Source organism: Alteromonas sp. KUL42 (genome assembly GCF_006538325.1).
Classification (GTDB): Bacteria; Pseudomonadota; Gammaproteobacteria; order Enterobacterales; family Alteromonadaceae; genus Alteromonas.
In genome coordinates, this window is sequence record NZ_BJKK01000013.1 from 57,672 (window position 1) to 113,529 (window position 55,858).

66 protein-coding genes and 4 tRNA genes (2 of these 70 only partly in view) are annotated in these 55,858 nt (G+C 42.2%); 22 read left to right on the forward strand and 48 right to left on the reverse strand.

All coding sequences use genetic code 11. The annotated features are described in order from the left end of the window. The 3 genes from EYR97_RS15990 to EYR97_RS16000 all read left to right on the forward strand — a co-directional run. Positions 1–1,174, forward strand: partial view of a cytochrome C gene (locus EYR97_RS15990; RefSeq protein WP_181409153.1) — the 3' portion only. 254 nt of this gene lie to the left of the window's left edge; 1,174 of the gene's 1,428 nt are visible here — the last part of the coding sequence; the start codon falls outside the window, past its left edge; it ends in the stop codon at positions 1,172–1,174. A gap of 374 nt (positions 1,175–1,548) precedes the next feature. Then, the gene (locus EYR97_RS15995; RefSeq protein ID WP_131094669.1) at positions 1,549–2,505 is read left to right on the forward strand and encodes a diguanylate cyclase domain-containing protein; all 957 of its coding nucleotides are present in this window, start codon (positions 1,549–1,551) and stop codon (positions 2,503–2,505) included. A gap of 207 nt (positions 2,506–2,712) precedes the next feature. Then, entirely contained in the window at positions 2,713–3,507 is a 795-nt protein-coding gene (locus EYR97_RS16000; RefSeq protein ID WP_131094670.1) for an ABC transporter substrate-binding protein, read from the forward strand. Positions 3,508–3,868: 361 nt separating this feature from the next. On the opposite strand, the gene EYR97_RS16005 is transcribed toward EYR97_RS16000, so the two are convergent. The 29 genes from EYR97_RS16005 to EYR97_RS16140 form a co-directional block, all read right to left on the reverse strand. Continuing rightward, positions 3,869–7,165, reverse strand: a complete 3,297-nt coding sequence (locus EYR97_RS16005) for a hypothetical protein (protein WP_131094671.1) — start codon at positions 7,163–7,165, stop codon at positions 3,869–3,871. Positions 7,166–7,175: 10 nt separating this feature from the next. Continuing rightward, complete coding sequence (locus tag EYR97_RS16010) at positions 7,176–9,614, reverse strand: LamG domain-containing protein (RefSeq protein ID WP_131094672.1); 2,439 nt, start codon at positions 9,612–9,614, stop codon at positions 7,176–7,178. Beyond that, positions 9,599–10,609 carry a hypothetical protein gene (locus tag EYR97_RS16015; protein WP_131094673.1) on the reverse strand — a complete coding sequence of 337 codons (1,011 nt, stop codon included), beginning with the start codon at positions 10,607–10,609 and terminating at the stop codon, positions 9,599–9,601. The genes EYR97_RS16010 and EYR97_RS16015 overlap by 16 nt, the downstream gene beginning before the upstream one ends. Beyond that, a complete protein-coding gene (locus EYR97_RS16020; protein ID WP_131094674.1) occupies positions 10,600–10,953 on the reverse strand; it encodes a hypothetical protein in 354 nt (117 codons plus the stop codon). Before EYR97_RS16020 ends, EYR97_RS16015 begins: the two co-directional genes overlap by 10 nt. Continuing rightward, a complete protein-coding gene (locus EYR97_RS16025; protein WP_131094675.1) occupies positions 10,953–11,453 on the reverse strand; it encodes a DUF1833 family protein in 501 nt (166 codons plus the stop codon). Before EYR97_RS16025 ends, EYR97_RS16020 begins: the two co-directional genes overlap by 1 nt. After that, positions 11,446–11,928: a hypothetical protein gene (locus tag EYR97_RS16030; protein ID WP_131094676.1), complete on the reverse strand. Its 483-nt coding sequence runs from the start codon at positions 11,926–11,928 to the stop codon at positions 11,446–11,448. Before EYR97_RS16030 ends, EYR97_RS16025 begins: the two co-directional genes overlap by 8 nt. Further along, positions 11,921–14,077 carry a hypothetical protein gene (locus EYR97_RS16035; protein ID WP_131094677.1) on the reverse strand — a complete coding sequence of 719 codons (2,157 nt, stop codon included), beginning with the start codon at positions 14,075–14,077 and terminating at the stop codon, positions 11,921–11,923. Before EYR97_RS16035 ends, EYR97_RS16030 begins: the two co-directional genes overlap by 8 nt. 214 nt (positions 14,078–14,291) lie before the next feature. Beyond that, positions 14,292–14,645: a hypothetical protein gene (locus tag EYR97_RS16040; RefSeq protein ID WP_131094678.1), complete on the reverse strand. Its 354-nt coding sequence runs from the start codon at positions 14,643–14,645 to the stop codon at positions 14,292–14,294. After that, complete coding sequence (locus tag EYR97_RS16045; protein WP_131094679.1) at positions 14,642–15,088, reverse strand: hypothetical protein; 447 nt, start codon at positions 15,086–15,088, stop codon at positions 14,642–14,644. The genes EYR97_RS16040 and EYR97_RS16045 overlap by 4 nt, the downstream gene beginning before the upstream one ends. Positions 15,089–15,090: 2 nt before the next feature. Further along, a complete protein-coding gene (locus EYR97_RS16050) occupies positions 15,091–15,483 on the reverse strand; it encodes a DUF3168 domain-containing protein (protein WP_131094680.1) in 393 nt (130 codons plus the stop codon). After that, a complete protein-coding gene (locus EYR97_RS16055; RefSeq protein ID WP_131094681.1) occupies positions 15,480–15,986 on the reverse strand; it encodes a hypothetical protein in 507 nt (168 codons plus the stop codon). The genes EYR97_RS16050 and EYR97_RS16055 overlap by 4 nt, the downstream gene beginning before the upstream one ends. A 1-nt stretch (position 15,987) precedes the next feature. Next, on the reverse strand, positions 15,988–16,368 hold the full coding sequence (locus EYR97_RS16060; RefSeq protein WP_131094682.1) for a head-tail connector protein: 381 nt from the start codon (positions 16,366–16,368) through the stop codon (positions 15,988–15,990). 5 nt (positions 16,369–16,373) lie between these two features. Beyond that, entirely contained in the window at positions 16,374–16,580 is a 207-nt protein-coding gene (locus EYR97_RS16065) for a hypothetical protein (protein WP_131094683.1), read from the reverse strand. Between the two features lie 67 nt (positions 16,581–16,647). Further along, the gene (locus EYR97_RS16070; RefSeq protein ID WP_131094684.1) at positions 16,648–17,955 is read right to left on the reverse strand and encodes a phage major capsid protein; all 1,308 of its coding nucleotides are present in this window, start codon (positions 17,953–17,955) and stop codon (positions 16,648–16,650) included. Position 17,956: 1 nt separating this feature from the next. After that, positions 17,957–18,877: a S49 family peptidase gene (locus EYR97_RS16075; RefSeq protein WP_131094685.1), complete on the reverse strand. Its 921-nt coding sequence runs from the start codon at positions 18,875–18,877 to the stop codon at positions 17,957–17,959. Further along, positions 18,867–20,078 (reverse strand): phage portal protein, encoded by a 1,212-nt coding sequence (locus EYR97_RS16080; protein WP_131094686.1) that lies wholly within the window; start codon positions 20,076–20,078, stop codon positions 18,867–18,869. The genes EYR97_RS16075 and EYR97_RS16080 overlap by 11 nt, the downstream gene beginning before the upstream one ends. A gap of 156 nt (positions 20,079–20,234) precedes the next feature. Next, positions 20,235–22,025 (reverse strand): terminase large subunit, encoded by a 1,791-nt coding sequence (locus EYR97_RS16085; protein ID WP_131094687.1) that lies wholly within the window; start codon positions 22,023–22,025, stop codon positions 20,235–20,237. A 2-nt stretch (positions 22,026–22,027) separates the two neighbouring features. Further along, positions 22,028–22,573 (reverse strand): P27 family phage terminase small subunit, encoded by a 546-nt coding sequence (locus EYR97_RS16090; RefSeq protein ID WP_131094688.1) that lies wholly within the window; start codon positions 22,571–22,573, stop codon positions 22,028–22,030. 119 nt (positions 22,574–22,692) lie between these two features. Next, entirely contained in the window at positions 22,693–23,040 is a 348-nt protein-coding gene (locus EYR97_RS16095) for an HNH endonuclease (RefSeq protein WP_131094689.1), read from the reverse strand. A gap of 49 nt (positions 23,041–23,089) precedes the next feature. After that, entirely contained in the window at positions 23,090–23,671 is a 582-nt protein-coding gene (locus EYR97_RS16100; protein WP_131094690.1) for a hypothetical protein, read from the reverse strand. Then, positions 23,619–24,146 carry a transglycosylase SLT domain-containing protein gene (locus EYR97_RS16105; RefSeq protein ID WP_207308065.1) on the reverse strand — a complete coding sequence of 176 codons (528 nt, stop codon included), beginning with the start codon at positions 24,144–24,146 and terminating at the stop codon, positions 23,619–23,621. Before EYR97_RS16105 ends, EYR97_RS16100 begins: the two co-directional genes overlap by 53 nt. Further along, the gene (locus tag EYR97_RS21935) at positions 24,106–24,327 is read right to left on the reverse strand and encodes a hypothetical protein (protein WP_165478070.1); all 222 of its coding nucleotides are present in this window, start codon (positions 24,325–24,327) and stop codon (positions 24,106–24,108) included. The genes EYR97_RS16105 and EYR97_RS21935 overlap by 41 nt, the downstream gene beginning before the upstream one ends. Before the next feature lie 15 nt (positions 24,328–24,342). Continuing rightward, entirely contained in the window at positions 24,343–24,693 is a 351-nt protein-coding gene (locus EYR97_RS16110; RefSeq protein ID WP_131094691.1) for a hypothetical protein, read from the reverse strand. A 219-nt stretch (positions 24,694–24,912) separates the two neighbouring features. Further along, positions 24,913–25,497 carry a bacteriophage antitermination protein Q gene (locus EYR97_RS16115; RefSeq protein WP_165478071.1) on the reverse strand — a complete coding sequence of 195 codons (585 nt, stop codon included), beginning with the start codon at positions 25,495–25,497 and terminating at the stop codon, positions 24,913–24,915. Positions 25,498–25,529: 32 nt separating this feature from the next. Continuing rightward, positions 25,530–26,267, reverse strand: a complete 738-nt coding sequence (locus EYR97_RS16120; RefSeq protein WP_131094693.1) for a replication protein P — start codon at positions 26,265–26,267, stop codon at positions 25,530–25,532. Further along, entirely contained in the window at positions 26,176–27,006 is an 831-nt protein-coding gene (locus EYR97_RS16125; protein ID WP_131094694.1) for a hypothetical protein, read from the reverse strand. The genes EYR97_RS16120 and EYR97_RS16125 overlap by 92 nt, the downstream gene beginning before the upstream one ends. Positions 27,007–27,022: 16 nt before the next feature. Continuing rightward, positions 27,023–27,373, reverse strand: coding sequence for a hypothetical protein (locus EYR97_RS16130; RefSeq protein WP_131094695.1), 351 nt, complete (start codon positions 27,371–27,373; stop codon positions 27,023–27,025). Continuing rightward, positions 27,370–27,870, reverse strand: coding sequence for a hypothetical protein (locus tag EYR97_RS16135; protein ID WP_131094696.1), 501 nt, complete (start codon positions 27,868–27,870; stop codon positions 27,370–27,372). The genes EYR97_RS16130 and EYR97_RS16135 overlap by 4 nt, the downstream gene beginning before the upstream one ends. Then, positions 27,870–28,124 carry a hypothetical protein gene (locus tag EYR97_RS16140; RefSeq protein ID WP_131094697.1) on the reverse strand — a complete coding sequence of 85 codons (255 nt, stop codon included), beginning with the start codon at positions 28,122–28,124 and terminating at the stop codon, positions 27,870–27,872. The genes EYR97_RS16135 and EYR97_RS16140 overlap by 1 nt, the downstream gene beginning before the upstream one ends. A gap of 93 nt (positions 28,125–28,217) precedes the next feature. On the opposite strand from EYR97_RS16140, the gene EYR97_RS21940 reads away from it, so the two are divergent. Continuing rightward, complete coding sequence (locus EYR97_RS21940) at positions 28,218–28,358, forward strand: hypothetical protein (protein WP_165478072.1); 141 nt, start codon at positions 28,218–28,220, stop codon at positions 28,356–28,358. A gap of 356 nt (positions 28,359–28,714) precedes the next feature. After that, a complete protein-coding gene (locus EYR97_RS21945) occupies positions 28,715–28,885 on the forward strand; it encodes a hypothetical protein (RefSeq protein WP_165478073.1) in 171 nt (56 codons plus the stop codon). A gap of 340 nt (positions 28,886–29,225) precedes the next feature. Here the strand turns inward: EYR97_RS21945 and EYR97_RS16150 are convergent, their stop codons facing one another. Further along, positions 29,226–29,585 carry a hypothetical protein gene (locus EYR97_RS16150; protein WP_131094699.1) on the reverse strand — a complete coding sequence of 120 codons (360 nt, stop codon included), beginning with the start codon at positions 29,583–29,585 and terminating at the stop codon, positions 29,226–29,228. 181 nt (positions 29,586–29,766) lie between these two features. On the opposite strand from EYR97_RS16150, the gene EYR97_RS16155 reads away from it, so the two are divergent. Continuing rightward, positions 29,767–30,213: a helix-turn-helix domain-containing protein gene (locus EYR97_RS16155; RefSeq protein ID WP_131094700.1), complete on the forward strand. Its 447-nt coding sequence runs from the start codon at positions 29,767–29,769 to the stop codon at positions 30,211–30,213. Here EYR97_RS16155 and EYR97_RS16160 read toward each other — a convergent pair. After that, a complete protein-coding gene (locus tag EYR97_RS16160) occupies positions 30,176–30,496 on the reverse strand; it encodes a hypothetical protein (protein ID WP_131094701.1) in 321 nt (106 codons plus the stop codon). The two genes, EYR97_RS16155 and EYR97_RS16160, sit on opposite strands and share 38 nt — an antisense overlap. 622 nt (positions 30,497–31,118) lie before the next feature. Here EYR97_RS16160 and EYR97_RS22505 point away from each other — a divergent pair. The 13 genes from EYR97_RS22505 (at position 31,119) to EYR97_RS16220 (ending at position 37,328) form a co-directional block, all read left to right on the forward strand. Further along, the gene (locus EYR97_RS22505; RefSeq protein WP_258313263.1) at positions 31,119–31,244 is read left to right on the forward strand and encodes a hypothetical protein; all 126 of its coding nucleotides are present in this window, start codon (positions 31,119–31,121) and stop codon (positions 31,242–31,244) included. A 224-nt stretch (positions 31,245–31,468) separates the two neighbouring features. Beyond that, on the forward strand, positions 31,469–32,344 hold the full coding sequence (locus EYR97_RS22050; RefSeq protein ID WP_207308066.1) for a hypothetical protein: 876 nt from the start codon (positions 31,469–31,471) through the stop codon (positions 32,342–32,344). Further along, positions 32,344–32,547, forward strand: coding sequence for a hypothetical protein (locus tag EYR97_RS16170; protein ID WP_131094702.1), 204 nt, complete (start codon positions 32,344–32,346; stop codon positions 32,545–32,547). Before EYR97_RS22050 ends, EYR97_RS16170 begins: the two co-directional genes overlap by 1 nt. A gap of 29 nt (positions 32,548–32,576) precedes the next feature. Then, entirely contained in the window at positions 32,577–32,945 is a 369-nt protein-coding gene (locus EYR97_RS16175; protein ID WP_131094703.1) for a hypothetical protein, read from the forward strand. 2 nt (positions 32,946–32,947) lie between these two features. Next, positions 32,948–33,805 (forward strand): DUF2303 family protein, encoded by an 858-nt coding sequence (locus EYR97_RS16180; protein WP_131094704.1) that lies wholly within the window; start codon positions 32,948–32,950, stop codon positions 33,803–33,805. 39 nt (positions 33,806–33,844) lie between these two features. After that, positions 33,845–34,012, forward strand: coding sequence for a hypothetical protein (locus EYR97_RS21950; protein WP_159613765.1), 168 nt, complete (start codon positions 33,845–33,847; stop codon positions 34,010–34,012). Positions 34,013–34,016: 4 nt separating this feature from the next. Beyond that, positions 34,017–34,199, forward strand: a complete 183-nt coding sequence (locus EYR97_RS16185) for a hypothetical protein (protein WP_131094705.1) — start codon at positions 34,017–34,019, stop codon at positions 34,197–34,199. After that, on the forward strand, positions 34,199–34,594 hold the full coding sequence (locus EYR97_RS16190) for a hypothetical protein (protein WP_131094706.1): 396 nt from the start codon (positions 34,199–34,201) through the stop codon (positions 34,592–34,594). The genes EYR97_RS16185 and EYR97_RS16190 overlap by 1 nt, the downstream gene beginning before the upstream one ends. Then, positions 34,591–35,079: a hypothetical protein gene (locus tag EYR97_RS16195; protein WP_131094707.1), complete on the forward strand. Its 489-nt coding sequence runs from the start codon at positions 34,591–34,593 to the stop codon at positions 35,077–35,079. Before EYR97_RS16190 ends, EYR97_RS16195 begins: the two co-directional genes overlap by 4 nt. 241 nt (positions 35,080–35,320) lie before the next feature. After that, positions 35,321–35,521 (forward strand): hypothetical protein, encoded by a 201-nt coding sequence (locus tag EYR97_RS16200; RefSeq protein WP_131094708.1) that lies wholly within the window; start codon positions 35,321–35,323, stop codon positions 35,519–35,521. Next, positions 35,514–35,831, forward strand: coding sequence for a hypothetical protein (locus EYR97_RS16205; RefSeq protein WP_131094709.1), 318 nt, complete (start codon positions 35,514–35,516; stop codon positions 35,829–35,831). Before EYR97_RS16200 ends, EYR97_RS16205 begins: the two co-directional genes overlap by 8 nt. A gap of 264 nt (positions 35,832–36,095) precedes the next feature. Further along, a complete protein-coding gene (locus tag EYR97_RS16215) occupies positions 36,096–36,302 on the forward strand; it encodes a DUF4224 domain-containing protein (protein ID WP_131094711.1) in 207 nt (68 codons plus the stop codon). Positions 36,303–36,305: 3 nt separating this feature from the next. Further along, entirely contained in the window at positions 36,306–37,328 is a 1,023-nt protein-coding gene (locus EYR97_RS16220) for a phage integrase central domain-containing protein (RefSeq protein ID WP_131094712.1), read from the forward strand. Here EYR97_RS16220 and EYR97_RS16225 read toward each other — a convergent pair. The 13 genes from EYR97_RS16225 to ovoA all read right to left on the reverse strand — a co-directional run bounded on the left by EYR97_RS16225 (position 37,320) and on the right by ovoA (position 47,847). Then, complete coding sequence (locus EYR97_RS16225; RefSeq protein WP_131094713.1) at positions 37,320–37,760, reverse strand: hypothetical protein; 441 nt, start codon at positions 37,758–37,760, stop codon at positions 37,320–37,322. The genes EYR97_RS16220 and EYR97_RS16225 overlap by 9 nt on opposite strands. A 74-nt stretch (positions 37,761–37,834) precedes the next feature. Continuing rightward, complete coding sequence (locus tag EYR97_RS16230) at positions 37,835–38,263, reverse strand: DUF6694 family lipoprotein (RefSeq protein WP_131094714.1); 429 nt, start codon at positions 38,261–38,263, stop codon at positions 37,835–37,837. 176 nt (positions 38,264–38,439) lie between these two features. After that, entirely contained in the window at positions 38,440–38,871 is a 432-nt protein-coding gene (locus EYR97_RS16235) for a hypothetical protein (protein ID WP_131094715.1), read from the reverse strand. Positions 38,872–38,875: 4 nt separating this feature from the next. Continuing rightward, the gene (locus EYR97_RS16240; RefSeq protein WP_131094716.1) at positions 38,876–39,451 is read right to left on the reverse strand and encodes a Panacea domain-containing protein; all 576 of its coding nucleotides are present in this window, start codon (positions 39,449–39,451) and stop codon (positions 38,876–38,878) included. Positions 39,452–39,688: 237 nt separating this feature from the next. Continuing rightward, a tRNA-Leu gene (locus EYR97_RS16245) sits at positions 39,689–39,775 on the reverse strand. 61 nt (positions 39,776–39,836) lie between these two features. Beyond that, positions 39,837–39,910 (reverse strand) — tRNA-Cys (locus tag EYR97_RS16250). Positions 39,911–39,952: 42 nt separating this feature from the next. After that, positions 39,953–40,028, reverse strand: a tRNA-Gly gene (locus EYR97_RS16255). A 169-nt stretch (positions 40,029–40,197) separates the two neighbouring features. After that, a complete protein-coding gene (gene pgsA / locus EYR97_RS16260) occupies positions 40,198–40,770 on the reverse strand; it encodes a CDP-diacylglycerol--glycerol-3-phosphate 3-phosphatidyltransferase (RefSeq protein WP_131094717.1) in 573 nt (190 codons plus the stop codon). Between the two features lie 112 nt (positions 40,771–40,882). Then, positions 40,883–42,715: an excinuclease ABC subunit UvrC gene (gene uvrC / locus EYR97_RS16265; RefSeq protein ID WP_131094718.1), complete on the reverse strand. Its 1,833-nt coding sequence runs from the start codon at positions 42,713–42,715 to the stop codon at positions 40,883–40,885. A gap of 18 nt (positions 42,716–42,733) precedes the next feature. Further along, on the reverse strand, positions 42,734–43,378 hold the full coding sequence (gene uvrY / locus EYR97_RS16270) for a UvrY/SirA/GacA family response regulator transcription factor (protein ID WP_131094719.1): 645 nt from the start codon (positions 43,376–43,378) through the stop codon (positions 42,734–42,736). A 174-nt stretch (positions 43,379–43,552) separates the two neighbouring features. After that, on the reverse strand, positions 43,553–44,281 hold the full coding sequence (locus EYR97_RS16275; RefSeq protein ID WP_131094720.1) for a pirin family protein: 729 nt from the start codon (positions 44,279–44,281) through the stop codon (positions 43,553–43,555). Between the two features lie 174 nt (positions 44,282–44,455). Beyond that, complete coding sequence (locus EYR97_RS16280; protein WP_131094721.1) at positions 44,456–45,727, reverse strand: aminotransferase class I/II-fold pyridoxal phosphate-dependent enzyme; 1,272 nt, start codon at positions 45,725–45,727, stop codon at positions 44,456–44,458. A gap of 8 nt (positions 45,728–45,735) precedes the next feature. Further along, on the reverse strand, positions 45,736–47,847 hold the full coding sequence (ovoA, locus tag EYR97_RS16285) for a 5-histidylcysteine sulfoxide synthase (protein ID WP_131094722.1): 2,112 nt from the start codon (positions 47,845–47,847) through the stop codon (positions 45,736–45,738). A 408-nt stretch (positions 47,848–48,255) separates the two neighbouring features. On the opposite strand from ovoA, the gene EYR97_RS16290 reads away from it, so the two are divergent. Further along, positions 48,256–51,618 (forward strand): hybrid sensor histidine kinase/response regulator, encoded by a 3,363-nt coding sequence (locus tag EYR97_RS16290; RefSeq protein WP_131094723.1) that lies wholly within the window; start codon positions 48,256–48,258, stop codon positions 51,616–51,618. After that, on the forward strand, positions 51,516–51,776 hold the full coding sequence (locus EYR97_RS22745; RefSeq protein WP_404840975.1) for an Hpt domain-containing protein: 261 nt from the start codon (positions 51,516–51,518) through the stop codon (positions 51,774–51,776). The genes EYR97_RS16290 and EYR97_RS22745 overlap by 103 nt, the downstream gene beginning before the upstream one ends. A 49-nt stretch (positions 51,777–51,825) precedes the next feature. Here the strand turns inward: EYR97_RS22745 and EYR97_RS16300 are convergent. The 3 genes from EYR97_RS16300 to EYR97_RS16310 all read right to left on the reverse strand — a co-directional run bounded on the left by EYR97_RS16300 (position 51,826) and on the right by EYR97_RS16310 (position 53,467). Further along, positions 51,826–51,917: transfer RNA gene (locus tag EYR97_RS16300), tRNA-Ser, on the reverse strand. A 147-nt stretch (positions 51,918–52,064) separates the two neighbouring features. Then, on the reverse strand, positions 52,065–52,874 hold the full coding sequence (locus EYR97_RS16305; protein WP_131094724.1) for a class III extradiol ring-cleavage dioxygenase: 810 nt from the start codon (positions 52,872–52,874) through the stop codon (positions 52,065–52,067). Between the two features lie 146 nt (positions 52,875–53,020). Then, positions 53,021–53,467: a DoxX family protein gene (locus EYR97_RS16310; protein ID WP_131094725.1), complete on the reverse strand. Its 447-nt coding sequence runs from the start codon at positions 53,465–53,467 to the stop codon at positions 53,021–53,023. A gap of 155 nt (positions 53,468–53,622) precedes the next feature. Between EYR97_RS16310 and EYR97_RS16315 the strand changes: the two genes are divergently transcribed. Continuing rightward, complete coding sequence (locus EYR97_RS16315) at positions 53,623–54,528, forward strand: LysR family transcriptional regulator (RefSeq protein WP_131094726.1); 906 nt, start codon at positions 53,623–53,625, stop codon at positions 54,526–54,528. Positions 54,529–54,577: 49 nt separating this feature from the next. Here the strand turns inward: EYR97_RS16315 and EYR97_RS16320 are convergent, their stop codons facing one another. After that, a protein-coding gene (locus EYR97_RS16320) for a DUF3360 family protein (protein WP_131094727.1) crosses the window boundary here: on the reverse strand, positions 54,578–55,858 show its 3' portion. Its footprint extends 189 nt past the window's final position; only the last 1,281 of its 1,470 coding nucleotides appear in the window; its start codon lies beyond the right edge, outside the window; the stop codon is at positions 54,578–54,580.

Here is a 55,858-nt window from a genome sequence, read left to right on the forward strand (position 1 = left end):
AATGAAGGACGTAGAATCTTACATGGCTAGCCGCTTTAATTTCAGCGGTGAAGTCATCGAGGGTGTCACCATGTCTGGTGGTCTAAAGCCAGTGATGAAAGGGCCTGTTGCAATTTTGCCAGAAGCGATAACAGAATTTGATGAGTATAATGCTCTTACCCCAAAGCAAATTAAAGAAAGAGACTTATTTCCCTACAAACCGCTTGCCCACCCAATTCAATCCACAGCGCATATGGTTTTCCCAGACTCTTGGATATCGCGTCACCCGGAACACAGTAGGATGGACGTAGATCATGATTTCCCTGATGCATACTTGCCAGAGTTCCCTGCACCGCTTTTCCTTACCACCCATTTAGAATTAGGTGATGTGACTAAGGGACAAGAGATCACTATAGATAACTACTATGACATCTTTAATGGTTTATTGACCCCAGAACAAATGGAAGGGTTAAAAGAGTTATTGAGACCAACACCGACGACCTGGTTTAATCATACGTCGCACCGCATTACGCTTAAACCTTCTAAAGGCGTAGCCTGTTTTGATTGTCACGTAAACGGGCACACTAATGGCGCGTTTGAGCTAGCACCTGACAGCCGCCCTAACCTTGCTAGACTGAGAACGGATACACCTACAATGCGGGGTAATTACAATTTAGCTCAATTGTCATCTAAGCGTTCAATTCGAAGTATGGACCACTTTGCAGAAATTGAAGAATACTTTGATGGCGACCCCGGCATGCAACAAGCAATTGGCGCTAGAGCAGCGAAAAAGGAAGTAACAAATAGAATGGGTGACTTCAACGCCATTATTGATTTTCCGCCTGCACCTAAACTCGATCCACTCATGCGTCTTTTACCAGATTTAGCAACACCTGGTGAGTTACGTGGAGAAGCCATATTTCATGGAAAAGGCCAGTGCGTAGCTTGTCATAGTGGCCCTGCTTTTGTTGACGACTATATGCACGATTTGAAAGTTGAGCGCTTTTATGTGGGAAGACCAGAAGGCCCAATAAAAACATTCCCCTTGCGCGGAATTAAAGATACGCCACCCTATCTGCACGACGGACGATTACCTACACTGCATGACACGGTTGAATTTTTTAATATCGTATTGCAGTTAAAACTAACCAAACAAGAAAAAGAAGATTTAGTTTCATACTTACTCGTCCTCTAAATTAATCTATATAGTGGTTTGCTAGAGCGTGACTTTAGCAAACCACGCAACTCGCTCATTGCCTGAAACTCACTTGAATGAACAATTTTGACAGCCAACACAAAAAAGTGAACAAAAATAAACAGGCTTTAGTATTCAAATACTAATAAATATTTGTGGATGAAAGCGCAAACATAGATATTTATTATACTTTTGTATATATTCAGATTCTATCAATAGCGTTAGTTGTTTAGATAGTTACTAAATTATTCAATACGCTGATGCTATTGCGTATATTCATTAGCGGCTCAAATTATGGCTATGTCATCTTTTTGAAGACATAATTGTGAAGGTAGTACGTTTTATTAGCTTTAACCTGTGTAGTACGACAAAACATGATTGAGACGCTAATTCAACATAAGCACCAGCTAAACGAAGGTAGCTTAAAAAATTGCAAAGTGTTAGTAGTAGATGATGACGAGATAAGTGCACAGATAATTACGCACATTATTTCTGACTTCGCTAACGCACAATATGTTTGCAATAGTGCTTCGGTTTTCACTAAGTGTTTAGAACTTCGCCCTGATCTCATCATTCTTGATGTGAATATGCCCATTAAAAGCGGCGTTGAACTGTGCAAAGAATTAAAGAGTTCGATAGAAACTGAAGACATTCCCGTCATGTTTGCTACGGCAAGCTTAGATCACGACACTCAAAAAGCATGCTGGGAAGCAGGTGGCGATGATTTTATTATCAAACCAATTCTTGCCATGACCCTTATGCATCGCGTCAAAAATATCTTGATGAATGAGATACGTATGACGGTGCTAAAAGATATTTCGTTTCGAGATTCACTAACGAGCTTATACAACAGACACTATTTATACTCTGAAGTAGTAAATTCGCTAAAAAGCGCAAAGAGAGACAATGAGTATTTCAGTATCATTGTTTTAGATCTCGACTATTTTAAGTCATACAATGATACATACGGGCACCTAGCAGGTGATGAATGCTTACGCGTTGTGGCCAATGCGTTGGCAAGAGTTATTCACCGCCCCCATGATACAGCCATTCGATTCGGTGGAGAAGAGTTTGTAATCGCGTTACCTAAAACAGACTCTAAGGGCTGTGAAAGCGTGGGTAAACGCATTTTAAAAACCATTGAAGCGTTATGTATCCCCCATGAACATAACCCTACAGGAGTGGTCACCGTAAGCGCTGGCTACATGACGATAAAACCAACAACCAGTACAACACTTGACGATATTATCAATCAAGCTGACCTTGCACTTTATGAAGCGAAAGAAGCCGGTAGAAATAGATTATGCGGGTTTTCAGATACATATCGCTAATTACCTTCTACTGTTAATTTAAACCTAACTTACTGAGATTAAGTAGGCCAAAAAGGTTCTGACACCTTGTTGTAAAGAAAAGCTCCCCCCCTACCGTGCTATTAAACTAATTGATTAAGTCCATTAATCAATCATCGACTAAACTTTCCCTTAATGACACTCTTCTTTCTTTTTAAGTGTACATTTTAACCGAAAAATGGAATAGCTATGAAAGTCATTAGCCTTGTGTTGATATTGTTTAGTTTTAGTGCTGTAGGCGAAATGCCTTGTTATTCAGCATTGAGATTTATTTCTGTTAATGAGGCACCTGCTAACTATGTAGATGAGCATGGTGAGTTCAGTGGTTTCACTACTGGTATAGTTAAACAGTTGCAAAACAAGCTAGATATCAATATTCCTCTTGAAGTCATGCCAGAAGCAAGGGCCATGATGACACTCAACAATAACGCGAATGTGGTGATGTTTAGTATCTCTCGTACTCTTCAGCGAGAAAGTAACTATCATTGGCTAGGACACGTTATCTCAAAGCGCTGGGTGCTCTACTCGCGCTACGACTCACAAGACGATGTTACCTCGTTACAACAAGTCATAGACACAAAGGTGATTGGCGTTATTCGCGGTGATATTAGAGAGAAATGGTTGAACGACAAACGCGCAAGCTATGTAATTAGTATTCCTAGTTATGAAAATGCCATTGAAATGCTAATGCGCGGCCGAATTGACTACCTTTTTTATGAATCGTTTGGTGTGTATTCAACATTAAAAAATCTTGGCTATACCAGTGATATGGTAAAAAGCCAGTTAGTGGTAACTGAGTCTGATGTGTACATTGCCATGTCTAAATCGTTGGGTTCTGATGACATGGCATTAGCACTGCAACAAGAACTAAAAGTACTGATGGCCTCTGATTGGTACAAAGCACACACAGAGAAATGGGTAAACAAATTAAATGCAGAAAAAGTTGCCGATGCGTGGTTCGCTAAGGGTGTTTTGCAGTATTGATATAAAAAAGGAAATGGTGCCCGGGGCCGGACTTGAACCGGCACGCTGTTACCAGCGAGGGATTTTAAATCATCATATAATTTATATTAAAATCAAAATCTTACATGTATTTTTCAAAATAAACAACACCTCTGAAAGCCTCATTACTACGTTAAAAATTGAGCGATATTATGAAGGTTTTTGAAGCTACTTCCATGTTAAACCTTGGTTTTCTAGCGCGCTTTTTTTGAAAAAAAGTGGAGACTAAATTAAATGTGGCACGTAAACAAGAGATTCAGAATTTAGTGACATCACAAGTAACCTAGCAAGTCTTAATGATGAGCATATAGTTCAGTATACTCATCATTTAATTGAACCCTTTTTAAGAAACTAATGTCCCGTTATTCACATTGATAGTACCTGTTCCTGCCTTCGCAGCTGCTGATCCATAGTCGTAGTGATTGTGTGCGTTTACCACTGAGTTTTCCGCAGCGTGAATACCAGCGACCGAACAACCAAATGATTTCGTATTAAAGAGGTTGAGACGGTGGCTACTAAAAGGACTCGCAACAGCAAAACCATGCTGGCAATCTCGAACAATAACATTGTGGCAATTTACAATGCAGCCGGTGCCATCGTCAGAAACAGCATTAACTACCGCAATGCCGCCTTGCTCTGGAACATCCCAACCACAAGATCTTACCTCTAGGTTATAGTATGATTCTTCAGCACCGCCAGCTGGTGCGCAGCCAGTTGAACCATTGAATTCCATCAGTCCACCGTCAACGCGTCCACGGCCTCGTTCGTGTAGTGAGCGGCCATCATCCCAAGCCCACGCTGAATAGGGTTCATAAGAAGAAGAGAAGTAATCGATTGACGCGAAACCATCTTGGCGCCCAGGTGTATCACCATAGGTTCCGTGACCGTTCCAGTTGTCATTTGATGAACCTACAACCGAGCAATATCTGTCTATCAAATTCACCTTATCAACGGATAAGCCATCGATGGGTGAGCCGATCACATTAACGCCTTCAATCTGAGATTTGCCCATGTTGTCAAACTTGAGCCCCATGAATTCGTAAGTAAGCCCCTCGATGCCAACATTGTTGCGTCTTGAGCCGTTACTTAAACCATAACCTTTGGGCACATATATGGTCATTGATAATGGGTCGACACCCGGTACAGAATTTACGTACAAGACTTTAGCGGTCGCATCGTAATACCATGATGGTTGCGTTGCACTTTCGAGCTCGTTCACTGTAGTAGGCCCAGCAAACAACGGGAAGTGAGGTAATCTATGTGATCTTCCATGGTGGGCTGGATGTCTATCGCCTAATTGTATTTCAGAGTAAGGCAGCCCAAAACAGAATACAAAGCCTTTTGGATTGTTTGCATCGTACATACCAGGTTGAGTTTGACAAGAGGCGCTGTATACGTTCGTCAGACCACCTACTGCATTAAAGCCAGTTATGGGATCACCGCCACGAACCTTTGGCATTGTGCCGGGCTTTGCAATGATATCAACCCCCATGAAATTATCACCATCAAGGGTAAGCTCTGCGGCCGTATAAACTCCATCATTAACAATGATTGTGGATGCACCCTCGCCTACTGCTTGGCTGGCAGTCATACCGCCAGGCGTAATTTCAATTCGCTTGCCCAGCTTTAATATAGTTGGTGCGTATGGCGTGAACTTTTTCGCGCTAGATGATATCCATGGACGTCCAACTTTCATATCACCAGAACTACCAGAAGCAACCCACATAGACATAGTTTTACATGTTGGCGCGATGGGTAAATCGAAAATATTCATTGTTTGTGGGTTAGCGCTTTCTACCGCTCCGGGTATATCCCATTCATATCGGTAATCACCGTTACCGTCAGAAAGATCACGGATTTCCGTGCCGCCTTCATCAAACTGCCGGAAAAGCACGCGACCAGAAACTATAGAAGTCGCATATAATGTAAATCCTCCATTGAATGAATTGCCTTTTATGAGACTTCTATCCCAACGCATAAAATCAGAAGCAGAAGCACTAGCACTACATACAAGCAATGGAGTTCCATCAGACGCAGTTTCAATTGTGTGCTGACTTCCTTTATCTGGAAATTCCCAAGGGTTTAAAATATTCGTATGCAGTGAGTCTATTTGAGTCACCGTATTGTTACTTATCTTGTCTCCTATTGTCTCAAGCTGTTCATCGCCAAGGCCTCCTTGAGGTTTATAGGCAGCATTTGGACCAGCACCTAAATATAACTCGCGGAAGTACACATCCCTCTGTTCACTTCCTTCTCCATTAATAAAGTCAAAGAATATTCGAATTTCATCACAGTTTTGGTTAAGAGGAATATTTGCGAACTTCAGCCTAAATTGCCTATCTATCCCTTCATTGCCCATAGAGTATTCTTGCCGAGCTGATGTTATCTCTGCGCCTTCGTTGATTTGCTGAAGAAGAATACGACTTCTATCGTTTCCATTTGCATATGTATAGAATAGAAAAAGGACCGACATTGAGATTCTTTCTGAAGAAAAAAGCTCAGGGTGGTTTGATTTATTTATAGCCAAATACTTCCCACCAACCTGACCGGCATTGATTGATAATTTGTAAGCATCAATGTTGTTATAGGAAGACTTAGATAAAGCCAAAGAGCCTGTGAATGATGAAGCACCTTCAATGGAGTTGATACTTCGAGATATAATATTTTTTTGTATTGATGAGGAAGCTAAAGCACTTTCAACATCTGATATTTTTTCCGACACAAAATGAGCGTTAGCTACCTGATTGAATGAGTTAGGTCCGGCAAGTTCGCATTCACTCTCACCAGTGAATTTACTATCATGAAGTACTTTTCTAGGGTTAACTCCTCTAAAAATAATTCGAAACTCTGAATTGTTCGTTACCCGTACAAAATAAAATCTGTTCTGTACAAAGTCACCTGGTAGCAACGGATCACCATCATAATCGGTAATTGGTAAATTTCCTAAATTGTTAATGTTTAGAGTTACTGGACCAGTATTAGTGGATTCTGCAGCAATCATGAACATATCACCCGTAGCGTAATTCGTGTACGGTGCAAAAGTTGTAGCTACTATTGAGTTTGTACCGGTTACATTTCTTAGTTGTGTAGTCGGTGTTTTTAACAATTCATGCACAAATTCAGTTGAGGCTGGAACCTGTGATTTTTCGTTCAAAGGTGTATTAGGTATTGTGTAACCACTAACAATTTGAAATCTGTCTGCCGAACCAGATACTCTTATCACATAAAATCGACCCGCCCGTAGATCTCCAGCTGAACACAAGGCCCCGTCGATGTGCCTAAAAGGTAATGGCGATAACCCCCCTATTGATAGAGTAGGGTTTGCCCCTGAATTTGTTTGAGTTGGGACAAATAAATATATCTGGTTATTTGCGTATTGGCTATGATAATTGGGAGCATCGCATGTATATGCGTTTGACCCCGAAATATTCATGAGCTGGATGATAGGTTGGTTTTTTGCCGCCAGAACTGCGGGTGCCCCAACATCACTGTTAGCTAAATCGTTGATCACCTTGTGAAGGGTTTTAATTGAGCCACCGAGGCGAGTATTTACAGAGCTCGAAGTTGAGTTAACAACATTTTCAATCGTTTCAAGATCTGTTTGTGCATTTTCCAATGCCTCTCTATTTATTAATATCATTTCTTATTCTCTAGTAACTATTAAAAACGATTTCAATTTCTTGGGGGGTTAGTGCACGGCTGTATATTTGTGGATCATAAATCTGGCCGTCGAACGTATTTGAGCCTGATCCACCAAAGGCACCGACTAGATAATCAAGTGTTAAGTCGCGTTGCTGAACGCCTACCAATGAAGCCAATTCAACGCCATTAAGAAAAATTTTTACAGTTCCTGTAGCCGCGTCGTACGTGGCGCAAACGAAGTTCCAAACATCAACGCCACCGTTGTAGGGTGTTCTCAAGAAGTTACCTTCGGTTGTGGGCCACCCATGGCTAACTTCAAGCCAGTTGCCAGCCAAACGAAACGCTTCAGCTGCACCACTGCCAGTATCAGAACAGATTATGCCCTGTGAACCAGTTACTTTTTGCGTATTTATCCATGCGGTTTTGGTGTAACTTGCTGGCAATCTGTTCGCGTCAACTTCCAGCCAGGCAGTTGATCCATTGAAGTTCAGGCAATGTCCAAAGGTTGCATCATTTATAATAACAAGTGGCCCAATGGGAGTAACTGGCTCGCTGGCACTACCGTTTGTGGCAAGTGAAGCTAAATTTGTGACGGGAATATCAAGAGAAAAATGTAGCGCATCATTAAGATAATATTTGTGTTCGTAGTTAATCGCGGTTAAGCGGCTAGTGAAATTATCGTTATTGCTTTTTTCAGTGAGTAAGAACGCTAGTTCGCGTGACGAATCATCGGCAACAATTTGATAAAGCGCGCTGGCGTAGTGGCTTCTATCAAGTGAAAGTGCCTGTTTGGGTGCGCGTGAAAGTAGCACATGATAGTTACTCGTGGTCGATTCACTGACAGGCATTGATTCAACGGTGCCATCTGTGTGCTGCAAAAATATCGTATAGCTTTTTTCCACCTCAAAAACTACCGATTGAGATAGCTCTAGCTCGAGTCCGTTTTGCGAATACACTTCACCGTCTTGCGTGCCTGTTCTAGTGTTGTCAGCAACAAGAATACGGTTACTCAAAACAAGAATGTCTGCTTCCTGCGTAGCTTCAAATTCGACAGCGATGTTTTGGTGCTGAATTTTATTCCACGCGCGCCATGCGTGGAAATAGGCTTGCTGATAGCTGCGAATGCCAGCGGTTTCAATTTTTTTAGGATTGATTACAGTCGCGCCCTTTGGCAGGCGGATTGTGTGTACCGCGTCATCGAGCGGATCAACATATTCTAGTTCTACTCCGTCATTCGTGCTCTGGTTGCCAAAGCGAACGGTACGGGTTTCTGAACCTGGTAATTTATTTCTATGATTGAAAAGCAGTAAAGAGTCTGTGGTAAGTCTCTCAAATGTAAGTTTTATGACGCTTCCTCGCCGATAAGCACGGCAAAAAATTGAGCTTGCCACCATCGCAATAGTTTCTTCGAAGCTAAGATTGTCACTATCAAAAGTATAGTTAAACTCTATTGCTTTCTCAGTGCCGAAGTAGTCTTCGACTTCTTTTACGGTGTTCTTGATGTTTTCAATGTCGATTTGATTTGTACTTATATTGCCAATGCGGTTGTCTAAACAAAGAGAAAGAATGATATCGTCCGCACGATTACTCGTTGACAGGACTGAGCTAGGTGCATTATTTATGATAGTTGTGATTTTGCGTGTAGCTAATAGGTTAAGCTTGCGCTCTTTAATAGCCAAGGCGCCGTTAGTTGCATAAGTAAGAGACTGTAACGTAGTTACATCACCGAAGTTATCATCTTGAATCCGTGCCATGGCATATACATCGCGCCATTTCACTTCATCTACGACATTACCCTCAAAGTCTAAGTCACTTGGTGTTCTACGCCATGCGCGGACGCGACAACGACCTGAGAAATTAGGTCGAACTTTAAGTGTTTTTGCTCTTGTTGATTTTGTTAAATCTGAACCATCGATGATTATATCGTGTATTTCTGCTATGCCAATCGCATTGCCGAACTCATCAACCTCCTGAACAGTTACTGCAACTTCTACATCAAATGGTATTTGCTTTTTACCATCGTCTTTATAAAGCCCATTAAGAGCAACAAAGTTAAAGTAAATATCCGTTATGTTGGGATCATTCAAAATGAACCATCCCACTATCTTATTTCCAGTTGTAACTATTTTGGGACTAATATATCCAGTTTCTTCATTATCGTAAGTGGTGAGATTATCCCAGTCGGGGTTTACCGCCGATGGGTTATCGAGAAAAATAGCACCCTCACTTACATTTACAACAATATAAGTTCCATCTAAATTTACGTTTTGCTGCTCAGGGTCAACAGTAATATCAACATTTTTAAAGGGGGTTTGGTTGCTCGGAAAATTTCCGTCAATAAGATTCCAATTTGAGTTTACTAATTCTGGGTTTTGAAGAAACATTCCCGTTTCATCGCTTCCTGTTACAGTATAAGTACCAGAAAGATCGATTATTTGAGGTTCCACTCCATCATTGTAAACAAAGATTGCACGGTCAATTCTAACTGTACTACCTGAATCGGCAATCGAACCAATTGTCTCATATGCAACAAACGAACTAAAAAACTAACCGACCGAGTAAACTGGCCCTCACTTGAACCTGTAGGAGGCGCATTGAAAATAGCATTACTAATTTGAATAGAGTCTCCAGCTTCAAACTTTGTTGTAAAGTCTATTTCACTTGAAGGGTTAGCAACAATTTGCCCAAGAGAGGTAAATTTAATATCGTTATTTCCGTTTAAGCTATTACTGTTAGGAGCACGCAGTACTTGCCCATTAACGGCATTATTTCTTTTTGCGGCGAAGATTGGTTCATTGATAGCATTTCCAACAATAAGCTGTGGAGAATGCCCAGAGTTTGGTGATGTGAACGGTTTATATATTTGTACAGATGCTCCAGGTATATCTAGTATTCTCGTTGTGTCGTCTTTTACTTCATTATCGGGTATCTCATACTCCCCTCTTCCTACAGACATATAAGCGTGTTCAACTTCCAGATGATTCTCAAACACTTTATATGCCGGTGCAATCATATCAGGGGTAGATCGAACCGTACCGAATATATCAGCTACACGTGCATTTATACGCTCGCGGTTTGAACGTGAAGATAGTTCATTGTTTGGACTAGTTTGCTGATTATTCTTTAGCGCTGGGTTTGGCACATCCATAGTGAACGCAACCACGGCTGATACCACGGCCACCACTGCAAAAATTACAGTAATTGGATCACCTGGATAGATAACGATATAGATATGACCGTCCAGCGTATTTAATCGAGCAATGTCTTTAACTGTTCGTGGCGTGATATCGTTATTTTCTGATATCTGCTCGTGATAAATTCGCCCCGTAGAAGGAAACTGACTAAACTTGCTTGCTAGAAAAGCATTCACATCATCAACTTTCTTCACCTCCCATGTCGCTTTGTCAAAAACGTTTTCAATAAATGTTATTTTTACAGACATTGGTAATACGTAACCTTTTCAAATCCACGCGCGGCAAGGCTTGGTTCAACGTTTTCGACGCCAAGCTCTGTGATATGTATGATTTTATTTTTGTAGTAAACGCCCAAATGAGGGCTAGTTTTTTGTCTTTGCATCAATGCTAGGCAGGGAGACTGCGGCGCTTCGAGTTTCTTGAATGAACGGCGTAAACTCATGCTTGCTTTGCGGTCATTTGATGGCCGCATGAAAAGCGTTAGCGCCTGTTCAATGTTATTACCCGTCAGTGCCTGCCAAACTTCAACTGTAAAATGCACACAGTTGTAGTTGGCCGGCGAATAGTTTCGGCCTAGAAATTTATCAAGCATTACAGGAACGCACGCAACATCGGGAACCTGTCTATTTGATAGGATTCACCTGTCTTATTGATGTTCAGCGAAGGGGCTTTTGCTTCAAAAGATGCACCATCACGATTAAAGTTAAAAGTGGTGATTTCCAACTGAATTGGACCAAATAACGGCTTGGTTAAATCGTCGCTACGATATGTACGATAAATTACTGTTGGCTTTGTAGCATAAGATTTTTCACTTGCTACCGCATCTAGCTCAATTGGTAACACTTCACCAAGGTCCCCCAAATCAACTCTTAAGCCATAGTCGAGGTTATCACGAGTACCAATACTGGTTATTTTAAGTGGGTAGTAATCAAACGTTTGGTTTTGGCTGTTCTCAAGCGTGACCGTTGTACCGTTTGTAGAGTTTCGTACTAAATAATACGTTTTTGTAAAGCTAGGATGAGCTATCTCAAGTGTTTCCAACTGAACAATGCTGGAAGGTGAATTAAGGTAAAAATCAGAATATTCAGACATTTTCAGAGAATTCTATCAACGTATTGTTAGCAAAATGCTCTATAATTGATATTGTACTACTAGTATCAGAACCAAACGCATTGAAGATCATTACAAGCGCTTCATCGATATCTTCTTCGGGTTTCTTTTGCTTAACTTCCAGTGTGGCACTGCACTTAAACATTCCCCCTTCAATTCCATCCAAACGTAACGATTCTGGCATAAAGAAAGCTTCGTACTCCGAGACGTCGGCATAGTTAATTATCAAGTCTACCAAAAAAGAAACTGAGCCTGATTTCGTTGTAGTTCGATAGAATGCACGTAAGTAAGCATATTCATTTGCATCCAGTAACCATGACGCTGTAACTTTGTTACTCGCACCAATGATGTCTTTACGATAACGGCCAAGACCACCGTCTAATTCAATGCGATGAGTCTCGTTTCCATCTTCAATGCTGTAAGCGCTTTGCAGTGGCGATAACACAAGCTTATCCATTGCGCTTCCTTTGTGTTAGCGTGTTTCTATTCAGCGAGCTGCTTACACGGCTATTTGGATTAGCGAGATCTCCAGCTATAACCTTTGGTGCATCTCTTCGAACTGTTTGCTGAGCAACTTCTAATGCAATGATTTTCACATCGGTAGCACTTAATCTCTCTACATGAAATTGTGCAGGCACTCTATTTTCTATGTGAACGTTAAGATTTGGCATAGCTGTTTTATAGTTTTGTTGAGCAGCGCTGTTTATCATGCCTTTAGACTCATGATGATTTGAAATCTTGCCGCTAACATTTGGCGTAAAAACCTCGTAACCTCTCTCACCAACAAGGTAACTTTGCCCAGCAACTACATTGCCGCCATGCTCCCGAGCTCCCGATAACCCCATCAGGTTGGAGGCACGAATTGCACCATAGGCGATGACTGCACCAGCTGCTGCAACACCTAAAGCTGGACCAACTACGGGAATTACAGAAAGTGAACGATAGGCAGACATTGCGGCCGCTTCGGTGTCGGCTTTGATTTGAAATAGTGCTTTACGTTTTTCTTCATCTACAAGCGCACCGCCTATGCTCATTACTGCCTGAGCATACTGGCCTTGCTTCCCTTCCATGCCATCGAAATAACTACTCATCTGGTTGAATAAACCTTGATAGCTTTCTTGCAGCGCATTGTTTTTGTTCGTTTCAATTTCTTGAATACGATCATTGTGCTGCTGCTCTGCTTGCTCTTTAGCGAGGCGATACTCAGCTTCAAGTTCGGCAGTTACCGCGTTCTTTTGTCGAAGCAGCTCAAACTCTGCTTCCATCGCTTGAACTTGGCGAGTGTAACGTCGGTTTTCTAACTCTCTATCGCGTTCCTCTGCGATTAACTTCTCTTCGTAAATTTGGTCATAGCGTTCGCGCGCGGCATCGATAAGTTGTTGTGTGGCTTTTTGGTCTTCGCTAGACTTTGCGCCTTCTTCAGAGTCAGACGTAACCAAGTCGTTTAGGTTGGTTTTAGAGCCCTTCTTAACTTGTTTTTGCGCTTCAATTTCAACTTTTTCAACAACATCATTCATCCATCTTTCAATGCGTTCAGATGGCATTTCTTGAAGAAGTAAGTTTTGCGTCTCTTCTCGCGCTTTGTCTGTCATCGCGCTAAATTCGTCAGAGAAGTTTTGCATTCTGGCAAGACCAGAACTGTCTATCCCCATCAAATCTAGCAGTGGCTTGGATGTTTGAGCAATCCAGTTAACGTTTTTAACCCACATGCTGCCGATTTCATAAAGCCCCTGCTTTATGAGTTTGAACACCGCGTGAAGCCCATGCGCCGTATCAGCAACGAAACCAAACCCTTTTGCAACTGACTTCAGTACTTTTTGTGCTACTACACCGAATCCGCCAGCTTCTTTTGCGTTGTTTACGAACATGTCACTGATGGCACCAATGAACGGTGCCGTTTCAGTCGCCAGTACTTGCCCAAAGCTCTGTGTGGTTTTCTTTGCTCGGTCAAACGCATCATTTGCCATTTCGACTTTTGCCGCGTCGAAAAGGCTGAATGTGATACCAAGCTGTTCAGCTTCAACCATGTAATCACGGATGCCTTTGGCACCTTGATCCATAAGGTTGATTAGTTCAGCACCCGACTTACCAAACAAAGACTGCGCGATATAAACCTTTTCTGATTGGTTTTCTACGTCTTTTAAACGATCAGAAATAAGCTTGAATTGTTCTTCAGGCGCTAAGTCTTTTATATCCTCAATAGCAAGACCAAGACCCTCAAGCGCATAACGCGCCTCGCCTGTTCCAGTTGATGCAACTTGACCAAGCCCTTGCTGCATGCGTTTTAGCGACTTATTGAGCGCTTCACTGCTCACGCCTGACTGATTGGCGCCGTGTTGCAGACCACTCAATGCTTCAGTGGTCATGCCTAGCGCTTTAGCCGTTTTCGCCTGCTGGTCGATAAACTCAGCGTTCTTAGCACTTATCCGTGCAAGCGCAGCCACAGCAACGAGACCAAACGCACCCATGGCCTTGGCAGCACCGCCTGCCATTTGGCGTGTCTTAACGGCCCATGACTTAGTATTTTTGTTGGCTTTTTTAAGCTCAGCGTTAAGCTTCGCGCTGCGGCCAACTAAGTCAATTGTTAATGTCGCTAATGTTGCCATGATTTACCTTTTCGCCACGGACACTCACGCAGAAAGCTTTCCACTTGCTGGCGCTCTTCTGCTCGCTTTATATCTTTATGTTTGGTTCTATCGAACGTGATATCCATCGAGATGCATTTATTAACAAATCGAAGTTCCAGTTCTGTAGGGGTTAAGTGATTGTCTAACTCTTGAAGGGTGCAACCAAAGCTATCTGCTAAGCTGCAGAGCGCTGCTAGCTCTGGTCGCTTCGTGAGTTTTTTTCAGTTTGTTCCAAGGTGTCAGTATCGAGCTGTGTGAAGAAGAGGCCCGTTGCGTGTAAATTGGTGATTTGTGTTTGATCAAGAAGCTCATATAATTTTTGAGATTCTTCATCGTTGTACTCACCAAACAGCATGAAGTAAGTATTGTTCAGGATGAGATTTTCTAACTTATCAATATCTACATCATTGGAAGCAATCATCTTCTGCGCTTCAATTTCACGATTGAGTGGCAAGCGGTGAAGTTCAATTTCACCTATGCCCGTTACATTAAAGGTTTTCTTGGTGCGCGGTAACGCACCAGCCATTATTTGTTCTGCAGTAATCATGCTTCAACCACGGTGTCAAAACTAATCGACTGAAGTTTTCCAATGCATGCAAACATGCTTTTCTCACCTGATGAGGCATAGTGATCGTGAGGTAAGAACAGCGCACTAACTACATCGCCTGACGAATACGTCAATTCAATATTGATAGGCGTTTTCGCTTTAACCATATCTGTGAAAGTCTTCTGATCTGCGACACCAGGTGTTGACCAAAGAACCAATTCAAAATCTTGGTCTTCAGGTAACGTTTTCTTACGATATTTTCGGTTGGATGTTTCATCCGCAGGAGTAACATCATCAAACTGATCGCCTGAATTTACTTGTGGAAACGAATCAGGTGGAATGTTAGGTAATAGTGTATCAACCGCCCCTGCACCTGCTGCGCAGAACCGAAGAGTATTACCGGCTGGGTCGATTGGAGCTGTTGCTTTAGTAATTGCGACCATTTTTAAACCTCATTGTATTTGATGTTGTAGTCAAGTGCTTCGCGATAAAGTACCGATGCACCTTTTTTCTCGGATGTAGGGACGCGGCTTTCACGCATACACACTTGAATATGTAAATTGTTAATGGAAAACGATTGCTGCTGTAAGGATGCGTCTATAGCTTTACGCATGTCGCGAACTATGGTTTTGTTTTTTGCATAGCAGTCTATTTGAATCCGCGCGCTGCTCTGGCCTTTTTTGTTGGATGAATCAAACTCGTCTTCATCGTCGACTACGCTGATCATCACGTATTTATCGTTATGATTGTTTACTTCGTCAGTATCGATGCGCGTGCTTGTAATTTTTTTAAGCTCAGAGTCAGCACGGAGCCGTGCTTTTACTGCATCTTCAATCATTTTTCGGCTCTCTTTTTCGCAATTCGTTTTTGCGCCAGCATGATCTTTTTCTTCAACTGGGCTTTTGCTCGCGCAACTGCTGCAGTAGTCTTTGACTTGAACGCGTTACGAATATCGGGGTTTGCCTGTTGGCGTGAAGTTCCGAACTCATACTGGACAATGTAGGGTACTTTAAATACACCAACCTTTACGCGCGCAACCTCGTTTTTCCCAAAGCGTTTGTTAGTGCCGCCTTTTCTATTAGTGCTAGCCTTGCGCTTGATTCGCGATTTTAAGAAGCCAGGGCGTATTTCTACGCGATTGCCAGACTTAGTTTTAACTGTTCGTGCGTACTTGGAAACATTAACATTTTCTTTTATATGCTCTTCGTACTCTTTTGCACCTTCGTTAAGTGCAGAGGTGAATATACCTGTTGCCTTTTTAGCACCTATTTCTTTCGCTAAATCAGTCAAAGCAGCTTCCATTTGCTTTAGACCTGAAATATCAATGCCTGCCGTGTCCATACTAAGAAGGTATTTGCACTTGAGTGAGTGCGTGGCCATACGTCATGAATACAGCCCTTGCATTTTCATCAGACGTGATTTCACGATGCTTAAACATGTGAGCAACTAACAACTTGGTTAGTCGTTTCACAATTCGGCCTTTATGAGGTGTTTCAAGTGAAATTGCATACTCAGGTGCGCTACCGTCCAAGATAGCAGCGTCCAGATCTGCTTGAGTCTCATATACTTGACGATTTATTTCTGATGCAACAATGGCCGTAGCATCTTCAATAAAATCATTCAGTTCGCCTGAATCAAACTCCTCGTCTGTATCGACATCAGAGGCGTCAACTCCAAGCTGTCGCTGCGCCTCTTCAAGAGTAATAAAATTAAAACTAGGCATGTGCGTTAGCTTTTCTTCTCAGCACTCTTATATTCGGAAGGTACTACTGCAATTTTATCCTTGATCAGCTTTTCAGCCTGCTCAGTAGGAAAGCCAGCAGTTTCACCAGTGTTGTAGCGGTCGAAGCGCTTAAGGAACGTAACCGCTTTCACGTCTTTTTTCGACTTAACTTGCTGTTTTTTATCGTCAGTAGCGTTGTTTTGGTCAGCCATTTTTTTGATCCTAATTCAAAGAAAAATTCTACGCCCCCATATGGAGGCGCTGGTTAAGAGCGAAGCATTAGTTGAGGCCGATGCCCCATTTAACCCCAGTGATAATTGCTGCAGCAGTGTCATGTCGCAATAACATGTCGTGCTCTGTGATGATTCTCAAGACGGTTTGATCGCGAGAGAAGGCCGACACTAATTCAGCACCGTCTTTGTACGTTGCATCAGTAGATACAGCGATGTTCACATTGTACGTATCACCGATGATGACCTGGCTAAAATCAACAAATGAAATTTCTGATTCGTCACCACCTACACCGAGGTTTTCTGGCAGCTGGTTAGTGAATTCAACCTTGTACATTTTAAGCATGCCGCGTTCCATTTCAGGGTATGCTTTGTTACCGTTTCCATCCCGTAGGCCAGCAATGTACGTAAATACGCTGGGAGACATGATCCAACCACAATCAAGCATTGGTGCATTCGATAACCGCAGCTTCAGAATTGCAGCATCAAGCTTACCGTCGACTTCTGCGAGAGTTGCGGAGCTCGTTATTGCAGATGAATCAATAATGTTTCCAGCAGCGGCCTGATGGCGAATACCAGTCGGAGAATCACCCGTACCGTCCGAACGGAGCAGGGCCAAGTCTTTTGTCAGACCAACCGTTTCAACAAGATCGTCACGCACAAAATTCACCGCAGACATAGATGACTGTCTAAGTAAGTCGTTTGAAATGGGAGTTAACGCGGTCAACTTTTTAGCGCTTAGCTTAGACTGCCCCACTGACGCGCCACTTGCATTTGTATCGGCACCTTCTGCACCGTACCCGGCATTTGCACGTCCGGTTTTTCGTGTCATCGTCATATTTCCACTTGGCATTGGAATATGGCGCGCACCCATTCTTTCGATTACGGTGCGTGGCTTTAACATTTCGATGAAGTCTGAGGAATGCTGCTCTTGAACAAGGTAACCTGCTTGCGCTGGCGTAGCAGTATCAAGAGAGGCAGCCATCTGAGGGTCTGCGAAATTGCTTTCAATGTACTCAGGTACACTAACTGCGGTATTGTGTGTGCTAGCTACAGCCATCGCTACCATAGCCATTTTCTGACCAGGCTTGTACTCTTTATCGTTGCCGTTTCCAGCATAGACATGCACTGCGCTCGACGATACCGGCTTTGCATGAGATGCAGCCATCGATTGTGCTTTTTCAGCTCGTTGAATTTGGGCCGTTAGGTTATTGAAATCAGTTTCTAATGCATCGAACTTTTCAATTTCCTCAGCGCTTAAGCTTTGACCTTCTTCAAGCTCAGCTTCTTTGTCTGCCAATGCTTGGATCTGGTCTTTCACCCCAGCACGCTTTGCTAGTAGCTCTTTAAGTTTCATACTATTGTTCTCCTACCTCGTGCGAGGTACTTTGGTTAGTGAGTTTTATTGCGGTGGCTCGTCTAGCGATTCGACGAGAATTAGTTGGTTTAGAAGGGCGGTTGCGTTCTAAAACAGTGCTCAAGGCGCTGTTTATTGAAGTAACATGATCAATTAATTTCAAAGATAATGCGCTTTCAGCGGTGTAAGTCTTGGCTTGTGTCTCGATTACTGCGTTAACACTTATGCCTCTATTACGGGCCACAGTGTTAACAAACAACGAATAAGAACTATCAATACGCTCTTGAATGTGCGCATGCGCGGCTTCGCTTAAAGGCTCATCTGGATTGCCATCAGCCTTGTGAGTACCAGCCTTGATATAGGTAACCTTTCTTCCTTGCTGTTCGTTATGAACTGAGTTGTCGACATGTGCGGTAATAACACCAATTGAACCAACGCCAGCAGTGCGAGGCGCAAATATTTCTGACGCTGAAGATGCTAATAAAAAGGCCGCTGAATAAGCGGCCTCGTTTACAAATGCTGTTATTGGTTTGATACTTCGACTTTCGTAAATCTTATCTGCGAGATCGAAGGCACCTGAAACCTGCCCCCCGTGACTGTCAATGTCCAATACAATCTCTGTGACCGAAGGATTGTTTAAAGCCTTATCTAACTGAGACTCAATTTCTTGATATGACGTTAAGCCAGACATCGCGTTCAAGCCGATGGATTTATGGGTGATAGAGCCATTAATTGGAATGACCGCAATAGCTCCATTTTGGCTTTCAATTTTACTGGGCGTTGACATCGAGCTTGCAGTACTAATTCCTTCTAACTCAATGTTAGCGCGATCGGCCATGGCAACTAATATCGCGTTTAATTTGGGCTGTGAAAGCATCAGTGGCTCATTGAGTAACATCGTTTCGATAAGGCTATTCTTCATTTTTGTCTCCACTTAAGCTCATATTTTTAGGCAACCTGTACTCACCACCTCGCCCATCGGGACGAATATTCATATTTTCCTTCTGCCTAACTTCATCGGGGCTCATGATTCCGCTATCAATAGCTTTTCCATATCCGTTCATTCTGGTTTCAAAATCTGTCTGAATCAGCGAATCAAAGTTAAATTCGAAGTAGAAGTCTTCTTTCTCATCTTCAAACAACAGTTTGTCTGCTAAACATTCAGCCCACATAACAGTATGTGGTTGGATACAATTACCAGCATGACTCTGCCCTTGGTGCTCAATGTTAGAGAACGTGGCTTTTTCCATCAGGCCAACGAGGTGCGGCGCCACTCTGAGTGCGCCACATATTTGATAAGCGGTAAAACTGCGGCTTTCCAGAAACTGTGACTCTACGTGATTCAGTTTCATCACTTCGGCTTTCATACCTTCAGCTAGTACTGCCACCGATTGGGTATTAGCAGCACCATTGTATTGCTCATCCCACTTTTTCTTTATTTCAGTTTTGGCTTCTGGTGAAAGCGTCTTCGGGTGCTCAAGGATAACGCCAGGGCGCGCACCATTGCCAAAATAGGCAGCGGCGTGCTCTGTGCTCGCAATATCTAACCCAAGAGTTTCTGCAATTTGGTAAACCAGATTTACCCCCATGATGCCGTCATAGGACATACCACGTAAATGCAAAACATTTTCTGCAGGGGCGATACCTTTTTCTTTTCCTAGGTCGTAAAACAACTCACCTTCACTGGTCTTGAGCACCGTAACCTTATCGGGATGCTGGGGAATAAGTGCTGTCGGGTTACCATTGTTATCGTGTTGAATCACTGCGTATGCATTACCTCGCATACAAACATGTAGCTGCATCATCAGCTTGAACTGGAAAGCGGTTTGGAATGGATTGGGTTTCCGTCGAAGCAACTTAAATAGACCGTGACTGCGCGCTTTAGACCTTGAACCATCTTCTAGTCGCTCAAACAAATCTAAAGGCAACTTTGCTAGGTCTTCTGAAATGACTTTCACGCACGAAAAGAAGGTAATACTGTTGAGCGCTTTATCTGGTGTAATTTTAATGCCGGCTCTTGAAGAGGAAGTACCACCAAAGATATTCGTAAACCAAGACTCAGGGTTATCAACTGAAGATCTTAAAGGGTGACCACTGCCAGACAGTACGTCAAAAATTGCCATTATTGCTCACCATTTTGGTTAATTCGTTTGGCGTTTAAGAAGGAGAACGCCATCAATAAAACCCCACCTGTAGCGAATGCCAACCATGGCGCTAGTGTATAGAGACCAAAACAAAGCAGGCCGGTGCCAGTCAAACCTATTAAATCATTCATAATATTAGAGGCCGAAATTCGAATCTTCATAAGCGCTTGGGGTCTCTCCACCATTGATTAATGCACGGTTCATGGCTGTGAATAACGCTGTCGCACCATCAATTTTATTGTGCTTTTTCTCGCCAGCTTTACGCGGAAAAATATTGTCGTTTCTGTCTGGTGCCACTTCGACGTTACCCATCATCCAATTCATAACCGGGTTACCATCGTGGGTTATCGCTTTGTCATGGATCATGGCTTCCAGCTTTTTCATAACGTCAGAAAAGTTTCGCACAGTCTGACCAATATGCATGACCTCTACGCCTTCCTCGTCAAGGTTCCCTGTCATTTCTCGGGTATTCCAAGGGTCCATGCAGAGCTCTTTGCAGTTTTCTTGCGCACCGTAATTCATTAGCACTGGCTGCAATATAGAGTTGCGCATTTGTGCGCCTGGCGTAATGTTGATAAAACCTTTATCACCCCATTGCTGAACCCGATTCTTTAGACGCTCAGGTAAGTAGCCAAGGCCAATTTCAGGGAAATAGAATTCAGTTTTGATATAGAGGTGTTTAGGCTCTTGAATGGTAACCATCTGGGTAGCCCCGTTTCGTTCCACGGGTACCTCGACCGTTTCAAACTCTACATACAGCCGAATGATTGCAGTTATATCTTGCTCTGGCGCATAGTCATAGCCTACCCACATGGGTAGGCTATCAATATTTTCAGGAAATTCACCAGCCAGCGCCTTCCATTCTTTCCCATCCAGCCAAGCGCCTGCTACGTCTGACCAAACATTTAAATGCTTAACGAGAAAATTCAGCTTTGCCAGCAATCCTATTTGCGCTTCTTTAGCCTGAGAACGCATATCTCTGATCTTTTTAGAGCGACCGAGATTGGGGTTTGCCTTTGGCCATGTCGACTCATCGAACGGGTCGTCATCCTCATCAAGCGTAAATATAATGCCAAAATACGTGTCGTCTTCGTATTCATCGTCAGGGTCTAAAATGCGGATTATTAACTGGCGCTGCTCAAAACAAATGCCGTCTTTGCTGAAGCCTGCTGTTGTGATGGCCAGCGTCAACGGATTAAGCCGTGCGCCAGTTCCTGTGATCAATACATCCCACAAATCTCTGAATTTATGAGCGTGTAATTCATCAACTATATTGCAATGGCTATTCAGACCATCGAGCGAGTCTGCATCGCGAGACAACGGCTTGAACACACTATTGGTTGACTCAATTTCCATGTGAGTCTTGTGCACTTTTATCTCAGAAAGCAAAGGCGACTTCTTCACCATCGCGGCCGCTGCGTCAAAGACTATCTTTGCTTGGTCTTTTTTAGTCGCAGCTGCGTAAACTTCTGCGCCACCTTCCCCGTCAGCACCGAGCATGTATAGACCAATACCAGAGCTTAATGTGGACTTGTTATTCTTACGGGCGACTTCATCGTATGCTCTGGTGAAGCGCCGAGTGTATCTGCTTTCGTCCTCATCCCATTTGTACCAACCGAAGATGTTGATAATGATGAATGCTTCATGTAGCGCTAAGACTATCGGCTGACCAGACAACTCCCCTTTAACATGCGTGCAAAAGCTTGGAAAGAACGCCAACGCTGTAGCTGCTTTCTCGGGTATAAAAAGCAAACCACGTTCTTTGCCATTCACCATGTCGTTATAAAAACGCATGCATGACCATTTGACATATTTGCAGGCTATTTCTGACCCATCAATTACATTCAGCGCCCAGTTAATGGCATCTTGAACAGTCGGGTTTAAATCAATAGCTCGCTCTAGCTGCTCTCGAAAAACCTTGTCCATGTTTAATTGATTGGTTTTTCAGGACTCGACGCAGCGTTCATAGGCATCGAGAGTAAGTCCAACTGGGCGCTTGACTCTATCTTCTTGCCAAAGATTTCTAGTAGCAATTCATTAGAGTCTGTTTGGGAATTAATATTAGCAATTGCTGCCCTAGCACGTGGGTTCGCACCAATCTTATCTAAGAGTGAATCATAGCGCGCTTCGCTCTTTTTCACCGCGTCAAATAATGGGTTAAGTTTACGCAGTGTCTGCCCATTAGTACCGACAGTTTTATAAGTGACACCCTGGGCCTTTAGGTCTTTACGCATCGTTTTTAGCGCTGCGAATTCGTCAGCAATTTCGCGCAACGTGAAAGAATCTTGTGCGCCTAGAATATTGAGATCAGCAAAAACCTCTCTCAACTTTTCGTAAAACTTGTTTGCTGTAGTGCAAGTCAACTCTTTGTAATCCAGCAGTTCGCCGGTTGCGTCGACTTCTTCAACTGCTCGGCTTTTTCTATGAGTGCCGAGCGCTTTTTTTTCTGACTCAGATTTTCTCGGACGTCCCATGATTTTGTTTCTCTATTGAATTTAACTTCTGAAAAAAAAGGTTTGGAGTTTTGGCATTTCTAAAAATTTACCTGGGGCGGCGGTACTTTGAAAAAAGGCTGTAGAGATTTAACCACCCCCTACCTACACCTTTCCGTGGCTGTTTTACTTTTGTGGTGCTCGTCGCATAGCGACTGAAGGTTACTCATGTCATCGGTACCGTTGCGTGACTTGGGAATGATATGGTCAACCGTAGTTGCTGGTACATCCATACCTTGCTGACTACACAAGCAACAGAGATAATCATCACGCACTAAGACTTTCTGTCTCAGTTCTTCCCAGTCAGAACCATAACCACGCTCGTGTCGATTACCATTGTCTCGTTCTACCCTGAACCAACCAGAAGATACTTTGTGCTTAGCACAGTAACCTTGATACTCCTTTCTTCCCTTGCCTTTACAGCCGGGGCTTCTACAAGGACTGAACATAACTTACTCAGTGTCCCTATCAGCTGACCAGTCTCTCAACTTCTGTTTATCAAAATTGCACGTGTTCAGTGACTGATAAAGCTTTCCGATTAACAACACCATGTCTTCGTTCGTTTGAACGTCTATTGTAGGCAGCAAACAATCCTGCATCAGCTGGCGAGGAGGTAATACTTTTTGAACCTTTATAACTGGTATTGTTCTGGTCTGTATCTCTGGCGTTGTTGAGCAACCCAATGACAGCAACAGGAACAGGCTCATTAGCCCAACGTTTAACTTGTTCATCGGCCTGCTCCAGCTTATCGAGATTAGTTTCAAAGTCGCTTAATTGCTCACGCAGTGTTGTAATAACCCTGAGTCGTTGAGCTGCCAGCTCTTCGCGTGTTTCGATTTCAGTTAGCGCTACTTGAGTGGCGTTATTTGCTTGGTGAATACCAATCTTGAGTGAGACTATCTCTGCGCGCTTATCAATCAGCTGCTGCTCCTTAGCATCAATATCTACCTGTTGAAGTTCGATTTGCTCGTTGAGCGATGATACATACCAGTACAAAGCACCAATGCTCAATACAACCAACACTAACTTAGTTACCCGTGCTGACCATAAGCCAGTGAAACCTTTTAATATGGTTAACATAATCAATTGTTTCCTTACTGTGGTAACCAGTGATAAGAGGTAAACAAACAACAATAGGCTCATAATAAACCGCACCGTTGCACCTCTTCTGTGATTTAAGAATATTGCCAAACCCAGCATTGTAGGACGCCAATGCAAGCTTGTACCGTTCTGGCTGAGGGCGTGGACTACTCCACCCTTTGTTTAACTGTGACATGTAAAGCGCTGCAGCTCGTATCGAATGAACCGCTAACCAAGGGCTTTCTAAATCAGGATATTTTGTTTTCATATCACGCCAGGTGTTAGGCATGAATTGACATAAGCCCTGTGCCCCAGCTGGTGAAACCGCTAATGGTTGTAGTCGACTCTCTTGATAGCACTGCGCTTTTAGCAATCGCCAATCAGTACCAAGCGGTAAATGAATGGCTGCGCTTCTGAATTCTTTGTCGTATTTATCAGGAAAGAGCGAGGCCGACCAACAGGCAAACGGCAACAAAACGCAAGCCGTAGTAAACAGCCTTAGGCATATCATCCGCATCGTTTATCCACTCACTGAAAGGGTGAACACCAATTATCTTATCAAACCACATGAGACCGAAGCGAACGCCAACCAAAGCAAAAAGCGCTACGGTTAACTTAAAGACTAGCTCGATCACTACTGCTTCGAATCCAAACATTTTTAACACCGTTTGTTATTTAGGCGTATCCAGCTTAGTTTCTAGCTTTGCCAACGCTTTAACTAAACTGGGTAACGAATGATTGAGACCAGCCATGACAGGCTGCAGTTGTTCTAATTGAGACTCGACACGGGCCATACGGTCGTTAATGCTATCGAGCCTTAAACTGATATGATCTTCTAAGTCGTCTTTGCGCATGTAGTGCGATTTGACATCTTCTCTGAAGTTAGAAGATTTTTCTTTTTCAGCATTGTGCTGATTCCACAAACTACTCAAACTGGTTCTGATACTGTTCAGAATGAAACCGCCTACGGTAGCAACCAGCAAGCAAAAAGAAATTAACACCGTAAGCCATTCTGCAGACATCGTTACCCTATCCATTCCATTGCAAACGAATTCAGGCTATTGGTACAAAGTTTCATAAGCCACCATTAAAAAAGCCCTTCCGATGGAAGGGCAAAGTTGGGATAGACAGTTACCGATTTACAGGCATAAAAAAACGGCGACCTTGCTGGTCGCCTTCACATTGATACAGTTTTACTAACATATCAATATGGGGCATATTACCCCCCGTAAAACTTAAAATCAAGCACTTTTTTTAAAAAAACGTTCAAATTGGTATTCGCATGCAATGAGCGAATCTCTGTCGAGCCTGTGGCATATACGCTTGAGGTGTTTAAAGCGTGAACTCCAATTATTTTCCCAATTCTTGATTGTTATGTTGTTCAATTTTGCAATGTCGACCTGTGTATATTCCCTAGCTACCCCTTTAATTTCAAGCATGGTATCGCCTATAGCATAGGGAATAATTTGCTTGATCTTACTCACCGTTCTTTCCTGTGTTTTCGTTGCTTGGCTTACGTACTGAGCAAGCAACCAAATATTGAGAAACGCCGCTGACGGCTGATGATTGACGCTAGCATAAACTAATTTTAACCAAATTTTATATTCGTGGACTGGTACTTGATTAACCGCGTCTTTGTATCGGCTACCGCCATCGGTTGGGGTAAAAACGTTAATTTCCTTATTTTTTCGGCTTCGTGTCTCAGTAGCGCTAACTACCCGTTTTTGCGTGCTAGACCAGTCGTATTGGTACTGTCCTTCACGCGCATTTTCACAAACCGCTGCTATGGTTGAAGGTATGATCAGCCTAGACTCATAACAGCTCATTAAGCGTTTCCTGATATTGCTTACATCCATGGTCACGCTACCTTATCGTCTGGTGTGCTTATGTGCGCTTGGCGTTTCTTCGAAAAAGCTATACCAAGCTCTCTAATTTTTTGACTAACTAAGTCATCACCAAGCATAGGCTTGCCGTTCTTAGCTACGTAACTGTCGATAACAGGCTTCTTCGGTGTAGAGTACTCAAGCGCTTTTTTCGCTTCAGGCAAGTCGCCTGTCATTGCTCTGCTCACCCAGTACTCATACTCGCCTTTGAACAGTTCCATGAAGTCAGCGTCTCGCATTTGATAAACACGATGACCAACACGTTCGTCTACCAGCTCTACCGCGCGATGGCTAAATTCAAAGTCTTTACCTTTGAATCTTCCGCGTCTGGCGATCACTTCATCGTAAGCTTCACGCAGTGAGGGTATCCCAAGTTCCTCAGGTGTAGGCTTACAAAGCTTCGCAAACTCTGTAGGCCGTGGGCGATATTGCTGCTTACACGCCTTTGCAATACCCGATTGAATTTGTCGACTACTAGAAACGCCCTCGTCAACCATCTGCTTAGCGTACTCACGAATGGCCCATTGCTGCATATCCAGTTCTGGGTACTTGTTCACGAATTCAGGCCAGTACTCCATCAACACTGGTTTCAGGTTTGTTAGGCAAAACTGATAGACAGTTTCAAGTCTGGTCGTTAGCGAAGTCGAATGCTTCGACCCCTTCGCCTCGTTGCGCTCGTTCGTAACAGTCTCGCCATGCGGTTGCGGTTGCATTGCGATACCCACTTTGTTGACTAGATTGCTGGTTGAGTGCATGACTGCCCCCTTTGACTTGGTTGTGCTTGATGGTTGCGCAATAACGCATCCAGTACTTTCGATGTGTGGCGATATGGCGATAGGTGTTTCCCGTATCGCTTAACTTCCACTTATTGAAAATCGCTTGTAGTTCATCCGCAGGAACTGAAAGACCAACCTGTTTGGCCAATCCTACCCAGTCGTTACAGAAGTTCAAATTCTCGCGCGCGCACGCGTTATCCTCTTCTTCTAGATCGGGTATAACGGGTATGTGTTGTTCCTCAGATTTTTGGAATTTTAAAATATTTCCGCTGTAGCGCTTGTGTGGTGTGGGTTGTGGCGTTTTTTTATTGCGTGTTGTTCCCGTGTTGCTCTCGTGTTGTTCCTCATTTGAACCTGATAAATCTGTTGAGGCTAAAGAGCAGTGATAACAGGCTGCTTTTTGTTCTTTTATGGAGCCTTTTTCAACCAATTCTATTAGGTTTGCTCGCTCTAATTGTCGAACTGCTGTTCGTATTTTCTCGGTGGTTGGCTTGGGCTCAATTGTATTCGAGCCACGAGGTGGTAAGTGCAGCATTTCCTCTTTCATTGAGCGTAATGAAACGTGCACTAGGCCATCACTATACCCCATATTCTTGCGGAAGCAACGTATGTAAAGCGTAACCGCGAACGGTGGCAAGCTGTTATCACTCAGCGCTTCAAATTCTCGTGTGTTCATTCTGTAAACCTCATACTCATAGCCAAGGCGTCTCGTCTGTGATTTCTAAGCCAGAGTTACATTCAAATTTGTAAAGAGCGACTGCGAGCAATTCGAGTAACCCGACCAAATCACACTCAGCAGTGAGTTTACCTGCGCTGGTTGGGGTGCGAGGTACTCGAATGCAGATATTCAGAAGGCCATTGCCACTGGTAGTAAGAGCCTTGATGATGAAATTGCGAGAAGGCTCAGAAAGTCTTTTAAAAGCATCTGATTCAATAAACGTTTCAACACTCTTAACCAAGCCGTCCACGCAAGAAAAATCAATGGCTAAAGCTAAACTAGCAATTTTGGGTGTTGATTGAGTGCTATTTTTGGACTTATTCACTGCATGCCCTCGCCCAGCTTGGTTATGGCTTCCAGCTGCAGCAGGTCGTCTGCTATTTCAACCAGCTTACTAGATATGGTTGGGTCCATGAATCTGGCTAACGCATTTAGTGTTTCTCGCTTAATACCAAGGTCTTGCGGTTTACGTCTAATTGCGATGAACAATGCTTCTAAGCTTTTAATGGATGTGTGTACCGGGTCTTCCTGCTTTTGATCTTTGTCTTTGGCGGTTCGTGCTGCGCTGATGTCTTTCACTTTGTCATTCAGTGAAGCGATGGTACCACCAACAGGTTCAAAGTATGAGGCAGCTTTACCCTTGGCAGTCAACGACCACGTTTTATCATCTGGGTCTTTCTGGATATAGCCCTGACCACTCAATCTGCCTAGTGCGGCCGATAATGGTGGTAATTCCACGACACCAATTGCTTCAGCAAGTGCGTCGCGGCTATAAGTGTTATTAGGCTTAAAACAATTCAGTAAATCAGTGTCAGTAAACATTACTGGTCCTCAGCGGCGGTGATCAGAATTAAGTCTTCAGGCGCCAAATGAATGCGCCCGTTCAAGTCGTCATCAACGTGAATGATGCGTTCAAAAACGATGGCTACTTTTCCGTAGCTTTTACCATCAAGAATGGTGGGTTCAGTTAATGTGCGCGCGCCTGGTATTGGCCGAACAGCATCGCCCACTTTAAAGACCTTCTTTCGGCTTGATGGTAATCCCATGTATTTCATCATGCGTCCCTGTTTGCTCATCGCATCACCACTAGATGCGCTGATGTAACTTTACTCACCGCGGTTACCTCTGGTAGATTGAGCAGAATTCGAACAAAACAAGGAAGTGACACAATGACAGTAAATTCGCAAACACTTAACCTTAAGCCAGGTGCAAAAGTTTGCATCAAGTCTGAAATCGCAGCTGGTACAGAGCCTTTCAGGATTACGCTCGACGAGAGTAATGTTGATAGATCCATTAGACTGGTCGACTAACAATTCAGTGTTCTTTGTATTGTTAATTATGGTTATTTCAGTCATCTCGATACCCTTCACTTATACACATCGTTAAGCGCTGCTATAACAGCTTTCATTGCCTTGGACTGCTCGTTCATGACATCACCAACGAATAAACGGCAAGCGCTAGCGGTAAAGCCACTGTAAAAACAGAAACAGTAATCAGCGTGGCTCTTACCACGCGTACAGAACGTGGTGGTTGGTGCCACATGTGGTGATTACTGCTTTTTCTTCTGTTCTTTGTGGACATTATATTTACCCTTCGGAAGTACAGTTATAGATATGCAGTGCTTCAGCTATGCTTGTGAGCGAAACACTGTTAAGAAGGTATTGTGATGAAACAACAAGAAAACGCTCAGGTGGCTTCTGTTCTGTTAGAAAAAGCTGTTGAAGAATTAAACGCGCTAACTCAAAGCGGGTGCCGCGACGAGATTGAAGAGTTATTTGTAAGGAGTCTGATTTGTGAGCTAACCCTTTACAAAGTGATGATTGAAGAGAGGAAATAGTCAGATTCATGCTGCTGACTCTTCTTCTATGTCAGACCTAGGGGGAAAAACCATGTCCAAGGTGCAGTAAACACCTTTTCTGTTAAGTGCAAAAACAATTTTTCGGCAATCGTCAAGACTAGGTATTCTTATCTCGTTTTCGTAATTGCTTACTCTTGTCCCTCTCTTCCAATTACAAAGAGCAGCGAGATGATTGCAAGTTAACTGGGCTTTCTCTCTGAATTCTTTTAGGTTGTTCATGCTGCCTCAACACATTAAACGCGACTACATATAAGGTACACGCTCTGTGTTTTTTTGACAACACGATATGATATTTATTTTATAAAATATTGAAATTACGTTATTTATTAATCTTTGCTGCGATTAATTTTGCGATTGATTCGATATTGAAGGGTTCTTTTATTACCAATGCCTCCATTGTTCTAAGATCAGCGACAGCTTCTTGGATGGATGCTAATAAATGATGATCAAAACCAGTCCTCGTTAGATTTACATTAGCATCCATTTCTCCTACTTTCATGCCAGTTTTTAATTCAATTCTGCGCGCAAAAGCATGGCCCAGTTTTTTTACCCGATGTTCCGTTTTTAATTGGCTAATATAGTTAGCATCTGTTTCCAAGATTTCGGCTAGTTTTTTTGCTGTGCCGTGTTGTTTAATCAATCTTATAAGGTTGGTTTGCCTAGCTTTCCAAACTTCCATACTAACGCCTTCGTTTACTTTATTACCGTTTCGGTAATATAGCTTATTATTTACAACCAGCATGATTTATTTAAAAAAATGTGAAAGCAGACCAGAGGAAACGTGACGAAGTGATACACATAACGTGTAATTATAATATTTTTTGATATACTGTTAGGCAACTTGAATAAAGGTTTGCATCATGGACACTAAAACTACTATAGGCAATAGAATTAGAATAGCTCGCGAGAAGGCAGGCTTAACAGTTCCTCAATTAGCTTTTAGATGTGATTGGAGCAAGTCACGTATTTCAAACTATGAAAATGGTATAAGAACAGCTGGCATCGAAGAGATCAATAAATTGTCTGATGCATTAGAGCCTTTTCTCGGAAAATACGTCAATTTTTACTTTGTCGAAGGCACATGGCCAAATGAACTTGGGTCAAGCTATAGAATCCCTGCATTAACTATTGAAAAGTCAGTGCAAGCTTTTAGAGAGGTAATTGGCGACGCAATAGATTTCGGAAGGATAAAGCTTGAACCAGGCTTAAATCCTTCTGAACTTGTCGAGAGTTATTCAAGAGAGCTAGTGAAGTTAACAGATTCTAATGCTACTGACTCTTCTTCGAGCGATGCTCAAAAACGTTAATTACATTATCGGGTAGCGCTTTTTTTGAAAACTCACATCTAATTTTGTAGTTTTTAAGCGCAGCTGCTTTCCATAAAGACATCTCAGCGCGCTGTACTCCGAAATCCTCTATTTTTTGAATGTTGTTGTACCAATCTATGAGTTCATCGGAATCTCTGTAGATTGCCGTTTCAGTTAACTTCTTATGTTTATCGTCTTTGATAAATTTGAAAAGTACTACGCCTGTAATGGTGCCGATAACTAAAAGAGCTAGAACATATTCTACAGTGCTTTCTAAAATCATGCTGTTAGCTCCGTTCCCTAATGCTTACCTTAAGTTCGGCAGTATGATTCCTTCTTATGTATTCAGCCGAATACATACAAACCCCTATTGTTGTCATCAAGTTCAATGTAAGTATCAGATACCTATAAAAATCTCCTGTCACATCGAAACCCAGTATATAGCGATCTGTATACCTAATAATCTGAACAAAGCCAATCACGAAAAAAGTAAAGAGGATGAAGTCGCTCAGAGTGTCACGCCTTAAAGCGAAACGTCTGCATGAAAAAATTGTTATTGCAACAAAAAGAAAGTCTGAGGCACTAAACCCTAGATACCAAATCAATGATCCAAGGGCGAGAGTATCTTCAGAGGCCCACATGCTACGAGAAATATATTCTATTCCTAAGTGTGAAATTGATGTCACACACATTAATAGAACAACTAGTGGGAAAGCCTCTCCTCTAATTCTATGATTTACTGAAATGAGGTTGGATGCTGTTATTGCGAATACAGCCGCCAGCTCTATAGCCAGCGACATCTTGTTTATCTGAAATAGAAATTCAATCATTCTTTAACTGGTGGTTCATCCCCTCCTCCATTACCGCTATTCGCATCGACACACACGAACGGAAGAAAAGAACAAATGCTCACCGTGCTCCTTGTTTTGGTTTTAGGCGGTTCCTCTCCGCCTCCATTACCACTCGCCAAAGCGAAAGACGTTGATAGTAATACAGCGGTAGAGAATAAAATGCAAGATGTAGTTCTATAAAGCTTTTTCATAAATAACCCTTAATTTTAATTGCTGAAAAAATGTTCAGCAAAAGCAATTCTATTGCTAAAAAGGTTATCGAACAAATCTGGCATGACTTGAATATTAGCGCATTGATTTAAAAAAGTACACGATACGTGTTGACTTATTCCACTATTAGTAAAATACTAAATCACGTAAAGGGGTTTTATTATTATCAATTAGTGTACCGAAGGGGTAAGACAATGCGACCAAAATCAATACTTAAAGAATCAATCGCAGCAGGACAAGATGAAATTCTACTTCTCACAAATGCAATTTCTGATGATGCGCGTTTCAACGTTCAGCGGCAAATATCAATAGATAGGGGTTATTTCTTTGTCGACATTTGGAAAGATGGTCTTCATCACTGCTATCTAAGTAACGCTAATTCATGGCCCGGTGAAAGTTACTTAATTGAAAAGATTCAAGAGACCGTTACCAAGCTTCGAGCGATTTGCAAAGAATTTGATATTCAAGTTGGAACAAAAAAGGCTAAAACGAATAATGTTGTACCTTTGACGAACTCACAACTGCCGGCGCGGGTGCAGTTGTATTCAGGAAAAGTGTTCGACTACGCCAATATCCAAAACATGCATTTTGACATAGAGGATATAGCTCATTCTCTTTCAATGATCTGCCGCTTTAATGGTCATACCAAGCATTTTTACTCTGTGGCACAACATTCTGTACTTGTTAGCGAGTTAGTTCCTGAAGAACACGCTTTAGCCGCCCTACTACATGACGCTGCTGAAGCATATTGTGGCGATATAGTTTCCCCTTTGAAGCAACTGCTTCCTGTATATCAAACCATTCACGACAACATTGAACAAAGCCTTTTTAAAAGTGTTGGTGTTCAGTGGCCAGCGCCAGCATGTGTGAAAGATGCTGATTTAAAGATGTTGGCTACAGAGGTGCGCGACCTTATGAACCCTCACCCTTCTTACTGGGCTTTCATTAATGATCAAGTGCCATGTGAAGAAATCATTCATCCGCTTCCACCAATGGGCGCCAAAGAGCTATTCCTAGACCGCTACTTCAGTTTGCAAGCTAAAGCTGCAGCGCTAGCTGCTAATGCTTAATGAAGCGCGAAGACGAGTTAAACATTGACCTTGGCTTGGCAGTGTTAAGTGTGCTTATCAAACCAGGGCAAATCATTACTCGTGAAGTTATTGCTGACGTATGCGGTTGCAATGTTTACCGCATCGACAAACTAGAAAAAACCGCGCTTGAGAAGTTCAAGCGTAGAGCTCAACAACGCGGTTTAGACGATTTTATTGACTAGCTGCTAGCAGCTTAACCAAAGGAAAAACAATGAGCGAACAAGGCCCATTAAATGAATTTCTCGCTGAAGTAGATAGCGGTGCGTTTGAGCGTCAGCTAACTGCCTTTCTTACAGAGGTGAGCAAATCAATCTTTCGTTTCAATAAGGGTGGCAAGTTAGACGTTACCTTCAAAATTGAACCGGCTGCAACGTCTGCCCAAAACGGCGCAGGCATTAAAGTGAAGGTGGTTTCTACTGCCAAATATTCACGTCCTACCCCAACGGGCAAGATTAACGAAGAGACCACCACTGAAACCCCAATGTGGGTGAACAAGGATGGTTCTATTAGTTTGCTTGCTAAAAGCCACGAAGACCTGTTCGCGGGTCAAGCCAATGTAACTAAGATGACTAAGGAATAATTATGTTCGATCGCGACACACTTTTAGAGCTTCAAAAGAGCGAGCTTAACAAGCAATTAAACACGCAGTTATTAGACACTGCAGAAGCAATCCAGCCAGAACAGCTGCCGGCATTGATGGTACCGGATAATTTCGCACTGCTTGACATCGAACACAAGCTTCAAAATAGAACACGTTTTCGTGGTTCCTTCACTACGGAAGATATCAAAAGCTTTGTTGCGTATGTGAGTGAGTACGTTGGCAATGAAACCCCGCTTTACCCTAATGCACAAGTGTTTATCGATGGTGAAGACATGATGGCCGCGGCCGTTTTAAATGTGGGTGATTTGGTCGTGCCTGGTCACTGTGATCACAAGGCTACACTAAGCATTCCAAAAACAGCTGCTTATAAGGCTTTAATTGCAGCGTGCAATAGACGCTCTGGGCAGCAAGACCTTAGCGACTTCATTGAAGACTGGAAAGACCGTATCACAGTAGATGGAATTTCAGGTGAGCAAATGAATCTAGCTGTGGCCATTAATGCAGTTAGAACGGTAACTGTTGAGCGAGTACGAGAAATTGAAAGCTCAATAGACCAGTTTGAGAACAGCGCCAGCGTAACAGAACGTGAAGCGGCAAAGAACAAAAAAGACCTTCCTGCTTATATTAATTTCACCTGCGTACCTTATGCAGGCCTATCAGAAGTTACGTTCAAGATTCGCGTATCAATGCTTACTGGTGATGCGCGCATTGCCTTCACACTTCGAATAGTTGGCGAAGAAGAGCATAACGAGCAAACCTCAGAAGAGTTCAAAGCAAAGATTTCAAACAGTTTGAAGAAGTTACCGGTTGAAGTGTTTATCGGCGGCTTTCGCGCTTAACCATCAATAAGGTGTGGGGCGCTGCCCCACTTACTAACTATGAAACACATATTTCAATTGAACGGTACCGGAGTAAGTGCGTTGGCCAAAGTGATTGGTTCGAACTTGCCAGTTCAGTTTAGCGTTGATGAGGTTCGCCAGTTAGAGAGCCTTGCCATCCAGTTAGAACGCGCAGAAGCGCTAGAAGAAACAAGCAAAAAGGATTAAGCAAATGAGACCGCATAACGATGTATTTCAACAATTCACAGATTCATGCTTTCGCGGCAAAGGAGCGATTGAAAAGCGCCGCACCAAGCAAGAATCACTCGAAGCCTGTCGCGTTCGTCGTCGCATAGAAGCGCTAGAAATGGCGAAAGAACTGGGCGTAACACTTGAAGATTTGGGGATGCAGTAATGATCAAACTTGATTTTAAGGTCTTAGGCCACTGCCCTGTTAATGGTGCCCTAATTTCAGCTAATGAGGTTAGAGAAGCATTTGCCCCAATCATTGAAGCTACCACACGTAATGAGCAACAGCTTGAAAATTTACTCGAGCATTGCGTTGGTAACAACTTGGTTAGTGACGGTGAATGTGCAGTTGATGCAATTATTCAGGAGCTGGCGCGCGTTAATGCAGAAAATGAGCGCTTAAAGCGTTTGGCTATGTCTGAACTGCAGCAGCATGCAGAAACCATTAATAACGGAAACATCGAATGCGGCCTATTACAAAAACAGTGTGAGCAGCTGCAGGAACAAATCAACCAGGTCACTCGTGAACGTGATCAATGGAAAGAGGTGGCCAGCGCATGAGTGACTCAGAAACAATGATTGAAGCGCTTCGCGTTCTATCGCAGGACATACAAAGTGGTGACGGTGTAGCTAACGCTTGTGTTGCTGATGCTGCGGATATGATTGAAAGTATGAGCGCAGAAATAATAAAGGCTAATGAACGTGTAAGAGAGCTAGAAAAGCGCAATAACAATCAGTCGAAAACGATTGAGGCTATGGAAGGTTGCATTGCAAGAGAGATAGCTAAGGCGTTTGAAAAAGCTGAAATCCCTCGACGTGCAAAGGCTGGTTGTATTGGTGAGTTTAAGTTCACCATAGAAAAAGCCAATTGCTGCCCTGAGTGTTATCACGATAAGAAGGATGACTGTGAGATTTGTGAAGGCGATACGGATGAGAACGGGTTGGCGGATTTAACAGCTACCGTACCTTGGGATTTGTGTAAGGACATTTGGCTTCGTATGAACCGTATTTATGCAGAAGAGTTACGAGAAGGTAAATACAAATGAGGTCGGTAACTAAGAACGCAATATGGTTTTATCATACATGCATAGTTGGAACAGTTTTGTATGAGTTACTTACCATAGAAACTACTGAGATAGTAATTGGAAATTGGGTATTAGTTTTTAGTGCTGTTGGTCTAGCTGTAACCCTGCTGTCCTCGATGTCCTTATCTTTTGAGCTCAGTAAGCGCATTACATTTTACGCTCTAAATTTCCTGCTTAAGAAAAGAGATAAGGAATAAGCGTAATGAAATCTCATAAATTTAGTAAATACAGTTTCAATTATCCAGAATACAACATTGTTCTATTTAATATAGTTGCTTTCCATGAGCACAGTTCAAACGGTAACTCAGGTACCGTCATTATATGTAATGAAGGACGTGAATTTTTAGTGGGTGAATCCGTCTACGAAGTTAGAGATATATTAGGGGAGCTTGAGGATGGTTAGTCTTAGCTTTGAAAAACAGCAAACTTTGCAACGTATGCTTGGGAAAAACAAGTCATCAGCTTCGATTGCAGAAGAGTTATGTATCCCAAGAAAAACTGCCCACAAAATACGCGTAAGTTATATTCAGCAGAATACGAAGTCTCTTTTTGTTGAACAGGAAATTCGACTTAATCAGCTTTCTGTAACGCAACTACAACGCCTAAAAACTTTGGTGTCATTAGACAGTGCTATTAGCACAATTTGTTCAGCATTAAGCATGGAAAAAATCAATGTTGAACGGCTACTACAGGAGCTTAAGCGGTGCGATTAAGACTTCCCAAGGCATGTATAGCCTGCAATCATTTTTCCGTCGAAGGGTACAAAGAAGATAGGCACTGCCCTTACGTTGAAAAGTATACTGGTCGAGCCAAAGACAGAACCCAGTTCGGTACCTGTGAAGCGCATAGTAAAAAGGTATTTTGCACTGAAATCTGCAGCAGCTTCGTTCATGACTCATCAATTGAAGTATTTGAAGTAACGAACAGGCCTGAACCGTTAGAGCCACACCAGGCCAAAATGTTTGAGGTATTATGAAATGCAAATAGTGATAGGCTCAGACATAACAACGATGACCGGCTATGCTAAAAGAAGTGCGCAAGTACGCTGGTTCGAAGAGAACGGTATTACCTACCGTGTAAATGCTAAAGGAGAAGTGTGGACAACCGACGACTGGCTAAATGGCCGCGATAAAGCAGTGGCCGCAGCAAATGATGACGGTTTCAACCCTAACTTTTTGAAATAGATTATGCCACGTAAACGTAAAGTAGAAGATCAATGGATGCCCCAAAGAGTATACAAGGGTCGAAGCGCTTATGAATTTCATCCGGTAGGGGGTGGTGCTGTTCGGTTATGTAGCTTAGATGCAAAACAATCGGAAGTTTGGGTTGCTTACGAAAAGTATATGGCTATAGCAAATAACAAGAACACAGTTCAACATCTAGTCGAAACGTTCTTTAATAGTGCTGACTTCAGGGAATTATCGTTACACACACGTAAAGATTATCAGAAGTACAGTAAAAAAATACTTAGCGCGTTTGGAAAAATGGAGCCAAATACAGTATCCCCTGTTCATGTAAGAAAGTTCATGGATATCCTTGGTCAAAAGTCTCCGGTCCAAGCGAATAGACACAAGGCGTTTTTATCTCGTGTGTTTCGTTGGGCGTACGAACGCGGCAAAGTGCAGCACAACCCTTGCCAAGGCGTTAAGCAATTCAAAGAGAAAGCGAGAGATCGTTATATTGAAGACTACGAGTATGACGCAGTTTATCAGAGAGCATGTCCAGTCGTTAAGGCCGCAATGGAAATTAGCTATTTGTGCATGGCTCGCAAGGCTGACGTAGTCAAATTGCATCAAAGCCAGCTTCTCAAAGACGGTATATTTATACAGCAAGGCAAAACTGGTAAGAAACAAATCAAAGAATGGGGTCCACGACTACGCCAGGCTATAAGCACAGCAAATGAAATAAACCCTGACGTATTCAGCATGTTCGTGCTTCACCAGAAGAACGGTCACCCCTTTGCGGTAGCAAGCTTTGATCAACGCTGGCGCAAAACTATTATTAAAGCGCGAGAAGAAACCCAATTACCGCTAGATTTCACCTTCCATGACATTAAAGCTAAAGGTATTAGTGACTTTGAAGGAACAGTTGGCGAGAAGCAGCTGGCCAGTGGTCACAAAACAGAAAGCCAAGTTCGAGTATATGACAGAAAAGTAACTGTGGTACCTACAGTGGAGAGTAAAAAAACGAAGTCGTTCGAATTAGTCTGAAAATTTTATTTCAGTGACCTTCGCGATAGCCTTACCCTCCGCCCATGCAGAAAGAGCAGTATCGAGTGTGTAGAATTTATCGCGCTCCATTTCTTTTATATAGCCCGGTTTCAAAGGCTTATCGTTACCGCTAAAGGAATATTTAGTGACAAATACTGGGTGAAAATCTTCCTCATAGATAGTGTTGCCATTTTTGTCTTGGAAATACACTGTGACCTTAACCTTATCCAGCGAACGGTCACCGTTGTTCTTGAGAGAAATTCTGACCGCTGGGATGTCTTTTTCTCGGTTTGTATCGATGCGTCTTGCTTGAAACTCAGTAATTTCAATTTTATCGATATAGGACATTTCGGCCGAGAGTTTTTCCATCGCTTTTGTTGTGGCTTCAATCCCTTGTTCCGCAGCATCCAAACCAGATGGTATTTCACTCAACGCACGATATTTAACTAGCGCCTCTTCAAAGGCGTCGCTTCTGAGTAGTTTCTCAGCTTCGGCTTTAAGAGCAGTTACTTTTTCTCGCTCAGCTTGTTTCTTAGCTCGCTCATCCTCTTGTTTTTTCCTCTCTTCTTCTTTTTTTCTTTTTGCTTTTCGCGACTAATTCGGTCTTCTTCCTGTCTGACGCGATACATCTCTAAAATCTGTTGACCTGTTAAACCATCAATGACTTTTAAATTATCAGTTAGTATAGCTTCTCTTGAGACATCATCAGACTTGCTAACAAATGCGGCCTTCATTAGGCTTTTAAATCCTAATTCCCCTCCCATCGAAAAATACAATAAAGCTTTTCCGAATTCCTCTTTTTCAGCTTCGGGGAGCGTATCAATTATTTTCGAGGCGGACTTCTTAGCCGAATCTTGGTTAGATGAATCAAACTTCGGAGGACCAAAACAGCCCGTTATTGCTAAGACGAGGCAGGCGATGATTATTTTCTTCAAAACTAAATTCCTTTTTCGGTTTTTTCGAGATGTGATGGTAACTATAACTCTAAAGCTGCAAACTGGTTTCGCTCTCTGCTGGCGTAATGCAATGAATTGCCAAGTATAGAAAATCCATCGTTTACAATTTTAAAATTTAAAACTAAACAACATTCCACGACTACTTCAAACGAACCTTAGCCGGCAACTTCAACAAGTGCAGCATCATCGTAAAGATTCCACGGAGTTTTAAACGGTGAAGGGTGTTTCAGGCAGACCTCGATTATTACGTGCCTTGTTTCCGTTCCATCCTCTTCGATTCGGTTATGGATGATACCTGAAGATGTGTTGCCAGGGTATTTCTCATCACGCCCATCTTCATACATTTTGTATCCAAAATGATAGTGGTGGATATTTTTTTCTTTCGCAAGATCTATAAACCCCTGAACCATTGGGGACGTTACGAATTTAGCTTCCCAGTCAGGCTTATATTTCCCGGGCAAAGCAGAAGGGTCGTGGCCAGCTTTAAAGTAATTTATAAAATTCTGAAATAGCTTCACCCGCACTTCGTTCGGGTAACCTTTAAGCTGTTTGATTGAGTGAATTGTAAAAGCGAATCCATGCTGCATAAATTTAAACTTCTATGTTATCAATCCAATTAGAAAAGTCCTCAGCAGAAGATATGGAAGGAGGCATAGATACAACGTTAGTCTCTTCCGCTGAATCCATAATCATAGCAAGCTCTTTGTCTTGAGCGTTTACTAGTTCACCTGTGAAGTAACAGCTGATCGAACTTTCCGCTATAAACCGGCCGTCTACTGTTTGCGTAGTGGAATCATAGTGGGCCAACCACGGAGATTCTTTATGTGTTTTCTGGCTCAAAGTCCATGCTCCCAAGCGACCAAATTCTTCAAGCACAAAGTTGATAATTCCAATGATAGTTTCAGAAATATTAGGTGGCATACGCCATTCAGTAGGTGCAGGGATTGCTGAATTTCCGAACTGCTTATATTGCTGGTATATATCAGGGTGAACAGGGCCATAAGGCCATGCCTGAAATTCTCCAGCAACTAGAGGCTCTCCAGTCACCGACAAATGATAACCATGGCAATAATATGCCAATTTTTGCAGCTTCATAGGGCAAACTTTAATGCCTTTCTGTGCTGCCTGAGCTACCAAAATTTCTGAGAAAATACCGCTTTCTATCATTCCTATCCTTTGTGATCCCTTACAAAGCCTATATATATGTATACCTGTTAATTGCGTTTTTTCAAGAAAAAGCGCAATAAAAAAACGGCGCGATGATGACAGAAAGAAAAGTAAATAGCAATTTTTGAGCAATAATATTAGGAAATAATATTAGGAAATATTAGGAATAGAGTTTTTTCTGAGGTTTGTGATGCGGGGTTAAATATCGTAAGTTATTGTATTAACTAGAATAATAATTGGTGCCCGGGGCCGGACTTGAACCGGCACGCTGTTACCAGCGAGGGATTTTAAATCCCTTGTGTCTACCAATTTCACCACCCGGGCATCGGGTTGCTTTTCAGCAAGGTGTCAGGTGTAGAACCTGATGCTGCGCTGTGCAGCTTTATGGAGGCGGAACCCGGAGTCGAACCGAGATAGACGGATTTGCAATCCGCTGCATAGCCATTCTGCCATTCCGCCAGATGCGTCTGGCGCTTGATTAAAACACTCTTCTAAGAAGATTGGAGCGGGAAACGAGATTCGAACTCGCGACCCCGACCTTGGCAAGGTCGTGCTCTACCAACTGAGCTATTCCCGCATGCCTTAATCACACATTTCGTTTCGGTGATGTCCTCTCGAAATGTGGGGTGCATTCTACCTACCCAATCAAAACTGTCAATACGAAAAAACGTTAAAATTGAGATAAATGCGTATTTTTATGATCGTTTGCTATTTTTTTATTCACTTTGATTAATGTACGATCAATTTCACTGTGCCACACTACCGCGCAAGTGTGGCCAAGCTGCTTTTGTATAAACAACCATTGACCAAATTGACAGCACTGCAGCGATATAAAGAAGTATATAACCCAAGGTTACCCAGTAAATTGGAAAGCCCATAAACGTTTCTAAGCCCGAAAGTAATCCAATTAAGGCTAACATTTGTGCAGTGGTTTTCGCTTTTCCTATAAAAGACACTTTTACCGCTTCGCGAACACCATTAGACCCCATCCATTCGCGTAGCGCTGAAACGTATATTTCTCTTATCAGAAGTGCAACAGATGGCAAAGTGATCCACAAGGTGGCGTAGCTATGTGTAATCATTAATAGTGCAGCGCCTACTATTAGCTTATCAGCTACAGGGTCTAGAAACGCCCCAAATGGCGTAGATTGCTGAAGCTTTCGCGCTAAATAGCCGTCGAACCAATCTGTAATGGCTGCTAACCAAAAAATAAACGCCCCCGCTTCGTGGGCCCACCGCCAATCAAGAAAATACACCACCACGAAAACGGGGATAAGAATTACTCTAAACAGAGTAATACAGTTTGGAATAGTCCACATAACACTTACATCTCAAATTTTTGCCCATTGGGGCGATTAGCGCAGCTTTACAGCTTTCATTTTCGTAACACATTACCCTAAATTTACATGCATTGCTTGCTACACACGTAATTTAAAGGTGAAGGTGATCGTATATCGTTTCAGCCAGCTCTTTACTTATCCCTGGCACACTGGCAATTTCGTCCTTGCTAGCCTTCTTAAGGCCTTGCAAACCGCCCATAAACTTTAACAACGCCTGACGTCGCTTAGCGCCTATTCCCGGTATACCTTCAAGGCTAGATGTTGTTTTTACTTTTTGGCGTCTTGCTCTGTGACCAGTAATTGCAAAGCGGTGTGACTCGTCTCTTATATGCTGCACCAAATGTAATCCGGGAGAATGGCTCTCCATCGAAACCACATCATGACTCCCTGCCAATATCAAGGTTTCTAACCCTGGCTTACGCGTAGTGCCTTTCGCCACACCTAAAAGCATAGGTTTTTTATCGTGCGGCCAGTCTTCAAAAAACGACTCTGCCTGAGCTAATTGCCCTTTCCCACCATCAATCAATAACAAGTCGGGTATTTTTTGCACCTCTTTTACTGACTTATATCGACGTTTAAGTGCTTGTGCCATCGCAGCATAATCATCGCCCGGTGTAATACCTTCTATGTTATAGCGGCGATAGTCACTTTTAAGTGGCCCTTCGCGATTGAATACCACACAAGATGCAACCGTTTGCTGGCCTGACGTATGACTAATATCAAAGCATTCCATTCGTTGAATAGGTTTATCAACCTCAAGTGCATCTTCTAGGTCTAAATATCGAGCGAACACCGACTTTTGTTGACTGTATTGAGCGTCCAACGCATTTTCTGCGTTTGATTGTGCCAATTGTAAGTACTGTCGCTTCTCCTCTCGCGCGCCTTTGAAAAAAGTAACTTTGTGGCCGGCTTCGCTGGTAAGTAAGGCATTTATTGCTTCATGATCGCTTAGTTCGTGCGCCATCACAATTTGCCGAGGAATAACTTTATTCCCAGCTAAATAAAACTGTAAAAAGAAAGACTCAAATACTTCTTGTTCGTCAGCAGTGCTAGGGACCTTTGGAAAGAATGCTTTGCTACCTAATAGTTGCCCTTCGCGTATAAACATAACTTGAATGCAGGCCATATTGCCTTTAAAAGCAAAACCAAATACATCCATTTCATCTTGGGTACCCGCAACCCACTGTCTTTCTTGCACCTTGCGCAGCGCATTGATTTGATCGCGATAACGAGCGGCAGACTCAAAGTTTAACGCTTCACTCGCCCTCTCCATTTTATCTACCAAACTACCAATAACTTGTTGGTTTTTACCTTTAAGAAATAATCGCGCGAAGTTTACTTGCTCTTTGTATTCTTCATCACTGACATGACCTTCCACACAAGGTGCACTACAACGCTTCATTTGGTATTGCAAACAGGGGCGACTTCTAGCGCGATAGTAACTGTCTTCACATTGTCTTACAGGAAATATTTTCTGCATTGACCGCAAACTTTCACGTACCGACCATGCACTGGGGTAAGGGCCAAAATACTCCCCTTTTTTCTTTTTTGGGCCGCGGTGAAAAGATAATCGAGGGTGTTCGTGGTCAGACAAAAAGATGAAGGGATAGGACTTATCATCACGCATCACCACGTTATATCGTGGCTTGTATTTCTTTATGAAATTATTTTCAAGCAGAAACGCTTCAGTTTCACTATTTACCACCGTCACATCCATGTTGGTGATTTGACTTACCAGTGAACGGGTTTTGCTGTTATCAAGATTCAGGCGAAAATAACTGCTTACGCGCTTTTTAAGGTTTTTAGCCTTTCCAACATAAATGACCTCTTCCTGAGCATTGTACATGCGGTACACGCCAGGTTGAGAGGTTAAATTTTTGAGAAAAGCAGCAGAGTCGAAAGTGGTGGATTCTCGCTTTGACATAATGCGCTTCAATAACGCCTATAACAAGTTTGAGTCAATTAATTTGTGCCTAAGCGCAAGGTGCGTAAGTTCCACGTCAGAGGTTACGCCTAACTTTTCAAACATGCGATAGCGATAGGTATTTACCGTTTTCGCACTAATATTCAATTCACTTGCTATATCGGTAACCCGCTGTCCTTTGGTCAGACGTAATGCAATATCAAGCTCTCTGCTAGATAGTTCATCAAAAGGGTTTTCGGTGTGTGGGGTCAATTTACTAATAGCAATACTATTGGCAATTTCACCTTCAAGGTATTTCTGACCCGCCATGACTTTATGAATTGCTAAAATAACTTCTTTAGGTTCGGCGTCTTTAGTTAGAAAGCCAAATGCTCCCGCTTCCATTACTTGCAAAGGTATTGGATTTTCTTTGTGCATAGATAAACATATAACACGGGTATTTTCAGACATTCGGGCAATTTTACGAGTAGCCTCTAACCCACCGATACCAGGCATATTTACGTCCATCAGCACCACATCAGGCGCGTTTTTACGACATAACTGTACCGCATCTTCACCATTTTTCGCCTCGGCAACGATAGTGAAATCGTTAACGTCTTCCAAAATTCGGCGTATCCCTGTTCTGACCAAATCGTGATCATCTGCTAGGATTATTTTTATCACTTTACGTATCTCACTGACTTCAGTTAACAGCACAACTGAATTGAGAGAACATATTAGAAAAATATTGTATTGTCTCTCAATTTCAGCAGACCATAATAGCATGTGTGATGCGTTCGTGAAGCCAAGATACTCCATTTACCAATAAATTATTGATATAGCTTATCTAAGTGCGTTTTATTTAGGCAAATCAAACCATAATGCAACTAAATCGCTTTCGGCTTTGAGGTTAATTTCATCGTTTTCAAAAATACCAATCGCATCACCTGCGCGAAGTGTTACCGGCGAAGGCTCACTTTGAACAGATATTTGTACATTGCCACTAATAATATGTAGGTATCCTTTGCGAGCTCCTGTTTTTAACGAAATAAGCTCATCGTTTGCTAATTTAACACGACTGATTGCTGCGTCCTGCTTAATGTTAAGAGAGTTTTCTCTACCGTCAGCACTTACTAGTAGTTCTAAATGGCTTACAGATGCTTCATCTGTGGTTGCACTTCCAATTGTTTTTTGTGCATAACTGGGTTCTCCCCCTTTTTGGTTGGGAACAATCCATATTTGAAGGAAATTCACTAATTCATCTTGTGACGGATTGTATTCTGAATGCATTATTCCTTTCCCTGCGCTCATAACCTGTATATCGCCGGCAGGTACAATGTACTCATTCCCAGTACTGTCCTTATGTTTTAGTGCACCGCTAACAACATAAGAAATGATCTCCATATCTCGATGACCATGTGTTTCAAACCCACGTCCAGCTTGAACAATATCATCGTTAATTACCCGCAGTGCCGAGAACCCCATATGTTTGGGGTCATAATAGTGACCGAATGAAAAACTGTGTTGGCTTTCTAACCAGCCCAAGTTAACGTTCCCACGCTCGCCCGCTTTTCTTAAATACATCATAAAATTCGTTCCTATATTGCGACTAACCAACACTAAGTTTCAGCTCATACTTCTTTAAGAAGGAATAAAATGCCTATAGAACTCACAAAGGTTTTGTTGGTATTAAAATGATGGAAGTGATTATAAGAACTGTTTTCTAGGATTAAATTTCATTTATTAACGCTAAACGTTCTATTAAGCAGGATTTAAAAAGAAAAGGCGATTTAGTGCTCGCTCAATGACCGAAGGGTGACAAGCAAGATTAAGTCGAGCATAGCCAGGTGCGCCAAATTCACTGCCATCGTTGCCAATTACACCTCTTGCAATACACTCGTTATATGACGTTGCAGGGTTGAAGTGCTTTTGGTTCTGTTCACTCTGGTTCTGGACATTTGGGTTCTGGCCATTACAGCTGCTCGGGAAAACTAAATTGACCCACAAGAAAAAGCCCGCTTGCCCCATATCGACACTGGCCTTGATGCCATAATAACAAAGATATTCATTAACCAATTGTCGGTTAAAACCAATAGCCTTGCGAATGAGGGCTAACCAATGCTCACCGTCTTCGTATACAGCATTTAACGCCACTTTAGATAGTGATGTTGCGGCTAAGTGTCTGGCATTAATTGCATCTGAGAATAATCGCCTTTTTTTCCCATCTGCGATTACCGCAAAAGAAGCCCCAGGAATACCGGCCAAATTAAATGCTTTTACTGTGCTGTTGATGTGTATGACAGTGTCTGACATTGCTTTTCCTACTTCAGCACCAAACCACGATATTGAACTGGGAACTCCATTAACAAACCCAAACTCACTATGTACTTCATCTACAACTAACAAGATATCGTGCTTCTCACAATAGTCGATAATATCGGCTTGAGTTTGTGCAGAAAGCATTTCCCCATTAGGGTTATTAGGGTGACAAAGCACACAAGCAGAAATGTCAGGCGTCAATTTCTCAAGCGCTTTTTCAAATGGTGCAAATATGGCGTTCATACCATTTTGTGTAATGGCTTCAATTAAAGGCCCATAAGTAGGTGTAAGTACCAAAACCTGTGCTTCCCGCTCGCACAATGTACTCAATGCAATATTTACCGCTGCTATCGTGCTGGTAACATCCACAATATTGTCGGGTGGTAAACAACCCCCAATGTTTGCATGAACCTTGTTATACCAGCGGCTTACAGAACTTCTAATATCGGTATTCTGGTAGCCAAAACTCTTATTCATAGCTGCGTTAATGGCTTCAAAGGCACAGGCTGGCGGCACGACATCCATGTCGGCAATCCACATGGCAAGTGCATCCACAGGTGCTAATGGAAACCGCGTTGACAACGCAGAAAATTTAAGTCTACCGGAATGCCTCTTATCTAATGGTTGATGTTGCCATACAGACGTTAGGTGTTTTGCCTTCTCCCCAACCTTTTCTAACATCAGTGCTAGTACTGGTGATTCATCAAGATGCATAACAACCGTCACAATTTTTGAAATACATTGAATTCTGACAACGTATGTTGAAATTTTCGCTTTGTTTCTCTAATAACGAATTCAATATCGTTGGGGGAACCAATGCGTTTAAATTCTTTTCCTAATACTTGCTCTAGCGCTTGCGAAGAAGTTAGCGTTTCACCATTTTCATCTTTATAGCCGCCAAGCCATTCACTTTTTTCAGTATATTCTTCAAGCCAAGTAAACGGGCTTGCCAAAATTAATAGGCCACCCGCATTAAGGCGTTCAGCCATATCAGCCAACACTTTTCTTGGACTATATACGCGATCAATTAAGTTACCCATGAAAATCAAGTCATACCCAGTGAATTGAGGCTTTAAATTACAAGCATCACCTTGGGAAAAATGCACTTTTGCGGCGGTTTCGTGTAAATTTAACGCTGCTAGCTTTCTAGATCTAAACGATGTTAATTCACCTTCTTCTATTAAGTGATATCGAATTTCTCCTGCCTCCTGCATTTGCGTGGCCGTATTGATAAATCGGGCAGAAAAGTCCACCCCATCTACATGCGCAAAATATTTTGCCAACTCGAAAGAGGCTCTTCCTACCGCACAGCCTAAATCCAGAGCCTTACCAGTAGCAGATGAGTTATGTTCACGTACCACATCTATACAAAAATCAGCACTTGCTTTGGCAAAATTCTTAACACCGTAGTACTCATCACCATAGTGAAACTCACAGTATTGCGATATCTGCGTGTCGCTTTCATAATCAAAATCGTTAACCTGAATAGCAACGTCGCTTTCTACATAGCGAAAGCCGGCATGTTGAAAGAAATGACGTCTAAATGCGTAACGAGCATCTTTTGTTGCTTCATTGCCGGTGGAAATCCAACTGCCGCCTTTCATCAAATTGTGTTTATTGTCGAAGGTTGGCGTAGTGAAATCATCATACAGAGGATGTACCTTAAAGCCTTCAAACGGGTAAATAGGTGTTTCAGTCCACTGCCACACGTTCCCTACTACATCGTAAAACTCACCTGACTGATTACGCGTTACAGGTTCACTTGAAGCATACTTTTGAAGCCCTATATTAAACCCATCGCAATAAACAGACTGAGTAACACCTGCTTGTTGTCGAAGTGCAAACCATTCATTTTCAGTAGGCAGGCGAATCGATTTCCCAAGTTGTTCGCTTTTGAAATTACAAAATGCTTTCGCTTCGTGATAATTAACATCAACCGGCCAATCTAACGGCAAAACATGTTCAGACAGCATACTTCTGTAACGATAGCTAGTATCCGTTTTTATCCAAAAGGCAGGGTGTTGTGCATTGGTATACTCGCGCCATTGATTTCCTTCACTGTCCCAATAAGAAGCGTTGTTATAGCCACCATGTTCTACAAATGCCAAAAACTCACCATTAGATACTAGAAACTTTGAGGCGCGAAAACTAGCAACGGATTCACTGACGTTGCCATATTCATTATCCCATCCATAAATCTCACTGTCCCAGTCTTTGTCACCCGTAATCTCAGTTCTTGCAACCTCTATCAAGGCGTTGTTTGGTGTATTCTCTATGTCCATATCTTGGCATGAAGGCCATGCGTCATTCGGTTGAACATAAGCAATAGGTAACTGGCGAATAAGTACAGACGAAGTTTCTAAATGTATGCGTTCATGTTCAATTCCCATGATCACGGGCCACATAGCACTCTCCCAGTTAATGGGCATGGCAAAGTTCAATGTATCGATAAGATCACACACCAGCGTACGCACTTGCTTTCTATACTCACGTACAGCCGAGACTGTTGGCCAGGCATAATTTTCTTCATTCAGATCATCCCAGCTCATTTCATCTACACCAATTGCAAACAAAGCTTCAAATTCTGGGTTTATTCGCTCATTAATCGCTTTTGCTAACACCAACTTATTGATAAAGAATGTAGCCGTATGTCCAAAGTAGAATATTAGTGGATGTCTTAACTTTTCGGGTTGCATGTAAAATACGTCATCATTCGCTAAGCAAGAGAAAAGTGATTCATACGTATTAAACGAGTCAATAAAATAAGCTTTTATTTCCTTTCGCTTATCCGAAATACTGCCTGATTTTAAATTGAGCGTTGGTTTAGCGAACATATTGACTCCGTGAAAAAAAGATGAACGACAAGCAAAATGAGAAATTCGTTTTATTTACGAGAAACACATACGGCAAATGACCGAACTTCAAGGACGAAAATTTCAATGAAACCTCGTCATTTTTTTATTTTCTTAACTGAGCGTTTGTTACGTAAAAAAACATACTAGTAGTTCTCTATCAAGTTAAAAAAAGGAATGTCTGTTCTAAAGAAGGTTGCAGTAAATATCCACCAAACACTTTTTCGTGCTCTAAAACCCTTTTGAAATAAATATCTGAAACCCTTTGCCTATCAGATAGTTTGGTCTAAATTTAATAATGAATCCAAAGAAGCATTGTTTACCTTCGCTCCTTTGATCTACTACTGGATATCAATCTCTCCATTAGTGAGGGACTATACGAATTTGTAAATGAAAAATAATACATCGTTTCATTATGCCTTACTGGTGATTATTGTTGTTATCATTGCAGGACTTAGTTTTGTGTCCGGACAACAGATTAAAAACACCTTATTTGACGAAATTAGCACAGACATCCAAATAAATTCAGCGGAAGTTGAGAACTTACTTACCAGTGAATATCAGCAATATCGAAATGACATTGAATTTATCTATGAGCTGCCACAAATAAAGAGTTTGAACCGCATAGATACAAACACTGGAATAGACCCTGAAACGAACATCTCAGAAGCCAAATTAAAGGCTCAAACAATTGATACTTTCAAATCATTTATACGTAAACATCCTCAGTACTATCAGCTAAGGGTATTGAATGCCGAGGGGTTTGAATACATTCGAGTGGAAAGAAGCCAAGGTTTCGTTCGAACAGTACAGTCAAACGATCTGCAAGATAAAAGCGACCGCTACTACTTCACCCAAACTAAGACCATTCAAGAGGACGGTTTATTTGTTTCCTATATCGACCTTAATAGAGAAAATGGTCAGATAGCCTTTCCTTATCAACCCACGGTTAGAATGGCGAAGCCTCTCTACTCAAGTGAAAACGAATTTTTAGGTGAAATTGTTATCAATATCGATGTGTCATATTTACTGGAGGAAATGAGGAATATTGTTCACAAACACTACGACGTGATTTTACTAGACTATGAAAGACGTTTCATTCAACACCCAAATAAAGGCCTCGCATTTAGCCGAGATTTAGCTGTAGAGCAAACATTTGATACCGTTTACGAAACGGTAGATGCTAAACACGCTAACCAACTTAGTACGTACAAGAGCACGCTAACTAATAGTTTACTATATGGAGCTGGTGGCAAAATAACCGTTGCCCAATCAACCAATGGCGGCACCTTGTATTTTTATTTATTGGTTAGTGACAAGTATTTTCAAGCCGAATTTTCCAAGCGGTGGTGGGCTAACTTTAGTATTTTGGCTATTGTACTTATTGTAATGGTATCAGCCTTATTCTATTTAAATAAAAAGAACCATGAGTTAAATCGGCTTTTGTCTGAGTCAGAAGAAAGCAAAGCAGCCGTAGATGTAGCAGAGGAAGGTGTTGTTACTCTTGATAAAAACTGGAACATTAATACGGCCAATAGCGCTTTCGAGCATATGTTCTCGCTTTATAATGACAATGTTGTTGGTAAATCTTTTAAACAGACATTACTCAACATTGGCGCAGTATCAACAATTAAAAAACTTGAGGCAAATATTGACGGCAGAGGTAACTTTAGAGATCAATTCCATCTGAACATGGGTATAGAAGGCGGTCGCTGGTTCAATATTAAGGTAAGTACAATTCAAAACAGAGAGACAAATGCAAAATATGCCGTTGTATTTAATAATATTACAAGTGAAAAACTTGCCTCTTTAGCACTTACCAAGTCGCACCAAGAACTAGAAAGAAAAGTAGAAACACGCACAGCAGAACTTCAAAAAGCTCGTGACAAAGCACTGGAAGTGAGCCATTTAAAGTCTAAGTTTATTTCTACTATTAGTCATGAAATGCGCACTCCGCTCAACGGTATTGTGGGGGCAACTTCCTTAATGAAGAAAGAAGTGCTATCCCCCAAGTTAGTGCAATTAATTAAAATGGCGGACAATAGCGTAGCCTCACTTAGTGAATTGATAAACGATGTTTTAGATCTTTCAAAAATTGAAGCCGGTAAACTTGAGCTTAACTACTCAAACTTCAACCCTGAAGCGCTAATAGAAAAAATTTCAGAAACTATGTCGACCCAGAGCAAGAAAAAAGGGCTTGGGTTTTATATTGACACCAATAATTTGAATTTTAGCAGTATTTACTGCGACCCCCTTCGCTTAACCCAAATAATTAATAATTTACTTAGCAACGCAAGTAAATTTACCGATTTAGGCTTTATCAAGATTACTGCCTGGAGTGAAGTCATAGGCGATCAAGGGTTCATTCATTTCAAGGTGACCGATACCGGCATTGGAATATCACCAGCAAATCAACGTAAATTATTTAAAGCCTTTAGTCAGGCGGATGAGTCCATAGCAGAACGCTTCGGTGGCACCGGTTTAGGGCTATCTATATGTAAAGAACTAACATCGCTACTTAATGGTGAATTAACGTTAGAGTCTATTCAAGGTAAAGGCTCTGTATTCACAGTTAAACTGTCCCTTGAAAGTTGGGAAATGAAACGAGAAGAAGACAAGCATCAACTAAACGGAAAGTCTGTAGGTTTAATGCTCAGTTCACACCAATTGCAACAACATATCGAAAATACAATTGTTTCACATGGAGGACAGTGTAATCCAAGTATCAGCGAAACACAGCAAAGCGAATTGGGACTATATGACGCATTGCTTATTGATGCCATGCATCCTTTGAAAAGTAAGCTTAAAGTACTGTGGTCGCAGTGGGATAGCAATGCAGTCAAACGCCCTGTGCTTATCGAAGTTTGTACAAATCATTTGCCGCAAGACGAACGCATTGAAGAGAGCAAAGTGTTATTACTACCTACTTTCAGAAGCGAGTTAATCAAAAATATTCTAAATCAAGAGAGCGCAGAGTTTTCAGAAACGGTGTATGAAGGCTTGCCTGATAATTCAGCTACAGGCGACTCATCAACAATAGAAACATCGGTAACAGTTTCCATTCCTTCCAAACTCGCTACCTCACCAACCGAATTGTCACCCTCTGTTTCTGAATCAAAAAAACTAAACTTAAATGTACTCATTGTGGATGACAACGAAATAAATCGACAAGTAGCCATGTATATCACTGAGCCTTACTGTGACCATGTTGTATCGGTGGAAAATGGCCTACTAGCGATAGCGGCGTTAAAGGACAACACGATAACGTTTGACGCTATATTGATGGATTGCAATATGCCAAAGATGAATGGTTATCAAGCAACACACAATATACGTTTGGGCGAAGCCGGTGATTTTTATCGCAGTGTACCTATTATTGCAATGACCGCAAATGCACTAAAAGGTGAGCATGAAAAGTGTATTTCAGCGGGTATGAATGGTTACATAACCAAACCGGTAGACTCTGATGTTTTGATAAAAGAACTAAAAGATATTGCTAAAAGCAAACCTACTATGCTTCGCATAGCTAGTATAGATGAACAAGCAGCACAGGAAGAGGAAGTTGAAGATACGCCATTATGGGACAAAGATGGAATGGTCGACAGACTGGGCGGAAACAATGTGCTTATCAATAAATTACTTTCCCTTTTATTAACGACTACCCAGATAAGAAAGCTAAGCTACAGCAAGCACTTCATGATGGCAATAGAGAAGACATTCGCTTTTATGCACATACCATCAAGGGAAATTTAGGAGACATCGGTGCATCAAAGGGAAGACAATATTTTGAAGAAATTGAGAAGAATGCATTAAACACAGATGTAAAACACTTGTCAGCATTGTTTGTCAAAGCAGAGAATACCCTTCAACATACTATCGCGTTGTTTAATGACGAATTGGAACACAGCTAAATATTTAAGCCATAAAAAAACCCGCAACAATGTGCGGGTTTATCGAATATGGCGGAGAGTGAGGGATTCGAACCCCCGGTGGGTTTGACCCCACGTCTGATTTCAAGTCAGGTGCATTAAACCGGGCTCTGCCAACTCTCCTTAAGTGCTGCGTATAATAATGATTTTATTTGCTCTGTAAAGCACTAATTTGAATAAAATCAATCAAGTGCCGAATAGATGAACAAACTGATTAATTTTTAGATTTTACAGTCAAAATATAGACAATATAAAAGCGTTTAAGCTGTTTTAGCGCTGCCACAAAAACATACTTGCAGGCTTATCTAAAAGCGTTAGCGTATAACTTTTATCCGCTGCCGTTGAATTTATCCCGTAACATACGTGCAAAGGCAATAAATGTTCCTCGCGAGGGTGAGCAAACCTGGCTTGTGGTGCGCTCGACCAATTCTTCAGTTGAGATCCCCGCTTACTCTCTTCAATCGTGGAATCTCTAAGTATTATTTGAAGCCAGTCATCAAACATTTTTGATTTTCTATAGGTTTCAGGCGTATTTTGGAAAAACGCTTTCATGTTATGAAAAGACGATCCAGACCCTAAGACCAATATATGTTCAAACTCGTTGTCGGTAAGTAGCGCAGTTAATTTGTTTCCCAATACAATATGTTCTTGTGGATTCAAAGAGCGCTTCAGCGATATTTGTACCGTTGGAATGTATGCCTCGGGATACATAATACTAAGCGGTATAAACATTCCGTGGTCAAAGCCGCGTTTATCATCTAAAACTGCATCTACCCCTTGAGCTTCAAGCCCATTTCGAAGGTACGATGCAAAACCACTGTGGCCAGGTGCATTGTATTTCAACGTGTATGCCTCATCAGGAAAACCATAATAGTCGTAATACAAATCAGGCGCTGGATTTGACGTGATCGTTATATTGCTTTCTTCCCAGTGCGCACTAACCACCACAATTAGCTCTGGTTTACCTATGTCGTTAGCAAGTGTTTTAAGGGTTGAAATCATTTCGATGTGACGTTCATCACCAAGTAGTGGTAAAGGGCCTCCCCCATGGGATATATATGCAGTTGAAACGATAGTCATGTCGATACCTTTACATTCAAAGTAGATATTATTTTTTTAAGAACAAAGCAGGCGAGTTGGCTTTGCCCTCACCTGCTTGTTAAGAACTTTTAGCTTTTTATAGATTGCTTTTGTAGATCACAGTAGTAGTCTTCAAATTGCAGTAATTATTCAAACTTACTAGCAATGGCCTTATCTAATGAAAGTTTGCCACCGCCTTGTATGGCCAGTGCTGCAGTAATAGCTAATAGAGAAAGTGCAAATTCATAACCGTTATTGCTCATAAACAAGCCATTTGAGAAATGCACACTGAAGATAGCAATTACCATGGTAAATGCACTCAATGCGGCAGCTGGTCGTGTAAGCAAACCTAAAATAAGCGCAATACCGCCAAAAAATTCTGCACTACCGGCTAATAGCGCCATCAAAAAGCCTGGTGCAAGACCAATACTTTCCATCCACTGCCCTGTTCCTTCTAAACCATAACCACCAAACCATGCAAAAAGCTTTTGTGAACCATGAGCAGCTAAAATAATGCCGGTTGGCACGCGCAGTACCAAGTTGGCGAAGCTGTCATTTGTAGTAAGGATATTTTTAATAAGTGAATTGTTCATTGTTCGTTCCTCTATATTTCGATGTCGTTTTCTTGCTAGCCGCTATTGGCTAACGTTGTGGGTATAGAATAGTCTCCACTTTATGTTGAATAAAGACGCGAAATATTGAATTATTACCAACACAATGTTGTTAATTGGGTGTTCATTGATAAATCATGGATAAATTAGAACTGCTTAAAACCTTTGTGGTAGTGGCAACCGAAGGTAGCTTTACTAATGCTGCTGCACGCTTGAACACTTCGAACCAACTTGTGAGTAAATACATTGCACAGTTGGAAAAACAATTAGATGTTCGCCTATTCAATAGAACAACACGCAAGATCCGCTTGACTGAAGCTGGTCACCAGTGTTTGCAACACGCGCGTCACATTTTAGAAAGTGTAAATGACATGGAAGGCCAATTGGGTTTACTCAATACCCAAGCCAAGGGAGTGCTGCACGTTAGTGCTCCTGTTTCATTTTCAACGTTGCATCTTTCATCCTGTCTTGGAGAATTTCAAAATAAACATCCTCAAGTTTCCGTCAATTTACAGTTAAATGACCGCAAAGTTGATGTGGTAGACGAAGGTTTTGATGTGGCGTTGCGTGCGGGTCAATTAGCCAGTTCATCGCTTGTCGCAATTAAAATAACAACGATCAAATTGGCACTATGCGCCTCGCCTTCATACTTGGCTAAGTTCGGCACACCTAAGCACCCAAACGAATTACATCCTGAGCACTATTTGGAATATGCGTATGTAAATTACGACAATGAAAAGTCGCAACTAATTCAAGCGCTAAAATCTAATTCACAGAAAGTGACGCCACGGCTAACGGCAAACAATGGCGAGGTATTAGCCGATGTCGCGAAGCACGGCGAAGGCTATGTGTTGCAACCCACATTTATTGCGTCACAAGCACTAAAAAGTGGAGAGTTGATTTCAATTTTAGAAGACTATATACCTGAGCCTATTGCATTGTATGCGGTGTATCCACATCGAAAACTCGTCTCGAACAAACTGCGGGTGTTTATTGAATTTCTAAAAGAGTACTTTGACGACCCACCCTATTGGGATAAATAGTTGTCTTCAGGCACATCTATAGATTGTGATGTGCCTGAATTGCTCGTTATTAATTAACGTTGAAGGTATCAATAATTGCAGGGATGCCAGGGAACATACCAATTAACGCCATTACCGTACATAAAATGATAAAGGTAATACCCGGAATTAACCAGCGGCCCGTTTTACCAAGCTCACCTGCTCGCTCTTTACAGCCAACTAGCCCCAAATTATCTAACAACATAGTGAAAGACCAACCAAATACAGGGTTCACCAGCACCGAGGAAATGACTACTAGGGCTGCAGATTGGGTTGTTTTACCTTCACGGGTCATTTGCATACCCGCCTCCATAAGCGGTAGGAAAACCCCGACTATAAGAGCTACACATAAAACCGGCGGCCAAATAGCCAAGTCCATCGGATACCCCCAAATAGCCGCAACAATACATAGCAAGCCAGTAACAATTGCTCCACCCGGAATTGGGCGCTTTGCAATAGACGCTGGAATAATATACGTGCCCCAAGAAGAAGCCAGATTTCCGCCACCAAGCAAACTGCCCACCGCCTGACGGCTAGATGCAGCTATCATGGTGTCATCGATATTCATGTGTGCTTTCTCACTTTTCTTAGGGTAACTCAGTTTTTGAAACACTTGGTGACCTAAGAAGTCAGGAGACCACATTGCTACTGCTAATACCGCGAATGGAAGAACAGCTATAAAGTGAGACCAATCAGGTAAACCTAATTGCCAACCTGTATTATCACCCCACCAATACCCAGGGTTAAGATTAGGCATGCCCGGCGCTGTGGAAAATTCAAATGGTGCACCCAATGCCATGGCAATGACAGCAGCCATTACCGCTCCAAGTGGAATGGCCAACCAACGTTTCTGAATATGTTCAAGCCACGAATACATCAAAATAGTAGCAATGAGTACAATAAACGCAATATAGGCCATATCGAAGCTTTCAGCCCAAGCAAAGAGCTTTTTAACCTGACCGGTAATACCAATAAAACCTAAATATAATAAAAGGCCGCCGCACACCCCGTTACTGGTGAGCTTTGCAAGCGCGCTACCGCCTTTTGTAATACCAAGTAAGAAGCCAAATAAGCCTATTAGTAACCCCAAAGCCATTGGATGACCACCTGAAGCTACAATTAGCGGTACAAGTGGAAGTAATGGCCCATGTGTACCTGCAAGATTTGCCGCGGGGTTTAAGAAACCAGATATAAAGATAACAAAAAGGACAGCTGCAATAAGTAATTCAAAACGAACGTTTTCAACTACAAACTCTGGTGATAGACCAAGAGGCGCAGCAAACGCACCGACAACCGCGGCTACCATTACAAT

Excerpts from the sequence above, each read along its gene's own strand:
- EYR97_RS15995 (WP_131094669.1), top strand. The coding sequence starts at position 1,549 with ATGATTGAGACGCTAATTCAACATAAGCACCAGCTAAACGAAGGTAGC.
- EYR97_RS16000 (WP_131094670.1), top strand. The coding sequence starts at position 2,713 with ATGAAAGTCATTAGCCTTGTGTTGATATTGTTTAGTTTTAGTGCTGTA.
- EYR97_RS16005 (WP_131094671.1), bottom strand. The coding sequence starts at position 7,165 with ATGATATTAATAAATAGAGAGGCATTGGAAAATGCACAAACAGATCTT.
- EYR97_RS16015 (WP_131094673.1), bottom strand. The coding sequence starts at position 10,609 with ATGTCTGTAAAAATAACATTTATTGAAAACGTTTTTGACAAAGCGACA.
- EYR97_RS16020 (WP_131094674.1), bottom strand. The coding sequence starts at position 10,953 with ATGCTTGATAAATTTCTAGGCCGAAACTATTCGCCGGCCAACTACAAC.
- EYR97_RS16025 (WP_131094675.1), bottom strand. The coding sequence starts at position 11,453 with ATGTCTGAATATTCTGATTTTTACCTTAATTCACCTTCCAGCATTGTT.
- EYR97_RS16030 (WP_131094676.1), bottom strand. The coding sequence starts at position 11,928 with ATGGATAAGCTTGTGTTATCGCCACTGCAAAGCGCTTACAGCATTGAA.
- EYR97_RS16035 (WP_131094677.1), bottom strand. The coding sequence starts at position 14,077 with ATGGCAACATTAGCGACATTAACAATTGACTTAGTTGGCCGCAGCGCG.
- EYR97_RS16040 (WP_131094678.1), bottom strand. The coding sequence starts at position 14,645 with ATGATTACTGCAGAACAAATAATGGCTGGTGCGTTACCGCGCACCAAG.
- EYR97_RS16045 (WP_131094679.1), bottom strand. The coding sequence starts at position 15,088 with ATGGTCGCAATTACTAAAGCAACAGCTCCAATCGACCCAGCCGGTAAT.
- EYR97_RS16050 (WP_131094680.1), bottom strand. The coding sequence starts at position 15,483 with ATGATTGAAGATGCAGTAAAAGCACGGCTCCGTGCTGACTCTGAGCTT.
- EYR97_RS16055 (WP_131094681.1), bottom strand. The coding sequence starts at position 15,986 with ATGGACACGGCAGGCATTGATATTTCAGGTCTAAAGCAAATGGAAGCT.
- EYR97_RS16060 (WP_131094682.1), bottom strand. The coding sequence starts at position 16,368 with ATGCCTAGTTTTAATTTTATTACTCTTGAAGAGGCGCAGCGACAGCTT.
- EYR97_RS16065 (WP_131094683.1), bottom strand. The coding sequence starts at position 16,580 with ATGGCTGACCAAAACAACGCTACTGACGATAAAAAACAGCAAGTTAAG.
- EYR97_RS16070 (WP_131094684.1), bottom strand. The coding sequence starts at position 17,955 with ATGAAACTTAAAGAGCTACTAGCAAAGCGTGCTGGGGTGAAAGACCAG.
- EYR97_RS16075 (WP_131094685.1), bottom strand. The coding sequence starts at position 18,877 with ATGAAGAATAGCCTTATCGAAACGATGTTACTCAATGAGCCACTGATG.
- EYR97_RS16080 (WP_131094686.1), bottom strand. The coding sequence starts at position 20,078 with ATGGCAATTTTTGACGTACTGTCTGGCAGTGGTCACCCTTTAAGATCT.
- EYR97_RS16085 (WP_131094687.1), bottom strand. The coding sequence starts at position 22,025 with ATGGACAAGGTTTTTCGAGAGCAGCTAGAGCGAGCTATTGATTTAAAC.
- EYR97_RS16090 (WP_131094688.1), bottom strand. The coding sequence starts at position 22,573 with ATGGGACGTCCGAGAAAATCTGAGTCAGAAAAAAAAGCGCTCGGCACT.
- EYR97_RS16095 (WP_131094689.1), bottom strand. The coding sequence starts at position 23,040 with ATGTTCAGTCCTTGTAGAAGCCCCGGCTGTAAAGGCAAGGGAAGAAAG.
- EYR97_RS16100 (WP_131094690.1), bottom strand. The coding sequence starts at position 23,671 with ATGTTAACCATATTAAAAGGTTTCACTGGCTTATGGTCAGCACGGGTA.
- EYR97_RS21935 (WP_165478070.1), bottom strand. The coding sequence starts at position 24,327 with ATGTTTGGATTCGAAGCAGTAGTGATCGAGCTAGTCTTTAAGTTAACC.
- EYR97_RS16110 (WP_131094691.1), bottom strand. The coding sequence starts at position 24,693 with ATGTCTGCAGAATGGCTTACGGTGTTAATTTCTTTTTGCTTGCTGGTT.
- EYR97_RS16115 (WP_165478071.1), bottom strand. The coding sequence starts at position 25,497 with ATGAGCTGTTATGAGTCTAGGCTGATCATACCTTCAACCATAGCAGCG.
- EYR97_RS16120 (WP_131094693.1), bottom strand. The coding sequence starts at position 26,267 with ATGCAACCGCAACCGCATGGCGAGACTGTTACGAACGAGCGCAACGAG.
- EYR97_RS16125 (WP_131094694.1), bottom strand. The coding sequence starts at position 27,006 with ATGAACACACGAGAATTTGAAGCGCTGAGTGATAACAGCTTGCCACCG.
- EYR97_RS16135 (WP_131094696.1), bottom strand. The coding sequence starts at position 27,870 with ATGTTTACTGACACTGATTTACTGAATTGTTTTAAGCCTAATAACACT.
- EYR97_RS16140 (WP_131094697.1), bottom strand. The coding sequence starts at position 28,124 with ATGAGCAAACAGGGACGCATGATGAAATACATGGGATTACCATCAAGC.
- EYR97_RS21940 (WP_165478072.1), top strand. The coding sequence starts at position 28,218 with ATGACAGTAAATTCGCAAACACTTAACCTTAAGCCAGGTGCAAAAGTT.
- EYR97_RS21945 (WP_165478073.1), top strand. The coding sequence starts at position 28,715 with ATGAAACAACAAGAAAACGCTCAGGTGGCTTCTGTTCTGTTAGAAAAA.
- EYR97_RS16150 (WP_131094699.1), bottom strand. The coding sequence starts at position 29,585 with ATGGAAGTTTGGAAAGCTAGGCAAACCAACCTTATAAGATTGATTAAA.
- EYR97_RS16155 (WP_131094700.1), top strand. The coding sequence starts at position 29,767 with ATGGACACTAAAACTACTATAGGCAATAGAATTAGAATAGCTCGCGAG.
- EYR97_RS16160 (WP_131094701.1), bottom strand. The coding sequence starts at position 30,496 with ATGATTTTAGAAAGCACTGTAGAATATGTTCTAGCTCTTTTAGTTATC.
- EYR97_RS22505 (WP_258313263.1), top strand. The coding sequence starts at position 31,119 with ATGCTCACCGTGCTCCTTGTTTTGGTTTTAGGCGGTTCCTCTCCGCCT.
- EYR97_RS22050 (WP_207308066.1), top strand. The coding sequence starts at position 31,469 with ATGCGACCAAAATCAATACTTAAAGAATCAATCGCAGCAGGACAAGAT.
- EYR97_RS16170 (WP_131094702.1), top strand. The coding sequence starts at position 32,344 with ATGAAGCGCGAAGACGAGTTAAACATTGACCTTGGCTTGGCAGTGTTA.
- EYR97_RS16175 (WP_131094703.1), top strand. The coding sequence starts at position 32,577 with ATGAGCGAACAAGGCCCATTAAATGAATTTCTCGCTGAAGTAGATAGC.
- EYR97_RS16180 (WP_131094704.1), top strand. The coding sequence starts at position 32,948 with ATGTTCGATCGCGACACACTTTTAGAGCTTCAAAAGAGCGAGCTTAAC.
- EYR97_RS21950 (WP_159613765.1), top strand. The coding sequence starts at position 33,845 with ATGAAACACATATTTCAATTGAACGGTACCGGAGTAAGTGCGTTGGCC.
- EYR97_RS16185 (WP_131094705.1), top strand. The coding sequence starts at position 34,017 with ATGAGACCGCATAACGATGTATTTCAACAATTCACAGATTCATGCTTT.
- EYR97_RS16190 (WP_131094706.1), top strand. The coding sequence starts at position 34,199 with ATGATCAAACTTGATTTTAAGGTCTTAGGCCACTGCCCTGTTAATGGT.
- EYR97_RS16195 (WP_131094707.1), top strand. The coding sequence starts at position 34,591 with ATGAGTGACTCAGAAACAATGATTGAAGCGCTTCGCGTTCTATCGCAG.
- EYR97_RS16200 (WP_131094708.1), top strand. The coding sequence starts at position 35,321 with ATGAAATCTCATAAATTTAGTAAATACAGTTTCAATTATCCAGAATAC.
- EYR97_RS16205 (WP_131094709.1), top strand. The coding sequence starts at position 35,514 with ATGGTTAGTCTTAGCTTTGAAAAACAGCAAACTTTGCAACGTATGCTT.
- EYR97_RS16215 (WP_131094711.1), top strand. The coding sequence starts at position 36,096 with ATGCAAATAGTGATAGGCTCAGACATAACAACGATGACCGGCTATGCT.
- EYR97_RS16220 (WP_131094712.1), top strand. The coding sequence starts at position 36,306 with ATGCCACGTAAACGTAAAGTAGAAGATCAATGGATGCCCCAAAGAGTA.
- EYR97_RS16235 (WP_131094715.1), bottom strand. The coding sequence starts at position 38,871 with ATGCAGCATGGATTCGCTTTTACAATTCACTCAATCAAACAGCTTAAA.
- EYR97_RS16240 (WP_131094716.1), bottom strand. The coding sequence starts at position 39,451 with ATGATAGAAAGCGGTATTTTCTCAGAAATTTTGGTAGCTCAGGCAGCA.
- pgsA (WP_131094717.1), bottom strand. The coding sequence starts at position 40,770 with ATGTGGACTATTCCAAACTGTATTACTCTGTTTAGAGTAATTCTTATC.
- uvrC (WP_131094718.1), bottom strand. The coding sequence starts at position 42,715 with ATGTCAAAGCGAGAATCCACCACTTTCGACTCTGCTGCTTTTCTCAAA.
- EYR97_RS16275 (WP_131094720.1), bottom strand. The coding sequence starts at position 44,281 with ATGATGTATTTAAGAAAAGCGGGCGAGCGTGGGAACGTTAACTTGGGC.
- EYR97_RS16280 (WP_131094721.1), bottom strand. The coding sequence starts at position 45,727 with ATGCATCTTGATGAATCACCAGTACTAGCACTGATGTTAGAAAAGGTT.
- ovoA (WP_131094722.1), bottom strand. The coding sequence starts at position 47,847 with ATGTTCGCTAAACCAACGCTCAATTTAAAATCAGGCAGTATTTCGGAT.
- EYR97_RS16290 (WP_131094723.1), top strand. The coding sequence starts at position 48,256 with ATGAAAAATAATACATCGTTTCATTATGCCTTACTGGTGATTATTGTT.
- EYR97_RS16305 (WP_131094724.1), bottom strand. The coding sequence starts at position 52,874 with ATGACTATCGTTTCAACTGCATATATATCCCATGGGGGAGGCCCTTTA.
- EYR97_RS16310 (WP_131094725.1), bottom strand. The coding sequence starts at position 53,467 with ATGAACAATTCACTTATTAAAAATATCCTTACTACAAATGACAGCTTC.
- EYR97_RS16315 (WP_131094726.1), top strand. The coding sequence starts at position 53,623 with ATGGATAAATTAGAACTGCTTAAAACCTTTGTGGTAGTGGCAACCGAA.